Raw genomic sequence first — 43605 nt, forward strand, 5'->3', positions numbered from 1 at the left:
CGGCGTTCGAGGAGTCGCTGCGGGCGCTCGCCGAGCGCGGCATGCCCGATGAGCGGCCCGGGCTGGTGCACCTGCCCGGCGGCGCAGAGGTCTACCGGGACAAGATCTTCAGCCACCTGCTCCTCGACCGCACGGGTGAGGAGATCCACCAGCTGGGGCTCGACCAGGTCGCCGCGCTCGAGGAGGAGTACCGGGAGATCGCCGGCCCGGTGCTCGGCACGACGGACGTGTCAGAGATCTACGCGCGGCTGCGCGACGACCGGTCGATGAGGTACACCGACGCGGCGACGCTGGTCGCGGATGCCGAGGCCGCGCTGCGCAAGGCCGAGGCGGCGGCTCCGGAGTGGTTCGCGGTCATGCCGCAGACCCCGTGCCTCGTGGAGGCCACGCCCTACGGCGCGATGGCGTACTACTCGGCGCCGGACCCCGACACCGGCAAGGTGGGCACGTTCTACTTCAACACCTCGCACCCGGACGCGTGGTCGACGTACGAGCTCGAGGCGATCGTGTTCCACGAGGGCATCCCCGGCCACCACCAGCACCTCGCGCTCAACGCCGAGAACCAGGCGATCCACAAGGTGCAGCGCGAGCTGCACTCCACCTCCTACGCCGAGGGCTGGGGCCTGTACACGGAGCGCCTCGCGGACGAGATGGGGCTGTACGGCTCGGACCTGTCGCGCATCGGGATGCTCAGCGCCGACTCGCTGCGCGCCTGCCGGCTGGTGGTCGACACGGGCATCCACGCGCTCGGCTGGTCGCGGGAGCAGGCCATCCAGTACATGGTCGACCACACCCCCATGGACCGCGGACACATCGAGCAGGAGGTCGACCGGTACATCGGCCTGCCCGGGCAGGCCCTCGCCTACATGGTGGGCCGCCTCGAGATCATGGACATGCGCCGCGAGGCCCAGGAGCGCGACGGCTTCGACATCCGCGAGTTCCACGACCGCTTCCTCCGCTACGGCTCGGTGCCGCTCGCGACCGCGCGTCGGCAGGTGCTCGCGGACTGACGGGGCTCGGGCTCGGGCAGCACCGCACCCACGCGCGCTCCCTCGCCGAGCCTTCAGTCGGCGAGCGCCGCTCAGGCGTCGACCTGAGCGAGGACCTGGGAGATGACCTCGGCAGCGAGCCCGTCGTCAGGCCCGTCGCCGAGCAGCACCTTGATCACCAGCCGCTCATGCGGGTACAGGTAGGTCGACTCGGGCTGAGGCTCGAACGCCTCATCCTCGCTCAGCCCGTCGTACGACCAGGTGTCCGTGACGAGCACCATGTCGCCCTCGACGCCGTCGACCGACGTCGACGTGGCGGCGATCTCGCTCACCACCAGGGTGACGCCGTCCTCGTCGGGCCCGTGCCGGTACTCGTCGCAGCCTGCGGCGCCGTCGAGCGCCGCCTGAGCGACCTGCTGCGGCACGTCCGATGCCGCGAACTCGCGCACGGCCACGGTCACGGGCGGCGCTGCGGCGACGTCGTTGGCCTCGTCGTCGTCCATCCAGCTGGAGTGCAGGAGCGTCCCGTACTCGAAGACGAGGTCGTCCTCGAACGCCTCGCGGTCGTCCGCGGTCCGCAGCCGAATGGCGTGGTGGATGCTCTGGCACTCGGCCGGATCCAGGTCCAGCGCGTACTCCTCCGTGGGCACGATCCCCGCCCTCTCGGGCCTCGTGACCCATGCCAGCGCCTGGTAGTCCGGCAGCTCCACCGTGACGGCAGCGAGCGCCTCCTCGTTGCTGGCGGCGACGAGGTCCTCCTCGACGGCGGCGAGATCGAGGTCGCCCTCGTCGCCGCTGCCGCTGCTGCACGCCGTGAGGACGAGGCCCGCCGTCACGGCGATCGCCGCCCGGCGCGACCCTCTTCGCAGGTGCTCTCGACCCACGTGCGTGCGGAGCTCGCGGTGCGCCTTCCTCTTCACGCGTGCGGTGCTCGTGGTCTGCATCCCGTTCATGGCGACTCCCCCGTCCCCGGCCCGCGCCCCTTCGGCGCGTGACCCTCGGGGTGTCCACACCGGACCCGAGCGTGGGGTTGCCCCCCGAGGCTCTCCGACCTCGCCCGCGCGTGCCACACCGGCTGTGGACACGATCCCTACCCGCCGGTCCGGGCCAGCACCTGAGCGGCGAACTGCTCGAGCACCTCCACCGCGGCTGCGTCGGTGTCGTGCGGCTCAAGCTGCTGCGTCAGGACCGCGATCGCCGCCTCGCGCTCGCCCAGCAGGTAGAGGTCGACGATCGCGCCGTTGGCGAAGGTGAGCCGCGCGCGCACGGCGTCCTCCTCAGCGTCCGCGATGCGGACAGCGCCAGTCTCGACGGAGAGGATCGCCGCGGACCGGGTCTCTCCGGCGACAGCGGGAGCCTCGCCACCGCCGGGCTCCTGCGCGTCACCCTCATCGGCCCCGCTCGGCGCGCTTCCGTCGCCCGTCGTCGCACCGGCCGTCTCCTCGCCGCCGAGCCCCGCGTATCCGGGGGCGCACTGGGCCGCGAGGGTCGCGAAGTCGTCGACGAAGGCCTCAGCGCCTCCGTCGACGAACCACCGTGACGTCACCCGGGCGAGGGCGATGCCGTCGGGGTCCGTCACGATCCCGGTGCGCACCGTGACATCGGTGCTCGACGCCCAGAGGTCCGCCGGCCGCACCAGTCGCGCGTACTCATCGAGCGCGGCGCATCCCACGGGCTGCGCGGCGGGCGCCGCGTCGCGATAGGCAGCGGCTGCGGGCAGCACCGCGCCGTCGGCCTCGAACCCCAGGCCATCGACGGACGGCGCGAACTCGATGATGCTCTCGATGGTCGACGCGGGCTCCGCGGCACGGTCGGGCCAGCCGCCGAGGAGCGCGACGCCGCCCACCGCGACGACGCCGACCACGGCCGCGGCGACTGCCGAGCCCCGCATGGTGCGGGCCCGCCTGCGTGACCGGATCTGCCCGGCGTACAGGTCGACCTCGTCGGCCACGGGCGCGGACGCACGACCCTCCACCTCGATCAGTCCGCCGAGCCTCGAATGCAGGTCCTCGGTCATCGCATCCTCCTCACAGCAGCGGGTCCGGTCCGTCCGACGGCGCCGGCCCGGCGCGACCACCGCTGGCGCGCCCCCTCGCCCGTGGTCTCCACGGTCGCGTGGATGGACACCTCGTCGGCCGCGGTCGGCTCAAGCCCGGGGACCTCTGCGCCGAGCGCGGCGCGGAGCCGCTCGGCCGCGTCATGCAGGTAGCGCTTGACGGTGCCGACGCCCAGGCCCAGCTCGTCGGCGACGTGGGCGATGGGCAGGTCGTCGTAGTAGCGCAGCAGCACGCAGGCGCGCTGACGCGGCGACAGTTGCGCGAGGGCGCGCCGCAGGTCGTCGTAGTCGTCGAGCCGCGAGTCCGCTGGCGCGACCTCGGGCGCCGCGACCAGGTGCTCCTTCGCTCGCGCATGGCGCTCGTGCCGGCGCTCGTTGAGGAACTGGTTGCGGATGGTCCGCTTGACGTACGCCTCGGCGTGCTGGGCGTCGGTCAGGCGCCGCCCGCGGGAGAAGGTCCGCACGACCGACTCGTGCACGAGGTCCTCCGCCGCGGCCCTGTCGCCGCACAGCACGTACGCGTAGCCCACGAGCGCTCCCCTCCGCTCGCGCACCAGGGTCTCGAGCGTCGCTCCCCACGACTGCGTCTGCCATGACGCGGTGCGCCGAGACCCCATGGCGTCCTCCTCTGGCGGCTGCGCTCGCGCGCCGCCCGTACCTCCATCACACCACCGACCGCGAAAAGGTTGGGGGTGAGATCTCCCAACCTGCGCATCGGCGCTGCGCGAGCGACACTGGCAGGACAGCACACTCACCGAGGAGGTAGCCATGCTCGCTTCCAGCCCGGCCTTCGGATCGTTCTCGACGGACTCCGTCGAGAAGGCGGCCGCGTTCTACGGCGACGTCCTGGGCATCGACACCCAGGTCGACGACGCGATGGGGCCCATGCTGACCCTGTCCTTCCCCAACGGCGCGCGGTTCCTGGTCTACGAGAAGGACGACCACGCCCCCGCGACGCACACCGTGCTCATGCTGCCCGTCGAGGACGTCACGGCCACGGCCCGGCGGCTCGTCGAGGCCGGCGTCCGGCTCGAGCAGCTCGAGTGGACCGACGAGGACGGCGTCGCGCGCGACCCGAACGGAGAGATGCCGGAGACCGCGTGGTTCAAGGATCCGGCGGGCAACTGGATCTCGATCCTCGCGGTCGACGCCTGACGCGCCGGGAACAGCGGCCGGGCGCTGGCGGTTGCCCCTCCATGAGAGCCGCACGCCTGTCCGCCCTCGCCGCCGCGAGCGCCCTCGCGCTCGCCTCCTGCAGCGCCGATGCGCCCGCTGAGTCCTCGCCCACCGCCACCTCGGACACGCAACCGGGGGTGACGGCAGGCCCAGGCGGCGCGGCACCGTCCGCCTCTGCGCCGGGAGTCACCACGCCGGTGACCACCGTGACGGTCGCGGGCACCTCGGACATCGCCACCGGGCTCGCGGCGCCGTGGGAGGCGGTGTTCGCTCCCGACGGCTCGGCCCTCGTCTCGGAGCGCGACGCCGGGCGGATCCTGCGGATCGACGGCGACTCGGCCACGCCGCTCGAGGGCCCAGGGGCCGAGGCGCTCGCCTCCGCCGTCGACGCGACGGGCGAGGCGGGGCTGCTCGGCCTCGCGCTCCTGCCCGACGACCCGAACGTGCTGTACGCGTACCTCACGCGCGGCGACGGCAACGCCGTCGTGCGCATGAGCCTCGACGGCGACACGCTGTCAGAGCCGGTCGACGTGGTCGCGGGCATCCCCAAGGCCCGCAACCACGACGGCGGCCGGATCGCCTTCGGGCCCGACGGCTTCCTGTACGTCGCGACGGGGGACGCCGCCCAGCCCGACCTCGCCCAGGACCAGGGCTCGCTCGCCGGCAAGATCCTGCGCGTGGTCGCGGACGGCTCGGATTCCGACGGCTCCGCCGCTCCCGGCAACCCGTTCGGCGACGGCGTGTGGAGCTACGGCCACCGCAACGTGCAGGGCCTCGCGTGGCTGCCCGACGGGACGATGGTCGCCTCGGAGTTCGGGCAGTCCGACGCGGACGAGCTGAACGTCATCGAGCCCGGCGCCAACTACGGCTGGCCCGTCGTCGAGGGGCTCATCGGCGCCCCGGACGGCACGGCGCTGGGCGCGACCGTCGACGGGCTCACCTACCCCGTGGCCGAGTGGCGACCCACGTCCGCGTCCTCGCCGAGCGGGATCGCCGCGACCGAGGCCGGCGTGTTCGTCGCGTCGCTGCGCGGCGAGGCGCTGCACTGGGTCTCGTACGTCGACGGGGTCTTCGGGGAGCCGGAGGCGATCATCGACGACCTGGGCCGCGTGCGCGCCGCCGTGGTCGACGGTGACGGCGCGCTCCACGTGCTCACGAACAACACCGACGGGCGCGGTAGCCCGGGTGACGGCGACGACCGGCTCGTACGCGTCGACCTCGACCTCGAGGGCTGACGCGGGCGCAGCCGAGCCGGCGCGCGCATCGGCCCGCCGTCCCCCGGCGCAACCCCGTCCGGGGGGTCCGCCTGGCCGTGCCGCAGCATCGGGAACACGCGCCCGTTCCCCTCCGTTGTGTCGGGAGGCGCCTCCATCCGTGAACCGCGCCGGGCACGTTGTTGTGCAGTCCCCCCATGTTCTTCGCCCGGTACGCCGCGGAAAGGAGTGTTGCCGTGAGCCCCAGTGCTCCCACCGCGGAGCTCGAGCGTCCCCGCCTGAGCGACGCTTCGCACGACGTCGAACCCGACGTCGCCGCCGCGCAGGCCGAGCTGGCGAGCGCCGAGCTCGACCTCACCGACGCGACGACCGCGCTGCTGCCGCTCGTGGACGAGCCGCTCGGCACGGGCCCATACGACAACGACTCCTACGACAACGGCTCGCGCGGTGCTGACTCCGGGAGCCGGGCCTCGGGCGCGGGCCACGGGGCGGACGGCGACGCGCTCCTCGGCGCTCCCACGACGGCCAACTCTCCGCTGACGGAGGACCTCGCGCGCGCGGGCCTGCGCATCGGCGCACCAGCCGCCGAGGTGGACCCGACGACCGTCGCGATCCCGCAGGCGACGTCCGCGCTGCCGGTCGTGCTCGACGAGCCCGTCGCCGCGACTCGCACCATCGAGTCGCTGATGATGACGTCGCGGCGCGCCAAGCTCGCGCTGTTGACGCTCGCGCTGGCGGCCTTCGCGTTCGGCGTCAACGAGGCGTCCGTGGTCGCGATGAGCGCGCCCATCGCCGCCGGGCTCGGCGTTCCGGTGACCAGCGTCGGCATCCTCGCGACGGCGTTCGCGCTCACCGTCGTCATCGCCGCGATCCCGCTGGCCATGGCGACCCGCCGGTGGAGCCGCCGGGCCGCGGTGACCGGCGCGATCGGCACGTGGACGGTCGGCGTGGTCGTGGCCGCGAGCGCGACCAGCCTGCCGATGCTCGTCACCGGCCGCGTGGTGTCAGCTGCCGCGCACGCCTTGTTCTGGGCGATCGTCGCGCCCACCGCCGCGAGCCTCTTCGCGCCCCACCTGAGGGCGCGCACGGTCACCGCCATCATGCTGGGAGCCTCCGCCGCGGGCGTGCTCGGCACGCCCCTCATGACGTGGGTCGGAGCGTCGCTCAGCTGGCAGGCGCCGTACTGGGCGCTCGCCGGCTTCGGCGTCGTGCTCGCCGTCGGGGCCGTGATGACGCTCCCGGCCGTCAAGGCGCTCGGACCCATCTCGGGCACCGTCGGCGACCTGCCCTCGGGCAAGGCCTTCGCGCGCGTGCTCGCCGTCGCGTTCCTCGCGAGCGTCGGCATGTCCGTCACCTGGACCTACATCGTGCCGTTCTACACGGACGTCGCGGGGCTGCCCTCGGCGATGCTCCCGGCGCTTTTCGCGCTCGGCGGCACCCTCGCGGTCGCGGCGACCCTCAGCGTGGGGCGCTTCCTCGTGCGTCACGCCGTCCAGACCGTCGGCGTGGGCGCCGGCCTCATCGCCGTGTCCTGGGTGCTGCTCGCGCTGCGCCAGGACTGGTCCGCGGTCGCGGCGCAGGCGGTCATCTCGACGGGCTGGGCGATCATCACCGCGGGCCTGCTCACGTGGGCGATGCGCCACACGCCGTGGCGCACCGAGATGGGCGCGGGCGCGTACACGGTCACCATGAACGCGGGCGCGGCGATCGGCCCGCTGCTCGGCGCTGCCATCGTGGCGTCGTTCGGCACCGCGTGGCTGCCGGTGGTCTCGCTCGGGCTCACGCTGGCGGCCGTCGCCACCATCGGCACGGTCGACCGACGCACCGTCGAGCTCCTCCAGGTGCCGCGCCGGGTGCGGCTGCGCTACAAGGCACGTCAGCAGCGCGCGGCGCACCTCGCATCGCGGCGCAAGGCGCAGGCCAAGGCACAGCGCGCCACGCGCGCGGCCACCCGCCCCGCCCGTCCGGTGCGGTCGATCAGCCCGACGGTGCTGCGCCAGCGCCGCGGCGAGTGGAGCCGCCGCGTGGACGCGGCGGCGCGTCAGGCGCGCGGATCGGCCCGCCGCCACGAGGCCCAAGCCCGTCGCGCGCGCCAGGAGGCCGAGCGCGCACAGGCTGCGCAGGCAGGTCAGGGGACGCCGACCACCGCAGCCGAGTAGGTGCGGGTCCGCTGGCGAGTAGGCGGAGGTCGGCTCGCAAGTCGGCGGAGGTCGGCTCGCAAGTCGGCGGAGGTCGGCTCGCAAGTCGGCGGAGGTCGGCTCGCAAGTCGGCGGAGGTCAGCTCGCGAGTGAGCGGAGGGTCGCTCGCGCCCGCCGTGCGAGGGCGCATCGCTCACGCCTGTGCCGGGCTCGAACGCCTCGCGTCAAGCGCAACGCGCCCGCGAGGCACGTGCGTCTCAGGCGCCGGCGACGCCCGCGCAGGCCGTGGCGCGCGCTGACAGGCGTCCTGTGCGCCCACTCGCTACTGTGCGAGGCATGGACTGGCTCGTCGTCGTCTTCGCCTCCCTGGCCGCGCTGCTGCACGTGGGCTTCTTCGTGCTCGAGGCGGTGCTGTGGAAGCGCCCAGCCGTGCACCGCATCTTCGGCGCCCGCACGCCCGAGCAGGCCGAGCTGCTCTCCCCCGCCTTCTTCAACCTGGGCTTCTACAACCTGTTCCTCGGCATCGGCACGGGCGTGGGCGTGTGGCTGTGGCTCGACCGCGGCCAGGTGGCCCTGCTGGTCTTCGGGCTGCTGTTCATGGTCGGCGCCGCACAGGTGCTGCGCAGCCGCTCGCCGCGGATGTGGCGCGGCACGCTCATCCAGGGCGTCGCGCCGCTCCTGGCGCTGCTGATCCTGGCGATCGAGTCGTTCTAGTCGGCGCTCGGGGACGAGGCCGGGTCGAGCGGCGGGGCCGTCTGCGATCGCACCACGGCCACCATCATCGACCACAGCTTGGCGTCCTCGGAGCGCTCGCGCTGCAGGTGCTTGTCGAACACAGCCTTGAGGTCGTCGGACAGCTCGTCGCGCTGCTCGCGCGTGAGCCACAGCGGCTCGTGGCGCATGCCGAAGCGATCCTCACGCCAGGCGTCGCCCCCGACGGCGAGGTGCTCGGCGGTCGACTGCACGATCAGGTCGGCGAATGTCTGGGCGGCGCCGAGCAGCTCCTCGGGCGTGCCGGAGGTGAAGGTGTCGGGAGTCATCACCGCGTTCGCGGCGACCATCGAGTAGGTGCGCTCGATCGCGCCTCCGCGCCGTGTCTCGGAGACCACCTCGATGATCTCCGCGTCGTGCAGCTGAGCGATCGCGCGATAAAGCGAAGCCTGCGGGACGTCCTTGAGGAGCTCGCCGATCTGGCGCGTGGTGAGGTCGTCCGCGCTCAGGGCGATCACGACCCTCATGCGGACGGGATGCAGCAGCAGCCGCGCTCTCTCGTTCGACATGCTTGCGAGTCTAGACACGCAAAAGCCCTGGATCGGACACATTCCTTCGGTTTCCCGCGCATTTCCGCATCGTTGCCGCGCGGTGTGCTGGCGCCGTGACCGGTCTCAGGCCTTGCGCTCCCCCAGGCCCAGCTCCATCTGCTTCTGCCACCAATGCGGGTCGTACCGCTTGAGCGGATCGGGGTCGTAGGCGCGGCGCACGCCGTCGAGCATCACCTCGGTGTCGGCGATGTCGAGCACGCCGTCGGGGTCGCGGATCGCGATCGACGGGGGCTGCGTGAGAGCCTCGAGCGCGAAGTCGTGGATGACATCGTGGGCGAGCACGTGCGCCTGCGCGCGGACCGAGTGCTGCCCCAGCACGGTGGCCGTGACGATGACGCGCCACCGCTCACCCTCGTGACGCACGAGGTGCCCGGCCGCCTCCAGGCGGGCGAGCGCATCGGCCCCCACGGGACCGACCTCGATGGCGATCTGCACGCGCTCCACGAGGCCAGTGTCGCACCGGGCGACCCGCGTGTCAGCAGGGATCTTGGGGGCTCAGCCGCGCCGTCGACCCAACCCCGGGATGAACTTGCCGGTGCGCGCGGCGTACTCCGCGTAGCCGTCGTAGGCCTCGACGAGGTAGCGCTCCTCGGTCCGGCCCTTCACGTCGAAGAACACTGAGAGGACGACGATGGTCGCGTAGCACCACGCGCTGCCCGACCCGACCGCGACGCCCAGGCAGATGAGGATCAGCGCCGAGTACATCGGGTGGCGCACCCAGCGGTAGAGCCCGCTCGCGGCGAGCCCCGCGCGGTTGGGCACCGGCGACGGCGTCAGGGACGCTCCGAGGTTGCGGCCGGAGCCGAGGACCCCCGCCGCGCCGATCAGTACGAGCGCGATCGACACCGGCAGCGAGGACCACCAGTGCGGCTCGGCGTCGAGCAGCGCGGTGACCGCCACGGCGAGGAAGAGCAGCCCCTGGACGCCGACCATGCCCCACGCTCTGACCTGCCGCCGCTCCATTCCGCCAGCGTACGTGCACACGATGGTGCTACCGTTCCGACCGCCCCGGGGCGACCGCTCGACCCCACCCGTCCCGACAGTTCCGAACATGGCAGATCCGCCACGCCGCGCATCGGCCCGCCTGACGGCCGTGCGGCCGGCGTGTTCCGTCCGGGATGTTCGAAACTGTCGCGGAGCGCGGGAGCGTCGGGGTGCGCCGGAGCGCCGATGCGCGGGTTGGCTCGGCCGTCCGCGCTCAGGCGGTCTTGGCGACCGCGACGGCCTGCGGATCCGCCGCGGGCGGCTGGTTCACGTCGATCCAGGCGTCGACCTTGGCCCACCAGTCGTACAGCCACGCCTCGCGCTCCTTGCGGCCCTCGGGCGCGTCGCCCGCGAGCCAGCCCTTGAGGACGATGCGCTTGTCGACCGGCAGCTCGCGCCAGATGTCTCGCACCGTGCTCAGGCGTTCGAGGCCGGTGTGGGCGAGGAAGACGACCTCGGCCTCGGGGCACGCGTCCATCGCCGCGAGGACGCCTCCGGCGTGCGGCGGCATCACGTGCGGCATGGCCTCGGCGCGGTCGGCGAGCTCCCCGTGGCCGCCCGCGCGCAGCTGCGCGATGCGGCGCTCGCGGCGCTTGGGGGTGGCGTTGCCGCCCTCGGGGAAGATCAGCAGCGCATCGTTGTCGTCGAGGCCCTTCGCGAGCTGGCCCACTGAGGCGGCGCCGCCGGCGGAGCCCGGCTTGCGCTTGCGCCGTGAGGACACGAAGCGGGTGGGCAGGCGGTTGAGGAGGACGTCGATCGCCGGGTCCCACTGGAGGGTGTCCTTGAGCACGATCGCGGGCTCGCGGTCGAACCGGTTGATGAGCGACTCGACGATGATGAACGAGTCGGCCGGGCCGGCGTGACGGCTCACCACGATGAGGGGCTTGCCGGGAGCCATCGCGTCGATGTTCGCGTCCTCGGAGACGATCTGCAGGCGCAGGATGCGCCGGGCCCACCGGAACAGCGACTTCAGCATTGCGCCGGCGAGGCGGTAGTGCTCGTACTCGAAGCGCGGCGAGCGGATCTTCCAGCCGAACCCGGAGACGATCCACAGGCCGAACATCCACACCAGCGCGATGGCGTCCCACATCAGGTACAGGCCGACCATGAACAGCACGCGCAGCGGCCGGACGCGGCCGGGCAGAGCCCAGGCGACGGCGCCCGCGACGATGATGCCCAGCCACAGCGCGGTCGGCGTCCAGAAGAACGCCAGCAGGATGATCAGCGGCGCGAGGACGATGCGCCGCACCCACACGGGTGGCAGCCCCCACGAGATCCGGCGGCGGCGCCTGCGCTCGCGCACCTCCTCCGGGCTCGCGCCGCTCATGCGCCCGCCTCGTCGAGGTAGGCCGCGGTCGCGTCGTAGGCGCGCTCGATGCGCGCGTGGGTCCGGTCCATCTTGCGGAACGACGTGAGCTTCGCGTCGGCGGCGTCCGCGCCTCCATAGGGAAGGATGTGCAGGTCGACGTGGTCGGGCACGGCGTCGCGGTCGCGGAAGAACCGGTGACGGCGCGAGATCTCGAAGGCGACCTTCGCGACGTCGGACGGCTTCTCAGGGACCGTGAGCGGCTCCTCGATGCGGCCCACCTGCAGCACGTACACGGTGGTCGCGCCGCGGCGGATGGCCTCCGACAGCGGGATCGAGTTCACGACGCCGCCGTCGATGTAGTGCTCGCCGTCGATCTCGACGGGCGGGAGGGCCGCGGGCACTGAGCACGAGGCGAGGACCGCCTGGATCAGCGGGCCGGAGTCGAACCACGTCTCTGCGGCGCGCTCGATGCTCGCCGCGCAAACGGCGAGGGGGACCTCGAGGTCCTCGAAGCGCGCCTCGGCGCCCACCATGTCCGCGATCAGCTCGCGCAGGGGCTCGGGGTCGTTGAGGTGGGTGCGCGATTGGGCGAGGCGGCGCAGCTGACGCGGCCACCACTCGCCGTAGACCGCTCCGGCCTCGGGCGACGCCCAGGCGCGCTCCAGGCGCTCGACCACCGATGGGGTCGGGTTCGCGGCGACGGCCGAGCCGTTGATGGCGCCGATGCTCGTGCCGACCACGAGGTCCGGCTTCACCCCCCGCTCGAGCAGGGCGCGCAGCATCCCGACCTCCACGGCGCCGCGCACGCCGCCGCCTCCCAGCACGAATGCGACCGTCATGGCTCCACGCTAGTGGGAGCGCGCGCCGCCGGCCGGGCTCGCACCGCGGGGCGGGGCTGGTCGGGCGTTGGTCGGGCGCTGGTCGCAGCGGTCGCCCTCGCCCCCGGCCGGGACTCCTCCGGCACTCTCGTGCTCGCGCCGGACGTCGGACTCGGACTCGACGTCGACCGGGGCCTGCACCCCGGCTCTGGGGCCCCGGCCGGTGACAGTGCGAACCAAGTCTTCGCGCGCCACGCCGGCGATCGCGCTTCCTGGGCTCGTCTCGCGGCGTGTCGACACGGAATCTGGTTCGTACTGTCGAGGCGCGCGTCGTCGCCACGCGTACCGCTCAACACAGGGCTGGGACTCACGTGACTCGCGAGGCGCATGAGCATCCCCCTGGGCCCCATGTGCCACATCCGCACCCGCTGTGTGTTGAGCGGTACACGGGGCCGTGCGCGAACGCGGGACCTGCCCGCGCGACCCAACCCCCGCATCGGCCGCTCCGAAGACCCGTCATGATCACCCTCGTGCTCGTCGGCGTCGTGTCCGGCATCATCACGGCCATCAGCCCGTGCGTCCTTCCGGTGCTGCCGGCGATCCTCACCAGCTCGATCCAAGACGGGGCGGCCTCCAAGCGCCGCCCGATCGTCGTGGTCGCGGGACTGGTGACGAGCTTCGCGGTCTTCACGCTGCTGGGCGGCATCCTGCTCAGCTCGCTCGGGCTGCCCGACGACCTGCTGCGGTGGACCGGCATCATCGTGCTCGCGGTGGTCGGCCTGGGACTCGCCATCCCGCCGTTCGGCGAGTACCTGCAGAAGCCGTTCGAGCGCATCGGCCCCCCGCAGCTCAACCGGGACGGCAACGGCTTCGTGATGGGCCTGGCGCTGGGCCTCGTCTTCGTGCCGTGCGCCGGCCCGATCCTCGCCTCCATCACCGTGCTCGCCGCCACCAACGGCCTCAGCTGGGGCCTGGTCGCGCTGACGCTGAGCTTCTCGGTGGGCATCTCGATCCCGTTGCTCGGGTTCGGGCTGGCGGGTCAGGCGATGGGCAGCCGCATCAAGGCGGTCCGCGAGCGCCTGGGCGCGATCCGCATCGCCTCGGGCGTGGTGCTCGTGCTCACCGCGGCCGTCATCGCCACGAACGTCGCCGAGCCGCTGCAGCGCTGGGTCCCTGGCGTGCTCGCGCAGGCTCAGGAGTCCATCGAGGACAACGACTCGGTCCGCGGCGAGCTCGACACGCTCGCCGGCCGCGAGGACGCCGAGCCGGCGAGCGGCGACGCGCTCACCTTCGACCAGTGCGCGGACAGCGCGCCCGACGAGCTGCTCAACTGCGGCCCCGCCCGCGACCTGGTGGGCATCCAGGAGTGGCTCAACACGGACGGCGAGGAGCTGAACCTCGAGCAGCTGGCCGCCGACGGTGAGGTGGTCCTCATCGACTTCTGGACCTACTCCTGCATCAACTGCCAGCGCACCTTCCCGTACCTGACCGAATGGGACGACCGCTACGGCGACGACGGCCTCACGATCGTGGGCGTCCACTCCCCCGAGTTCGCCTTCGAGAAGGTCGTCGGCAACGTCGAGGACGCCACGCAGCGCTACGGCATCGAGTACCCGGTCGCCATCGACAACGACTTCGAGACGTGGCGCACCTGGGACCAGCGGTTCTGGCCGGCGCACTACCTCATCGACACCGACGGCGTGGTGCGCCAGGTGCACTACGGCGAGGGCGCCTACGCGGACACGGAGCTGCTCATCCAGCAGCTGCTCGACGCGGCGCCGCAGATGGCCTTCCAGGAGGACGACGAGGCCGGCCACACCCGCGGCCGCACCCAGGAGACGTATCTGGGCTACGGCCGGCTCCAGTGGGCGCACAACGCGGACCAGGTGGTCCGCGACGAGGAGGTCGACTTCACCTTCGACGGCACCCTCGAGCGCGACCACTTCGTCTACGAGGGCGAGTGGACGCTCACCGACGAGTACGCCCTGGCAGGGGACGATGCGCGCCTCAGGATCTACTTCTACGCCGCCGACGTGCACCTCGTCATGGCGGGCGAGGGGGAGGTCACGGTGCGGCTCGCGAACGACCCGGACTACGAGCGCACCATCGAGGTCGACGGCACCTCCGACCTCTACACGCTCTTCGAGGGCGAGCCCACCCAGGACGTCATGGAGCTCGAGTTCACGCCGGGAATCGAGGCGTACGCCTTCACGTTCGGGTGAGTTCTCGCCGGCGTCCGGGAGGGACGCGAAGGTAAAGCCCTTGACCGAAGTTTTGCCCCGCTCGGCGTGCGAAAAGGGACGAACCGGGCGTCAATGGAAGTGGCGGGTCACGGTGGCCCGCCGTCCCATGACTCTGGAGGCATTCCACATGGACGTTCGCAAGGCTGCAGTTCCCCTCGTCATCTTCGCGGGGGCCACGCTTCTTGCCGGGTGCGGCGACAGCACCTCGGGCGATGGCGACGACATGGAGTCGACCATGGAGGCAACCATGGAGGCGACGACGGGGGCCTGACCCACGTCACTCACAGGGGCGGCCGGGAATCCGGCCGCCCCTTCGCATGCTCGACACGCGCATCGGCGCACAAGACACGCAGACCCTGCGAGCGCATCGGCCCTCCCCCGGGAGCCGTGCCGACCCATCCGGCCGCGCGGCCGCCCCGAAGGCCTGGTGTCGGGCGGTCCTGTCCGGCGGACACCACCAGGGAGGAAACCATGCCCACGCTTCGCACCTTCGCCATCCCCGCGGTCATCCTGCTGTCCGGGACCCTGCTCGCGGGATGCGGCGACGACACCGAACCTGCCTCCGACTCCGACGAGATGATGGAGGAGACCATGGAGTCCACCGAGGACGCCATGATGGAGGACGACGCCATGGAGGAGGACGACTCCATGGAGGACGACTCGATGGAAGAGGACGACTCCATGGAGCACTCGGAGGACGCCATGGAAGAGGACGCCATGGAGGACGAGGGCTGACCAGCCGATACTCGGTACATGGCTTCGGGCGACGAGGAGGACCGCATGAGCGCTGAGCGCCACCTGCGCGCGGTTCCCGACGCACGCCCGGTCACGGGTACCGGCTCGGGTGAGGGGGCGGCCTCCGGGGCTGAGCGGGCCCCGGGGCATGCCGCCGACCTCGCCGACCTCCTCGAGCGCACCGCGCGCGGCGACACGGACGCCTACGAGCAGCTGTACGGCCTGGTCGCGGCGTCGGTCTTCGGCCTGGCGCTACGGATCGTGCGCGACCGCGGCATGGCCGAGGACGTCGCCCAGGAGGCGCTTGTTGAGGTGTGGCGTCGGGCCACGCGGTTCGACAGCTCGGCCGGCACGGCGCGCTCGTGGATCCTCACCATCACGCACCGTCGGGCCGTGGACCGGGTCCGTTCGGAGCAGGCGCACACCGACCGGGTCGCGGCGCACGGACGCGTCGACGACGTGGGCCCCGAGGACCAGGACGCCGTGGTCGATGCGAGCTACCGCGAGTGGGAGGCGGCCCGTGTCCACACGGGGCTCGCCACGCTCACGGAGCGCCAGCGCGAGGCGCTCGACCTGACCTTCTTCCGCGGCTTCACGCATCGCGAGGCCGCCCACGCGCTCGACATCCCGCTCGGCACCGCGAAGGCCCGCATCCGCGACGGCCTCATCAAGCTACGAGACTCCCTGGGGGTGGAGCGATGATCACCGACATCCACGCGCTCGCGGCCCCCTACGCCGTCGACGCGCTCGACCCCGCCGAGCGGGAGGCCTTCGAGCGCCACCTGCCCGGCTGCGAGGAGTGCCTCGCCGAGGTCGCCGGATTCACCGCCGCGACCGCCTCCCTCGCCGACGCCGAGGCCACCGCTCCCCCGTCCTCGCTGCGCGCCTCGGTGCTCTCGGAGATCGCGCGGACGGCGCAGTTGCCGCCCGTCGTGACGAGCACGCCCTCGACGGACCCCATCGCGGTCGCGGCCCCCTTCGGACAGCCCAGCAGCGCCGATGCGCCCGCTGGTGTCGACTCTCCCTCGCCTGCGGACGGCTCGGGTGGTGTCGACGGCGCCGATGCGGCTGCAGGGTCTCGTCCCGGCGCGCCTGGCGCTGCCTCCCGTGTGGGATCGGACGAGGGCTCGGACGGCACGTCCGGGGCCGCAGACGCTGGGGCGTCCTCGGGCTCGGGTGACGCCGACGGCTCCGGCCAGGGTTCTTCCTCCGCCGATGAGCTCGCCGGCCGCCGTTCGTCCCGAGGCGCGTCGGGCGCCCGCCGCTGGTGGCCCGCGCTCGCCGGCGCCGCCGCGACTGCCGCGGTGTTCGCCGTCGCGTGGGGCCTGGCCGGGCCGAGCGGCGACGAGCCTTCGTCGCTCGCGATGGAGAAGGACGTCATGATGATCGAGTCCGCTCCGGATGCGAAGAGCATGGACATGGACCTCGGCACGGGTCACCTCGTCATGAGCGACCGAATGGATGGCTACGCGCTCATGGGCTCCGCGGCGCCGATGCCCACCAAGGGCACCGAGTACCAGGTGTGGCTGATCCTTGAGGATGGCTCGAAGGTCGCGGGCCCGACGTTCATGCCCGACGACGCTGGCGGCTACATGACCGTCGTCCACACGGACGACGACGTGGTCGCCGTCGCGATCACGTGTGAGCCTCCGGGCGGCTCCGACGAGCCGACCTCGGACGTGGTCTCGGTGGTCGAGCTCTAGGCTCCTCTTCGCGTTCCACCATGCGAGAACGTCCCGTCCGTATGAGACTGGGAGCATGGCCGAGATCCTGCTGTTCCATCACGCGCATGGGCTGACGGACGGCCTGTGCTCCCTCGCGGACCGCCTGCGCGCCGACGGCCACACGGTCCATACGCCCGACTGCTACGCAGGCAAGACGTTCCGCAGCCTGGACGACGGGATCGCCCACGCGGAGCGGATCGGCCACGATGCGGTGCTCGAGGTCGCGGGGCGCTCGGCTCGGCTACACCCGAGCGCGGATGTGGTGATCGGCTTCTCGATGGGCACGGTCCAGGCGCAGTACCTGGCGCAGCACCTCAAGCGCATCCGCGGCTGCGTCCTCATGGGCGGGGTGGCGCCGCCGGAGATGCTCGGGCGGACGTGGCGGCCGCATGTGCCGCTGCAGGTCCACGTCGCCGATCCGGACGACTGGTGCCTGCCCGACGAGCTCCACGCCCTTGAGCGCGCCGTCCCTCACGCCGAGGTGCACCGCTACCGCAACAAGCGGCACATGTTCCCCGACCCTGGGCTGCGCGACTACGACGCGGACGCCGCCGACCTGTTCGAGGAGCGCCTCGACGACTGGCTCGCGCGCCTCGACGCGGGCCGCGCGGGCCCGGTCCCGGCCGCGATGTAGTCACGCGCCACTGCACCGACGCACAGCCTCTGCCTTAGCGCCCTGATGGTGGATGGCGGTCGGTTTCGGTAGTCCAGCGTCACCAGATGGCGGCTCGTTGTCGCACGGGCGCGGCACTCGCGATCGCCTCGCCGCATCCAGCAGCGACGCTCAGCCACCAACACGTGCCGAGCACCCGCGGGAACCGACGCGCAGCCACCAGTGGCACGCCGAGTCGGCACGGAGACGCGACTCTGGCGGACCAGCTCGGACTACAGCGCCTCGGTCACATCTGCGACGGTCGCGTCGAGCACCTCGACGAGCTGCGCCGGGTGCACGGACGCCGCGACGCCGTGCGCCCCTCCCCCGATCGACACGGGGCCTTCGCGGGAGACGATGAGCGCATCGGCGATCACGGGCCATGCGACGGTCGACCCGAACGGCGTGATCGTCCCGCGCTCGTAGCCGGTCACGTCACGGGCGACGTCCTTGTCGGGCATCGACAGGCGCGAGACGCCGAGGTGCTCCCGCAGCTTGGGCCACGAGATCTGCCGGTCACCAGGTACGAGCACGAACAGGTAGTCGTCCTCGCCGCGTCGCACGACGAGGGTCTTGAGGATCTGGCGAGGGTCGAGCCCGCGCGCCTCGGCGGCCTCCTCAAGCGACCGCACGGGGCCGTGCGCGGTGACCTCGAACTCGATGCCGGAGTCCTCGAGCGCACGAATCGCCGGAGTATCGGGCGCCGCGGGCTCACTCACAGGTAGGCGCCCTCGGCATCGTCGGCGCCGCCGGGCCGCGAGAACCGATCGCGGCCGATGGCCCGCAGGGCGGCGACCATCCACTCGCAGATCATCTCGTCGAAGTCGCCCTGCACGCCGGAGAACGCGACGATGAGCCCCTCACGGTTGATCGCGCCCGGGTACTTGATGTCGCCGGCGCGGTACAGGTGCGGGAAGTCCTGGCGGACGCGCGAGCTGTCCAGCCCGGTCCGGATCGTCACCTTGACCTTGCCCTCGACGTTGGTGAGGAATGCGGAGTCGGGCTCTCCGACGTGAGCCACGAACACGGGGTTGTCGACCTCGGGCTCGGCCGGGTCGAGCACGATGATCGTGCCCCGCAGGCCGTTGGTGAGGCCATCGGCGTAGGCCTTCTCGATGGCGGGCAGGATCATCGACCACGCGATCTCGCAGGTCTCCTCGGTCACGCCTGGGAACACGGTCACGTCGTCTCCTTTGATGGGGTTTGTCAGCGCCGATGCGCGCGCTGGCTTCCCCGTCACGCTAGCCGATCCGCGGGGTCGGGCGGGTCGTGAGAGTTGTCATCGGCAGTCGGACGCGAACGCCCTGCGGAGCACCCACGCGAGGACTAGCTTGCGCTCCGGAGCCGCCGAGCTCGCGGGAGTCAGCGCGCGGCGCTGATGGCGTCGGGCAGTCCGGGCAGGATGCCCATCTGCACCGCGGGGCTCGGCCCCACGGTCCCGAAGGTGAAGTCGACGCCCATGTGCGGCGCGACCGCCCCGGTGTACCAGCCGGTGAAGACCTCGGTCGCGAGCGGCACGATCCCCTGGGTGATGAGCATGTACCCGGCGACGATCAGCGCGGCGGCGATCGCCAGCCGGACGATGCCAGAGAACGCGATGATCCCGGTCCGCACATAGCTCTTGACGCGCTCGCGGGCGATCCGGTCACCGACGGGCGATGCCGTGGCCGGGCGCGGCCGAGGCCGCAAGAAGCCGACACGGGTCTCACGCTCGGACGCGATGACCGACTTGGGCAGGCGCGACAGTGCGCGCTCCTTCGCCGGCGGTCGTAGCGTCACCACTGAGGGGTGGGCGACTGTCACGATTCCTCCAGGGACTTATGGATTTGGCGTGCCATCTACTGTCTGAACCTACCCCGTACCCAGGACATTCCGCCTGGCGAGAAACCGAACCGTTATGTACAGATTGCCCGGTTCACGCGTCCGGGTGTGTCGGACATCGATTCGACACCCAGCCGCCATCGGTCCGCCACGCCGGCGCCGACGCAAATGCTGTCCAGCGGCATCACACACTGTCTGACATTCGGACGAGTGCGGGCTACCTTGGCACCATGAGCGCGGCCACGCAGATCCCGGCGAACTACGACATGTGGTGGACCATCCTGATGGTCGCGTTCGCCGGCGGCATCGTCGTCTCGCTCGTGGTGCTCATCAAGCAGTACCTGCGCATGCGGGACCGCGAGCGCGAGGAGAAGCGTCGCCGAAACGGTGAACCCCCTGCTCCAGGCGCCTAGACCTCTTCCCAGATCGCGCCGAGCGGGTCTACATTCAGCGCATGGATCTTGCGAGGGCGCAGAAGCTGCGCGACACCGTGAACGTCAAGGCGTGGGTCACGGTCTGGGTCATCGCTTCGTGCATCGCCACGGGCATCGTGTTCGGCAACGTCTTCGTGCCGTGGGATCCGAGCATCCACGAATACGCAAGCTTCAGCGTGGGTGCGATGTTCGGCGGGTTCGCCGTCGGGCTCATCGCCTGCATCCCGCTCGTCGTGATCGTGTCCTTGCTGGACCGCCAGCTCCAGCTCCAGTACGAGATCCACGTCGCGCCTCTCACCAGCGCCACGCCTGCCGGCCCCGCAGTGCCGACCCCGGAGTCCTCGGCCGCGCCCGACGCCGACGAACCGGAAGCTGCCCAGCACTAACAGAGTGGTCCGAGCGCGGCACGACGGTGCATTCGCCACCCCAGTGGCGGCCTGCGCGGAGCACACAGTGACGGCCTGCGCGGAGGAATGCCGCCCCGGCTACCCCAGCGCTCGTCGAGAGCTCGAAGCAGCGCGAGACCGACCCTCCTAGCTCTCCCCCGGCTCGAGCTCGGCGAACTTCGCGGCCATGGTCGGGTTGCCGCGCGTGAGCTTCTTGATGGTGAGGTCGTCGGCCTTGTCGTTGGCCAGGCGCAGGTTGTTCGCGGACTTGTGCAGCGCCTGCTTGGTCTTCTCGAGGTCCTTGATGGCCTCGTCGATGCGCTTCACGGCCTCCTCGAACCCGTCCGAGGCGAGGCGCCAGTTGCGGCCGAACGCCTGCTTGAAGGTGTCGAGCTCCGACTCGAAGTTGGTGATGTCGATGTTCTGCGCCCGCACGAGCGCGAGCTCCTGCTTGTACTGCAGGGAGTTCTGGGCGGCGTTGCGCAGCAGCGTGATGATCGGGATGAAGAACTGGGGCCGCACCACGTACATCTTGGGATAGCGGTGCGAGACGTCGACGATGCCCGAGTTGTACAGCTCGCTGTCCGGCTCGAGCAGCGTCACGAGGACCGCGTATTCGCAGCCCTTCTCGTTGCGGTCCTTGTCGAGCTCCTTGAAGAAGTCCTCGTTCTTGTGCTTGGTCGCGGTGGTGTCAGACTCGTTCTTCATCTCGAACATGATCGAGACGACCTCGGTGCCCTCGGGGTCCAGGTCGCGGAAGATGTAGTCGCCCTTCGAACCGGTCGACGCGTCGTTGTCCTTCTCGAAGTAGGCGCTCTGGAACGCGGTCGCGCGCAGGCGGTTGAACTCGTACTCGCAGTGCTGCTCAAGCGTCTCGCCGACCATCTTGGTCGACAGCCGAGCCTTCATGTCCCGCAGCCGCTCGATCGCGTCATCGCGGTCCTTGATCTGGATCTCACGCGAGGCGAGCTCGGCCGCGTGCTTCTCCTTGAGGGCGGTCTCGGCGTGGGACTTCTCAAGCGCGGCGCGCTCGAGGTCGCTCTGGAGCTTCTGGATCTGCGAGGCCTGCGCGGCGGCGGCCTTCTGGAGCTCGCTCGCCATCTTGGTCTCGGCGAGCTCGGCGGCCGATGCGCTCGCCGCCTTCGCCTGCTCCAGCTGGCTGTGGAGGGCGTCCCGCTCCTTCTCGATGGCCTTGAGCGCGTCCGCGACCGCGAGCTGCTGCTGGGTGCCGGTCGCGTCGAGCTTGGCCTTGAGGTCCTGGATCTCGGCGTCCTTGGCGGCCGCGGTCTTCTGCGAGTCGGCGGCGGCCTGCGACTTGGCGAGGTCGACGGCGGCCTTCTTGTCCGCGTCGGCGAGGTGCAGCCGCTTCTCGAGCTCGGCGTCGAACTCTCGGGTGCGCACCTGGCTCACGATGTCCGCGTAGCCGGCCTCGTCGACCTTGAACGCCTTGCCGCAGTGCGGGCAGGTGATCTCATGCATCGATGGTCCTCCTCGTTGCCTGCGAGTGTAGGTGCGCTGGACCGTCCCGCCGTTTCGCAGCCCGCCCCGGTGCGCGTTCGCAGGTCCCGGAGCCGCCCGACCTTAGCGCCTCCTCGAGCCACCGCTCCAGCTCCGACTGCACGAGCTCCTCGAGCTCGCGCTCGATCGATCCCGGCGCGGGCTCGTCGTCGAGGTCCGCCGGAACCGACACGCACACCTGCCTCGACTCCAACCCACAGTTCTTCGTGACCTCGCCGTTGTCATCGAGCAGAGCCGGATCATCGAGCAGCAATGCCTCCGAAGCACCGCCAGGATCCGGATCAGACTCCGGCTCCAACGGATACGCGTCAAACAGCCGTCGCCCACCGGGACGCCGTCGTCTTTCCGGATCGACCTCGGCCGGCGGCGTGAACCACACCTCTTCCGGCGTCGCGTCGATCTTCCAGCCCGCCCGATGCAGATCGTGGTGGCATCGCACGCAGAGCAGGACCCCGTTCGAGAGGTCGGTCGGACCGCCTCGGGACCAGTGAACGATGTGATGAGCGTCGCACCAGCTCGGCGGCGCTCCGCACATCGCGCATCCTCCGTCGCGCTCGACGAGCGCAAGCTTCTGCGGACGAGTGAAGTATTGCGTGCGACGGCCCTGGTCGAGCACCACCGACTTCCCGTCCATGACCTGCGGGATGATCCCGGCTGCGGCGGCCATCCGGCGCAGCGTTCCGGCATCGACGCTGGCAGACAGCCCGTCGATCGAGGCTCCCGCGAGGCCCTCGCGCAGGTCCTTGACGTCGGTGCGGAGCACCAGCGTCGCGCCGGAGCGCGGCAGCACCTCGACGTCGCACCCGGCGACGTGACGCGCGAAGTCGCCGAGCGCATCGGCCCTCACCTGCTCGGGCGTGCGCTCGTCGATGACGACCGACTCGCCCGCCTTGGCTGCGTCCTGCATGCGCTTGCGCAGGCGGAAGTTCTGGTTGACCATCGCGTGCAGCAGGCTCACAAGCGGCACGCCGTTCTCGGGGTCCAGCCGGCCGTTGATGGTGATCATCCCGTCGGCCGCCTCGCCGATCCGCAGGTAGCGCCGCTCCCGACGCTCCTGTGCGAGCTGCTCGCGGTGCTCGCGGTCGAGCCGCTCCTCGGTGCGCGTGATCAGCCCGGCGAGCTTCTCGAGGCGCATGTACCGCGCGGAGAACACGAGGTCCTTCTCGGCCACGGCCATCGCCGCGTCACCGATCCGCTTGCCGACGCGCGTGAGCATCCGCGTGATCATCGTCGACGCCTCGGTGCTCAGCTCGCCCGCCTTCACTGCGGCGGCGACCACCGGGAACACCGGCCGCGCCTCGGCCGCGGGAGGCGCCGCATTGGGAGACTCAGCCTCGCCCCTCGGCTCGGACGCGCCCAACTCGGCCTTCTCGGCATCCCGCAGCATCTCGCCGAGCTCAATCAATCGCCCGGCCTCGGCGTTGGATCCGCCGGTCTGGGCGGACACCAAGCCGCGCTCGTCGCCCTTGCCACGCTTGCGCGCGAGCCCGACCGAGCGCGACTTCGCCCGGGACCGCGCGGCCTGCTCGGCGGCGACGACGCCCATCATCCGGTCCGCATCCTTGCGGACTGCCGCCACCGCGGCTCCGAGCGCCACCAGGTCATCATCGGAGAGCCCGCTCACCCCGGCATGCGTGAGCTCCTTGCGCTCGACCAGCGCCGCCCTCGCCCGAGCATCCCAGTCCCCCGGCGCAGGAGCGCCCGCATCGCCACCGGCGATGTCGAGGAGAGTGGGCGTCTGGGTCATGGATCCATCACACCACCGGGGTCTGACATCGCCGACGAGACCGCCGACTTATCCACAGCACAACCCGAGACAGCGCCTCAGCCCACCTCGCCGAACGGGTACCGCACCTCCACGAACGGCCACTCCGCCGCCAGCCACGCCGGCACGAACTCCGTCACCCGCGCACCCAACCCAGCGGGCGCATCGGCCCCCACCCAGAAGGAGACGTCGGCGACCGGCCCAGCGAGCGCATCGGCCCCACCGAAGCCCTCAAGAGGGTCGATGTACACGCACCCATACAGAGCGTCCTCGGAAGCAGGCAGGATCGCGTAGTTGAAGGACTCGTGCGTGACCATTTCGCGGGCATGACGCTCAAGATCAGACCGGTCGGCCTCGGCGCTCATATCGGCGGGCGGCCAGCCCCACGCGGCGCCGTACTTGGCCCACAGCATCGGCTGGTTGCCCATGACGGCGGGCATGTCGATGGCGAGGTCGTCGGCGCTGATGGGGCGCAGGTGGACGCCGTCACTCAGCGGAATGTGCAGCGGGTGGTCGAAGTCGGCGGGCAGCCACGCAGTGGTCACGAGGCGAATCTAGCCCCGCCGGACCCCACAGCGACAGAGGGCCGATGCGCGCGCACCTTTCGTACCCACCTCACCAGCACTCGCGCCACCAGGACACATCGGGCCTACGCGCGCTCGGCCTCCGGCAGCGACCGCCCGACAAGGGCGCCCGCGACGCCGAGCGCTGCGAGCAGCAGCAGCGCGTACCCCGAGCCCCAGGCGGCCAGCGCCGCCGTCACCGCGCCCACCGCGAGCAGGAGCACCCCCATGAGCGTGTTAGCGACGGCGACGTACTGCGTGCGCTGGTCGCCCTCGGCGATGTCGACCACGTAGGTCTTGCGTGCGAGCCGCGCGCCGACATGAGCGAGCGCCAACAACAGGTAGGTCGCGGCGGCGAGCCACGCGGCGTCCTCCAGCGCGGGCACCCGCGCGAGGGCGAGGAACGCGACGATCACCGCCGACGCCGCGAGCGACGCCCCGATCATCAGCCGCCGCGACGAGCGGTCGGCGAGGCGACCGAAGAGCGGCCCGCCCACCACGCCGGCCACGCCCTGCGCGATGATGAACAGGCCGAGCGAGGACAAGCTGCCCTCCCCCTGCGCGGTGCCGAACGTCACCACGAACGGCGGGCTGAGCGCCGAGACGAGCAGCAGCGCCCGCGCGGTGACGAACCGGCGGAAGACCGCATCGTCCCGCCACAGGTCGCGAGCCTGCACCACCCACCCGGGGCCGTCCTCGGCCTCGGGCTCGATGTCTTCGGCGGGCTCGCGGATGGCCGCGTACACGAACGCCGCCACCGCCCACGCCAGCGCCGCACCGCCGAGCAGCGCGGCGAGCACGCCCACACCCGCGGTGTCGCCGCCCCACACGCGCAGTGCGAGCCCGAGCGTCAACGCCACCACCGCCGAGGCGACCGTCGTCACGCCCTTGATCTGCCCGCGCACGCCCTTGGGAACGGTGCGGCCCAGCACGTCCTTGCTCGCGATCGACGACAGCGACCGTGCGAGCGCGAACACCGCAAGCGCCACCAGCACGCCCACGCCCGCGACCACTCCCTCCGCGGTCGCGGCCACCAAAGCCAACCCGGCCGTCGCCGCCGCCTGCCCCGCCGCACCCGCGACCCACACCCACTTGCGCACCCGCTGGCGCCGCACCCGCGGCGCCCACGCGGCCTGCGGCAGCATCGACCCGGACTCGCGGATGGGCACCAGGAACGCGACGAACGCGCTCGGGGCGCCGAGCGCGCTCAGGAGCCACGGCAGCACCGTCTTCGCGTTCACGATCTGATCGCCGGTGGACTGCAGCGCCTGCGCGACCATCTGCCGCACGGCGTTGCCGGCGACGTGCGGCCGCGCCTGCTCGCTCAGGCTGTCGAGGTCGGCGTCATCGTCGCTGATGAGCCGGTTGAAGATGCGTTGGGAGGGCACGGAGTCATCCTGACAGGAACGGCGGGCACCTCAGGACTGCAGAGCGCCGATGCGCGCGCAGCCTCAGTACTCACCTCACCCGACAGCTCGGTTCAGTCGGACGACTCGGCGGCCTCGCCGTCACCATCGACCTCGGAGTCGCTCCGCGCACCGCCGCGAACGCGCCGACCCCACCCGGTCGCCGTCGACGCCACCTTGCCCCACACGCCCTCGCCGAAGTCCTTCACCGACACCGACGCCGACCGCATCGCCACGGCAGCCCGCGTGGTGACGGGCGCATCGTCCCCCTCGTCGCCACTCAACTCAAGCCACGACGGCCACTCCTCCACCGGCGGCGAGAACCCCTCGCGGCACGACTTCACGACGGACGACCCGAAGTAGTAGCTGGTCGCGCCGCCCGCGACCGCGCCAATGACCGGTATCGCCTTGGAGCCGATCCGCACGCCGCCCATCACGGCGCCCTGCGCGATGGCGTTCTTGGCGAGCACCACGCTGACGGGCACGAGCGCCGAGTCCGGCAGCTGTTGCGCGAGGAGGTCGCCCCACTGGGGGCTCGCGACGCCGGCGACCTTGCCGGCGGTGGCGCGAGCGGTGGACACAGTCGCGCCGGCGGGCAGGGCGGACAGGACGAGCTCAGTCACGCGGCTCTTGCGCTTCTCACCGAGCATCGCGCCCAGCACCACGGCCTTGGCGCGCTCGGGGTCCTCGATGGGGATGCCGCGCAGCTCGGCCATGCACAGGGCGAACAGCGCGGTGGTCTCGTAGAAGAACAGGAGGTCGGCGACGCCGAGCCCGATCGCGACCGGCACGCCCACCGCCGGGATCGCGGCCGAGGCACCCACCGCCGCGCTGGCCGACGTGGTGGTCGCGACGTACTGCCGCTCGATGATCCGCATCACCTCGGCGGGGCTGGCGTCCGGCTTCCGCCGCCGCACCTCCTTGATGTAGGCGGTGACGGCGGGCCGCTGCACGGCGATGGCCTTGAACACGCGCTCCTGGAAGTCGTCGGGGAGGGCGACGGCAGTGCCGGCCTTCGCGCGCTTGCTTGGGGCCGATGCGCTGGTTGGGTTCGTCACGGCTGTCGCCTGTCCATGGGGTTCAGTATGCGCACAGCCCTCCACACGTGACAGGACATTTCGCGAGTCACCTCGAAACTCCGAAGTCCCGAACCAAACTGCGGTACGCCGCCCCCAGAGTTTGGGCTCGAGCGACCTGCCGAACCGGTCAGGGGTTTGAGTTCTGCTTGGTGGACCTCTCAGTCTGGGACTCTCACAAAACGATCCCGCTCATTCGTCAAGCTTGGGCGGCATCAGCCCCTGTCCTAGACACCTCTCCGGCACTGCGCGTGCGCTCGCAGGTCCAGCGCCACCTGAGCGGGGATCAACAACTTGAAGTCGTGGCCGCGTACGAGGCTGGTGGCACGATCCAGGCGGTCGCGCGCCAGTTCAAGCTGCACCGGACCACGGTCACGGCAATCCTCGAGCGCCAGGGTGTTGCACTCCGCGAGCACGCCATGGACGACGACCTGATCCGGCAAGCCCGCGTGCTCTACGAGTCCGGACTGTCACTCGCTGCAGTCGGTGAACGGCTCGGATTCGATGCCGAGACCATTGCCCGTCGGCTCAAGAAGGCCGGCGTGCGGATTCGTGGGGCTCACGAGCTGCGCGGACCTCGTTGACGCTGAGGGTCGTGCTTGGCGGAGACTTCGCTCTCCTGGCTAGTTGCCTCTTCAACCTGGGGCTGCTCCGGAAGCAACGTAGCCGGGTCGACGCCGACGACTGTACACAATCCCACGAAGTGGGCGTGGTCGAGCTGGTCCATGAACACGAAGACGGAGCTGATCGCGCCACCAATCTCGTCCGGGCTTACTAGCCCGTCCGTCTCTGGAGTCTGACTGTGTGAATAGGCGTGCGCATACCTGGTCAGTTGCTGGCGCAGCGCAGCACTATCGCCCTTGTACCCCGACTCATCCAGAAGTTGCCCCGCCTTGCGCATGGAATCAGTGAAGTCACCAACCCATTCAGGTCGTTTGAAAGCGAGGAAAGACTCGAGGAGACGACGAATGACGTTCGGGAACAGAAGCTGAGCATCAAGTCGGTTCTCGAGCGAGTCGTCTTCCAGCAGCTTGCGTTTGGCATGCGCGACCGCGATGAACGCGTGGTGGTAGCTTGACCGCACCTTCTTTCGAACCGCCTTGGATTCCGGCCATGGGACAAGCACCGGCTCACGCCGGGTGCGCCCATTCCTCGTGATGTGCCTTGACTTCAGTTCATAGAGTTCCGCTGGGTGCGACTTCTTAAGCGCACCGTTTCGGTGCATGCTTTCGATCTGCACGTCCCACTGCTTGAACAGGTCGAAGTTGTGCGTGAGGACCACAACCTGCTCCACGTGGTCACGGGCGACGGCCTCGCTCCAGATGTAGGTCGAGATGCCCATGAACACGTTGCTGTCGAGACTCGACACGGGATCGTCGATGACAACAATGGGCTTGCCCTGCGAGGCGTCATGCCGCGCGACACCCTCCAGGAAGTGCACGAGTGCGATTGCCGTGCGTTCGCCTGCGCTCAAGCCGATCGCGGGTTCACCGTCTCGAGTCACAACATACTTGCCGTCGCGAGAGAGGAAAGTGAGTTCGCTACGGCCAAGCAGCCGTGCAACCTCCCGCGTAAGAACCTCGGCGGTTGGCGTTGGGTCACCTTCGACGTTCTCGAGCGACGCAATCTCAGTCTCGATTTCCTCGATGCGCGCGGCGGCGGTCAAACGCGTCTCTTCAGCGTCGTCGCACGCCTTGGTTTGAGCGTCGACCGTCGCTTCCTCGGCCTTCAGGTGGTGGGATTCGAGGCCGCGAGCAGCCTTTATGAGTAGCGCCGCGTGGTCGTCGACTCGCTTGTTGTGTGTGTCGCGGACCTTTTCAAGATCCGCGCCATCAACGTCTGGCGCATCGTCAACCTCACTCACGACGGCGCCTAGCACGTTAGCGCGCTTTGCCTTCACACGCTTGGCGAGCGAATCGATCCACGTATTGAGCTCTGCCGCCTGCTTCAGAACGCCTTTCGATGCAGAGTCGTATTGTTCGCGCAGGTCCTCGAAGAACAGACCCCGCGCCGGCACTCTTCGCACAAGCTCGTCGGAGTCGGAGCGGATAGACGCGAGTTCCTTCGCGAGACTGTCGAGGTCGGCCTCAACGCTGGCAACGGCATCGGAGAAGTGCTGTTCAATATCGTGCTTGCGCGCGTTGCTGAGCGCACTCCCGCAGTACAGACAGACGCCCGATTCCTTGTGGAGTGCTCGTCCTTCGGACACCCACGCGGTCGCCTCCGGGTGCGTGCGAAGCGTGTCGAGCACGATCGTGACCGGGGTGCTCTTGAGTAGCGACTCACTTCGAACCTTGAGGCCTGCTGGAACCCCTAACGTGAAGCTGTCGCTGTCGAGAGGTTCCGGCTTGTCAGCTGAGACGAACGTCTTCTTCGCTGCAAGGTCCTTTGGCGAGAGTTCCGCCCAATCGGTGCGGTCCCCTGCGTACTTGCGAGCTACGACGCCGGAACTATAGCTACCTCGCGTCCGATAGCCTTCGACCCGGGAGAGATCCCCTACAACAGCTTTGGAAACGCGCTCACGAGCCTGTGTGATCGCACGCTCGGCCGCCGCTTTGTCCTTCTTCGCCTGGTCACGAGCATCAATCCGTGTGGCGAGCTCCACGCGCAATGCAGGAATCTTCTCCTCAGCTTCGGCGGTCTTCTCGCCAAGCGTGAGGACGGCATCGATATTGGGACTCCCCTCGTGAAACCGGTGACTCCGCGCAGTGAATCCGTCGCTGAAAACGTGAAGGCGATCGAATATCGGGTCTTCGGCGCCGTTCGTGCTCCGCCGGGCTCCGGACTCTTCGACGTCGAGGGAAATCCGCTTGAAGCCCTCGTCCAATTGACGCGCACCGTCGAAGGCAGTCGCGAGGGACGTCTTGCCCATGCCGTTCGGGCCGTAGATGACGTTGATGCGCGCCAATTCGGGGAGGGACGAGCCCCAGCGATAGTCCTCGAAGTTGCCGCACTCCCTGATCCATTCGATCCGCCTCAGCACCACTACTCTCCTGCCGATCCAAGTCCGAAGAAGCGTTCGAAGTAGGTTCCGAGCTTTTCGATCACGCGTTGCTTCTTCTCGCCGTGGCCGCCGTCAGCGCTGAAGCGTGAGGCAGGCGGCAGGACTTTGGTGATCGCAGTACCGCTGGTGCGGATGGCTCCGTCGCGGAAGGCGGTGTCGATGAACTCGCGGGTGCGGTCGGCGCGGAGGTTCTCGTCCGTGATGATCGCCGCGAGCTCGGCTTCACGGCGTGCTGCGATGAAGGTCTGCCATTCGTCGTCGATCGATCCGTCGACGGTGACGCGCTCCACGAAGTCCTCGATCAGGTCGCGCTTGTTGCGCAGCGACGGGCTGGCGTCGACGGCACGAGAGATCTCCGCGCGCAGTTCCTTGTCATCACCGTCGCCGTAGGCGGCGCGGTACTTCTCGACGAGCATGAGGATGTAGTCGACGTTGATCTCGACCTGCTTGATCAGCTCGATCTCGAAGACGATGTCGTCGTTAATCGCTTCCTTGTCAGCCTTGTCCTTGTCACGGAACTCGGCGTAGAGGTCGAGGTAGACGCTGCGGAAGTCCTGGGCTTGGCGATCGGTGAGGATCTCGTTGCCGGCGAAGTCGTCTAACGAGGTCAGGATGTTGGTCAGGCGCAGGATCGCGCCGAACAGTGCGATGAAGTCCTTCTGGGCGGCCTCACCGATGATCTGCTGGCCGAGTGGGAAGCGGTCGAGGAGTTCGGTGACCTTCTCGGCGTAGTCGGCGTAGTAGTCACCGTACGGTTTGAGGAGCACGATGCCGCGGGCGTCCTTGTTGCCGAACAGCTCGAGGGCTTTGTTGGTCTCCTCTTCGAGGTCGCGGAAGGCGATGATGTTGCCGTAGGTCTTGACGGAGTTGAGGATGCGGTTGGTGCGCGAGTAGGCCTGGATCAGGCCGTGAGCGCGCAAGTTCTTGTCCACCCACAGGGTGTTCAGCGTGGTGGCGTCGAAGCCAGTAAGGAACATGTTGACCACGATGACCATGTCGAGCTCGCGATTCTTCAGCCGCTGGGAGAGGTCCTTGTAGTAGTTGCCGAACTTGTCGGCGCTCGTGTCGTAGCTGGTGCCGAACATCTCGTTGTAGTCGGCGATCGCGATCTCGAGCTGGGTGCGTGCATCGTTGCTCAGGCGATCGGTGTCGAACGCCTCGTCATCCAAGGTCGTGTCGTCGACGGCGTCGTTGGCTCCGTAGGAGTAGATCATTCCGATCTTGAGCCGCTGCGCCTCGGGAAGGTGCCGCTGGGCCTCGTGGAAGGCGAAGTAGTAGCGCGTCGCGGCGTCGATCGAGGCAGTCGCGAAGATGGCGTTGAAGCCGCGCACACGCTTGCGTTCGCGGATCGCTTCGGCCTGACGGCGAGCCCGGGTGGACTCGTGGACGTTGGTCACGACCGAGTGCTCGTAGCTCGAGGACCGTTTGGTCTTCTGCTCGAAGTGGGCCAGCGTGTAGTCGACGATCTGGGTCATGCGCTCGGGAGCGAGCAGCGCACGCTCGGTGTCGATGGCGGAGACCTGGGCGTCTTGGACGTTGCCGACCTTGATGGTATTGACGTAGTCGATGCGGAAGGGCAGCACGTTCTTGTCGGTGATGGCGTTCACGATCGTGTAGGTGTGGAGCTTGTCTCCGAAGGCCTGCTCGGTCGTCTTCAGCTGCGGGTTCCCGCCGGAGCCAGCATTCACGGCAAAGATCGGAGTGCCGGTGAAGCCGAACAAGTTGTAGCGCTTGAACGCCTTCGTGATCGCCGAGTGCATGTCACCGAACTGGGAACGGTGGCACTCGTCGAAGATCAGCACGATGTGACCCGAGTAGATCTCATGACCCTTGTTGGCGGCGATGAAGTTCGCGAGCTTCTGGATCGTGGTGATGATGATCCGCGCATTCGGGTCCTCAAGCTGCTTCTTCAACACTGCGGTCGAGGTGTTCGAGTTCGCGGAGCCCTTCTCGAAACGGTCATACTCGCGCATGGTCTGGTAGTCGAGGTCCTTGCGGTCCACGACGAACAACACCTTGTCGACGCTGTCCATCTTCGAAGCGAGTTGCGCGGTCTTGAACGACGTGAGGGTCTTGCCCGAGCCAGTCGTGTGCCACACGTAACCGCCAGCAGCGGTGGTGCCAAGAGGCTTGTTGTTGCCCGGTGTAATCGAGATGTCGATGCGCTGCAAGATCCGCTCGGTCGCGACGATCTGATACGGCCGCATCACCAGCAGCAGCCGGTCGGCGGTCAGGACGCAGTAGCGGGTGAGGATGTTCAGCAGGGTGTGCTTAGCGAAGAACGTCTTCGCGAACGAGGTCAGATCGGTGATCGGCGTGTTCTGCGCATCCGCCCACCACGACGTGAACTCGAAGCTATTGCTGGTCTTGCGACCCTTGCCCGGCTTCGTCGCTTCCTTGAGGTGCGCGCTACGCGTGGTGTTGGAGTAGTACTTCGTCAGCGTCCCATTCGAGATCACGAACAGCTGAACGTACTCGAACAGGCCGGAGCCAGCCCAGAAGCTGTCGCGCTGGTAGCGGTTGATCTGGTTGAAGGCCTCACGAATGTCGACACCGCGTCGCTTGAGCTCGATGTGAACCATCGGCAGTCCGTTGACCAGGACCGTCACGTCGTAGCGGTTGGCGTAGTTCGCACCACCCTCGCCGCGGTCGATCTCGTACTGGTTGATCACCTGCAGGCGATTGTTGTGGACGTTCTTCTTATCCAACAGCGTGATGTTTTTCGTGGAACCATCGTCACGCTTGAGGACCTGGACGTGGTCTTCCTCGATGCGGACCGTCTTCTCGACGATGCCGTCGTTCTTGCCGGCCACGCTCGTGGTGAAGAACCGCTCCCACTCGAGGTCGGTGAAGTTGATGCCGTTGAGCGCCTCGAGCTGGGTGCGAAGGTTGGCGACGAGCCGCTCCTCCGATGTAACCGGCAGGTACTCGTACGCCTGCGACTCAAGAAGCCCAATCAGTTCCTGCTCAAGAGCAGACTCCGACTGATACGCCGACTGCGACGCTGGGTCCGGAACGTACTCGGCAACGACCGTGCTCTCGGCCGAGACCGCGATCGGATCGTACTTGCGTGGAAGGGCCTCGCTCATGCTGTGACCTCCTCAAAGGTCAGCAACTTGTCGCGGTAGAACTCGTACTGCTTGCGACGTGCAGCCGACTCGGCGGACAGGCTGGCGCTCACTTCATCGATGAGTGACTTCAGTTGGTCAAGCAGTCGCGCGGCGCGACGCTGCTGGTCAATGGGCGGAACTGGTACAAGCAGGCCTGTCACCTGAGACTTGCTGAGGTGAGTCTGATCTGCTCCATTGTCGTATTTGAGGAGTCCCGGGTTTCGGTCGAGAACATGAAAGAGGTACCTCGGGTCGGTCATTTCGGGATCCTTGACGCGAATCCGCGCCACTCGCTGATTGATCGCGTACCCGTTGGCTCGGTCAACATAGAACGTCCGAGCCAAGGCGCGACCGTTGGGGAGGTCGCTTAGGACTAGCGCGATATCGCCGGCATCCGCAGGCATTAGGACATCTTGCGCGCGGACGAATCGGTTCGCCTCACCATTACGCGACACAAACCGCGCTGTCACCATCGGGACTGTACCGTCAGGATCGGCAAGCTTCTCGTGGGCCTTCCCGTTTGCGTAATCGGCGATCTCATTCAACGGGACCCCGCCAGAGTTCGGGTCGAGCGTGAGCAGAGCTGGACGGTAGTAGGCGTACTGCTGTTTGCGGGCTTCCAGTTCCGCCTCCAGCGTCTCTTCCAGCTCCGCCTCCAACCGAGTGAACCGATCCAAGACTCGCACGATCTCCCGCTGCACTTCCAGCGGCGGCACTGGGACTCGAATTCGAAGCAACGCCTGGTTGGTCATGCCTTTGACGATCGTCCCGTTGCCCACGACACGAATCGTCTTGAAGTGGTAGGTCAAGAAATACGGGTCCACCAAATCCGTCAGGTGCAAGCCGCGGAGATCCTGATTGATCGCAAGATCTCTCTCGACAACCCGCATCGCGCCAGGCGCGATCTTTACAGCCACAACGACCCACCCGGCGGGAACCAAGCTGGTCGAGCTACCTTCTAAGCCGGCTGAAGTAATCGTTTGTCGCGTGGAAGCGATCGACACCTTCGTGGCGGTGACGTCTCCTACCGAAGCCCACGGAATGCCGCCATTCCAGTACTCGCTCCGAGACCGCGAAGGGGTTCCACCGCCAGAATTCTCTACAACACAGTCGCCGAGGGGCATGAAAGGCACTCCTCGAGGACAAAGTTCTCGCATCAGTTCGTCGATGCGACTCACTTGGATCCCTCCAGGTCGGCCACGATGGCGTCGATGGAGGTGCGCAGTTCAGCCTGTCGGGCGACGATGCGGGCGATCTCGGAATTGAGCTCGGCGATGTCGACGGTTTCGCGGGTGTCTTCAGCTTCCACGTATGACGACACGGAGATGTTGTAGTCGTTGGACGCGATGTCTTCGTTGGACACGAGCTTGACGGCGTAGTCTTTATCGACGCGGTTCTCAAGTGCAAGCAGGATGTTCTGCTGGTTGTCTGAGGTGAGCTTGTTCTTGTTGCCGACGCGCTTGAACTCGTCTGACGCATCGACGAAGAGCACAGCGTTGTCAGACTTCGACTTCTTGAGCACGATGATGCAGGTCGCGATCGGTGTTCCGAAGAACAGATCCGGCGGCAGTTGAATGACTGCGTCGACATAGTTGTTGTCGATGAGGTACTTGCGGATCTTTGCCTCGGCACCGCCGCGGTAGAGCACGCCCGGGAACTCGACGATCGCTGCCGTCCCGTTCACTGCCAGCCACGACAGGATGTGCATAGTGAAGGCCAGGTCGGCCTTCGACTTCGGCGCCAGCACACCGGCAGGAGCGAAGCGCTCGTCATTGATCAGGAGCGGGTTGGCATCGCCTTCCCACTTGATCGAGTACGGCGGGTTGGACACGATCGCCTCGAACGGCTCGTCGTCCCAATGCTGCGGGTCGATCAAGGTGTCACCGTGCGCGATGTTGAACTTTTCGTAGTTCACGTCGTGCAGGAACATGTTGATGCGTGCGAGGTTGTACGTGGTCAGGTTGATCTCCTGGCCGAAGAATCCGCCGACGTTCTCCTTGCCGAGCACCTTCGCGAACTTCAGCAACAGCGAGCCGGAGCCTGCGGCCGGGTCGTAGACCTTGTTGACGCGCTTCTTGCCCGCGACGGTGATGCGGGCGAGCACCTCGGAGACTTCTTGTGGCGTGTAGTACTCACCGCCGGACTTGCCGGCCTGAGAGGCGTACATCTGCATGAGGTATTCGTAGGCATCGCCGAAGAGGTCGATGGTGTGGTCGTCGAAGTTGCCCAGCGGCAGGTCGCCGATCGCGTCGAGGAGCTTCACGAGCTTCTGATTGCGGTTGGCGACCGTGTTGCCGAGCTTGGAGCTGTTGACGTCGAGGTCGTCGAAGAGGCCCTTGAGGTCACCTTCGCTGTCGGTGCCGAGCGCCGATCCCTCGATGTCCTTGAACACACGCTCAAGGGTCTCGTTGAGGTTCGGGTCGTTCGCTGCATTGCGGCGGACGTTCTGGAACAGGTCCGAGGGAAGGATGTAGAAGCCCTTCTCCTCCACCGTGTCCTTGCGACCGAACTCGGCATGGGCATCGGGAAGACGGGCGTAGTCGAAGTCGGTCTCGCCGGCCTCGTGCTCAGCCTTGTTGATGTAGGCGGTGAGGTTCTCGGAGATGAACCGGTAGAAGAGCATGCCGAGCACGTACGTCTTGAAGTCCCAGCCGTCGACGCTGCCGCGTAGGTCGTTCGCGATGCGCCAGATGGTCTTGTGGAGCTCGGCTCGCTGCTGGTGGCTGGTCACACTTCCCTCATTTCTTAACGGCGTCCATTGCCGCACGATCGAGACTAGCGCTGAGCACCGACACGGAAGGTGAGCCGCACGGGGCTCGCCCTGCCGCTCCTTAGGATGCTTGGGAAGTGCCGTGAGCCCGCTCAGTGCACGCCATTGGCGACAATCCGTGACGACTGCCGAGGATCCGCCACCAGGAACCGAAATCGAGATCGTCGCCGACGGCGACGGTCTGGCACTCATTGGCGACGCGACCGCCATCGACCGGTTTCTCGGTGCCCACAACGTCCCTGCCCGAGAGATGGAAGTCCGCCGCGTCAGCAAAGCGGCCACCACCGCATCGGCCGTAGCAACCACGGGCAGTCAGATCGCGGAAAGCTCAGGCCGGTGGATCAAACTGACCGAGAAGTCAGCGCAAGCGCTCAAGGTCAGCGACACCATGACCGGCTCAGCGCCCGGAGTCAGCCGCGCAGTACTCACCCACAACGGCAAGGTCTCGGGGATACTCGAGTTCGCCACGACCTCAGGCCGCACCCTCGCGAACCCCGCGGTGCTCACCGGCGTGAGCGGACTCATGGCGCAAATGGCGATGCAGCAGGCCATGGACGAGATCACCGACTACCTCAAGGTGTTCGACGCCAAGGTGGACGACGTGCTGCGCGCCCAGAAGGACGCGGTGCTCGCAGACATGATCGGCGTGGGCGTTCAGCTCGAGGAAGCAGTGTTGGTGCGCGACCAGGTGGGGCGCATGCCGGAGATCAACTGGTCGAAAGTGCAGGCCGCGCCCGGCGCTATCGCGCGCACGCAGGCGCACGCGCTCAGGCAACTGGATGCGAAGGCCGAGAAGCTGGAGCGAGCGAAGACCGTAGGCGACATCGCAAAGGCCACTCGCGATGTCGAGCGCGACGTGGAGGAGTGGCTTGCGGTGCTTGCGCGGTGCTTTCAACTGCAGGATGCGCTCGGTGTGCTCGAACTGGACCGGGCGCTGGACGCTGCGCCTGAGGAACTCGACGACCACCGCACTGCCTTGCGGGCAGCCAGGTCGGCGCGCCTCGCAACGATCGGGCGGGCGACCGAGCGGGTTGTCGAGCGCATCGGCGCTGCGGCCGGCGTAGCGAATGCGAAGGTGCTGCTGCACCCCACGGCGGCGCGCACCGTCGTGGCGTCCGGCAACGAGGTGACCTCCGCGGTGGCGGGCCTCCACGAAGTGCTGGGCATCGGGCTGGCCGGTGACGGCGTCGAGGCACGCCGCTGGAGCGCGGCGGCCACTGACGTACGCGACCGCGCACTCGAGACGGGTGCTCGCGGGGTGAGCGCTGCGCGCGAAGTGGGCAGTACCCAGGCTGGCCGTGCTCGGGCCGCCGGCGGCAAGGTCGCTGCCGAGGTTGCGGAGCGTGCTCGGAAGCGGCGCGAAGGTGGCGAGTGATGTGCGCAATGAGGCGCGACCAGATCAGTCCCGCAGAACCTCAGGACGTTTGTTGAGGTGATGCGCGAGGCCCACCATGTCCGGATACGTCGATGACGTGCGAATGCCGCACCGGCGCTCGGACGGGAGCCAGCACTCCGTCACGAACGTCCGTCAGCTCGAGCCGCTGCACCGGCCTGGCGATCCTGGCCGGCGCGGGTCCAGAGTCACCTTCCGGCGGCTCATAGAGCCGCAGTTGGTCGACACCGGCGAGGAGGAACGAGGAACGGACGGGAGCCTGCCAGGCTGTTAGCGAAGAGACAGGGGAACCCATGAGCGCTCACTCGCCCGTTGCCGACGACCGCGAGCCCATCACGCACCTCGAGTTGATTGCGTTGCAACGGCTCTACCTGGACGCGCGCTACCGCGAGGACCACAGCGCGGCTGCGAGCATCCAAAACCTGTTCCAGGCCCGTGCCAAAGAGTTCGCGGTGGGGCGGTCTCTGGCCGACATCATGGGTCCCGTCGACGAGGACGGCGAGACGTACGACACGTACCTCGGCACCCACGACGATCCCCCACCGGCGCCTCCCTCCGAGTGCTTCGAGTCTCGCCTCAGCGCTGCAGAGCGCGCGCGGTGGCTGCGGGCGCATGCCCAGGACGACGCCGACTGGACCGACGACGAGATCCTTCTGGCCATGGGCTCAGGGTTCAACTAATCAGACTTCGTCCACCATCTACACCACCTGCTAAGGAGCACTGACTCTTGTCTACATTTGGATTGGAAGCCATGGGGGACGAGCGCGTCCGCATCGCTGCTTCATGGGACCTTGCCGCTCGGGTCGTCGGCATCGACCCGACGTCACGAATCTACGAGTATCACCCAGCCGGGGGAATGTACGACTGCCTGGCGATCGGCCGCGAGGGACTGCACATTGACATCAACCGCAACGGCTCCGTCCATGCTCACGTAAGCGACGGCGGTCCAGCGATGGGCCTCGTGCCACTGGAGGACTGGCCACGCGCAGCAGCGTCGGCGGCCGGCACGAAGGCCCTCGTCGACGTGGTCGTCGCCCACTGCCGACTCGACGCAAGCAAGAAGCCCTCGCGTGCGCCTTGGCCTCTGACCTACGAGGTCATCGCACGCGTACTTGCTAGCCGCATATTTGACTCTGCAGTGTGGGACTGCCGGATCCAATGGGTGGACACCTCCGGCTACTACGACGGCCCACCGTTGAAGTTTGGGGCGCCGTCGCCCGAGACTTCGACAATCCCACCGACGGAGTTTTGGGCAATCATGCGCGGCGAGACTCCGGTCGCGTACCTGTGGAACGGCTGGGCTTGGAACGGTGTCGGCGAGCGGATCAACCTCGCTGCGCGTTTCGCGCGTGGCGACTCGGTCGACTCTCTTGCTCTCGACATCGTGAACCGTTCTGGGGTGAAAGCCTCTACAGAGCTGCCACAGGTTCGCGTGCAGGTCGCCGAGCCCGCGTTCTCGCCCCCACCGATGATGCACCACTGAGGCGCGCGTGACGTCACCCGTCGTCCTCCACATCGCCCACGCGTCGCGGGTGGTGCCTGCCGATGCGCGGGCGGCGATCGTCCTCTCGGAAGCCGAGCTCGAGCGAGAGCTGGACCACATGACCGACTCGTTCACGGACGTCATCGCCCGACGGACGGCCGATGTGGTGGGTGCGTCCGGAGCTCTCACGCCTGTGGTGGTGGAGGCCCCCGTCTCGCGATTGGTGGTCGACGTCGAGCGCTTCACGGACGGCTCGGAACCGATGGAGGCCGTCGGCATGGGGCCGGTCTACACCCGCACGCACGACCAGCGGGTGCTGCGAGCGACCGTCGATCCCGCTGTACTGGACCGCTACTGTCACCCGCACGCCCAAGCCGTCGAGGACGCGGTGACGTCGGCGCTCGCCAAGCATCACCACGCTGTGGTCATCGATGTGCACTCGTATCCCAAGGATCGACTGCCCTATGAGATGTCGGCGGCGGATGCCGCGCGACCCGAGATCTGCATCGGCAGCGATGCAACCCACACCCCGCCGTGGCTACTGGCCGCGGCGCGCACGGCGTTTGCTGGCTTCGAGGTGGGTCTCGACTCGCCCTTCGCAGGAACCTACGTGCCGCTGCGGTACTACAGGGTCGAACCTCGAGTGGTGTCGGTCATGGTCGAGATCCGTCGGGATCAGTACGTGGACGAGGAGGCCGATGAGGTGCACGACGGGCTTGCACGCGTGGTCGACGCCCTCGCTGCACTCTGTAGGGCAGCCGGGCGATCCGAGAAGTCGGGCCGACCGCTTTCCGGGTGACGTGCGTTTCGCGCGAGGTCGATGGTGGGCCGGCGAGGCCCGCTGGCTCAGACACAGGAGGTGCGCCAGCAAGGACACGACCCGCGCCAGCCCCCTTTCAGACGGACGAGAGTCCCGGGCGCGGTCCGTGCCCCGCGGCTATCGTTCTCAAAGACCAACAAGGAGATCTCGTGGCGAAGTACTCAGTGACACAGTCGGCGGTGACGCAGCTCCTGGCTGACGTCAGGAGCGACAAGATCGCGATCCCCGAATTGCAGCGGCCGTTCGTATGGGACAGCGTCAAGGTTCGCGACTTGATGGACTCCCTTTACAAGGGCTACCCCGTGGGCTATCTGATCACATGGCAGTCGGTCGGAGCCAAGCTCAAGGGCGGTCAGGTCGCCGCCCACCAACAGATCCTCATCGATGGTCAGCAACGCATCACCGCACTCCGAGCGGCGGTCGCGGGGCTCAAAGTTGTCAACAAGAAATACAAGTCGGTGCGGATCGTGATCGCGTTCAACCCGATCACCGAGGAGTTCGCCACCGCGACTCCCGTGATCCGGAAGAACCCTCAGTGGATCGCCGACATCAGTGAGTACTTCAACTCCGACTCACCGTTGTCGTTCGCGCGCCAATACTTGGAGCGCAACGAAGACGTTGACGCTAAGGCGTTCGAGGCAAACCTGGCACGGCTTGAGGGGATCAAGAACGCGCAGATCGGCATCATCGGCCTTGCAGACGATCTCGATGTCGAGACAGTCTCGGAGATCTTCATCCGCATCAACTCCAAGGGGGTTCCTCTGAGTTCTGCGGACTTCGCGATGAGCAAGATCGCGACCTACGGGGATCGTGGCCGCAACCTGCGCAAGCTGATCGACTACTTCTGCCACTTGGCCGTGGCTCCTCACGCTTACGAAGACATCAGCGAGAACGACGCAGAGTTCGCAGCAACGCCGTACCTGAATGCGATCGCGTGGCTGAAGGATGAGGCCGAGGACCTCTACGACCCCGCCTACGGCGACATCATCCGCGTTGCGGGGCTCGTCGGCTTCAGCCGAGGCAAGGCCTCCAGCATCGTCAGCGAACTCTCCGGGCGCGACCCAGAGACGCGCAAGGTAGACGAGGACCGCATCCCCGTTGCTTACGACAAGCTCGAGCGAGCCTTGCTGCAGATCGTCAACAACTACCACTTCGACAACTTCCTCATGCTGATCAAGTCCGCCGGCTTCATCGACGCTGGCATGGTCAATTCGAAGAACGCCCTCAACTTTGCCTACGCGCTCTACCTTCGCCTCAGAGAGGACAAGGCTTTGAGCGAAGGAGAGCGGAAGCGCATCGTCAAGCGGTGGTTCGTCATGTCAATGTTGACCGGGCGGCACTCGGGCAGCTTCGAGTCCCGTTGGGAGCAGGACATCCGCCGCATCGGGGAACAAGGTCCTGCAAACTACCTGCGTCAGATCGAGGAATCGGAACTCTCGGACGCCTTCTGGGCGGTCTCACTCCCTGCAGACCTGGAGACAACCAGCACCGCAAGCCCGTTCTTCCAGACCTTCCTCGCCGCGCAGGTCGCTAACCACGCACGCGGGTTCCTCTCGAAGGGCATCACTGTCGCAACGATGAGCGAGCACTCCGGGGATATCCACCACATTGTGCCCAAGGACTACTTGCAGAAGAACGGCTACCCCGATCGTGGCGACTACAACCAGGTCGCGAATTACGCCCTGACAGAGACGGCTATCAACATCAGTATCAGCAACAAGCCACCGATGCAGTACATGTCGGATATTGCGGATCAGGTGAACTCCGGCGTGCTCACGCTGGGTGAGATGACCGATGCTGATGATCTCGCGGAGAACCTGCGTGAGAATGCCATCCCATCCACCATCGGCGAGACGACCGCGGAAACCTACAAGGAATTCCTTGGGCTACGACGGAAGCTGATGGCCGCGACTATTCGCGACTACTATCAGGCGCTTTGATGCGGCCACAAACCTCGCCCGCCTTGAGGCAAGCGCACGAACGGTAGTGACCGCCATGACCAAGATCGACGTCTCCTTCAACTTTCGGTCCGATACACCCGGCGGGCTCGACCCCGATACGTACAGCCCAACGCTGCGCGAGTATCACCAGGTTCTCTGGAGCAAACCGCTTCCGGACGGACGCGACTTCGGCCTTGCACGCGGCACCGACTCGTACCTCCACCACAAGTCCGAGGTCGGTGAGTTCTGGCTCGCAAGCGACACGGTCATTCCGGACTTCATGCGCGAGAGTCGGCTTCTATCGATAACCTCGCGTCTCGATCCCGACAGCGTTGCAGCGTTCGACCACCTGGGCTACACGATCGGCGGCATGATGCTCTTCCCTGGCGAACGCCGCGAAGGGAAGATGACCATCAATGGCGCGCGAGGGTTTCACCCACGCATCAAGGACAGGTTCGATCTCACCGTCGAGTGCATCCGCAGACACTATCGCGGAGAGGACAGCCCTCTTGCCGAGCCCCTCGCGCGCTACGCGGACTTCTTCGAGACCTTCGGTGACTTCGACGGGTTCGTCGACTTCTTCTTGCTCGAGGACCTCGTCGAATCCGGAGTCGTCAGGACCTTTCTTCCGTTTGAAGACTTCGACCGGTCCCCACTTCCCCGGACCTACGACGAGTACCTGACGTATCGCGACAACGCCTCGGAGTTCCTCCGCGCGAGGAACGCGCGGATCGCGGCTTGGGCATCGACCCAGAAACCGGTTTAAGCGGAACGCGCTTCCTGTTCTAACCCCGCGCCCGAGATCTCCCCCGATCTCGTCGCTGCCGCTCGCGATCTCGCGATCTCGCGATCTCGCGATCTCGCGAACACTCTGCCGGTCTGCACGACAGCGGCGACTACATGGACTCTGCGCTCTTGGTGGAACTCGATCCCTCGACTGCGGAGCGGCTCAGGGCGAAGCACTCCGAGAGTTGGACGTCCTCGGGCGCTGCTCGGCATGGCGAGGTGTTGGATTGACCACAATCGAGGCCAACCTCCCTGCTGAAGCCCCACATTGTCGGACGCCGCCGCTAGGCTCGCGGCACCGCGGCGATCGCCGTGTTGGGGCCGCGGCGACGGGAGTCGGGCATAGTCCGGCGTGCTGAGGGGAAGAGGAAGCTCGATGAGGATCGTCCTGCGCGTGGTCGTGTCGGTTGTGCTGGTCATTGCGGGAGCCGCGGCGGCGCTCTGGGCCGCGAGCGCATTTCCGCAGTTGTCGCCATTCGCCGAGACCACAGAGACCCAGGACTCGCAAGTGGTCAATGCCGTCAACCGAACCGAGCAAATCGCTCTCGTGAGTCTCGGGATTCAGGGCATCACCGAGACTAGAGAAAGCAGTGAGCTGTTCGGGTTCGCCGTTCCGGGAAGCGAGCGCGTCGCCTTTATCCAGTACTCGTTCAATGCAAAGCTCGGCCTCGATGGCGAGGACGTGTCGGTGACGCCGACTGGCGAGAAGAGTTACTTGGTCGCCATGCCGGAGTTCATCTTCATCGGTCACGATGACATCGAGTTCAGCTCGGCGGTAGAAGACAATGGCGTGCTGAGTTGGGCAACTGCGGACATCGACCCGCTGGAGGTGGTCAACGATGTGCTCGACAACGACGCTCAGGCCGACTATCTCGAGGCGAACGAGGAGTTGCTCCAAGAGCAGGCCGAGGCCTTCTACCGCTCCATCGTCATGAGCGTCGATCCCGAGATCGACGTCGCGTTCGAGTTCGCGAACTGACGATTGCACGACCGCCCGATGGACACGGAAACCTTCGCCATCTCCCGCTGGAAGCGCTACGGCAAGGACCGCGCCTACATCGCCGATGCGCACGGCACGCAACTCGGGTACGCGGACCTGGCAACGGGCGAGCTCTCGCTCGAAGAAGGCTGCAATTCTCGTGCGATCGCTTCAGCGCTGTGGGAGTGGTGCGCGGAGCAGGACATTGAGCTGCTGCGGCCACCGAACCCAGGGCTAGGTGACGCGACAACCGAGGCGACAGGAGACGCGGGCCCGGCAATCGCATCGGCCGTCGCACCCGAGAACCCTTCTAACAACGAGCCAAAGGCCGCACCTCAGCCGGAGTGGACGGACCTCGCTACCAATCGCCCCGGGGAGGGCGTACGCCAGCTCGCGAACGAGGAGTGGGCCGCCGCCAAGGGGCGATCGAGAGTCTTCTCGACCCTGAATCGCTACGTGTTCGACAGCCACACAGACGAGCGCGCTTGGCGCAAGGGAGCCGAGGGCGAGGAGTTCGTAGGCGACAAGCTCAACAAGCTCCGCGAGAAGGGCTGGCACGTCCTGCACAGCGTGCCGGTCGGCAAAGGCGACTCCGACATCGACCACATCGTCATCGGCCCGGGCGGTGTGTTCACCGTCAACTCCAAGAAGCACGACGGCAAGAAGATCTGGGTCGCCAAGTACCAGATGCGAGTCAACGGGCAGCCTGTTCCGTACTTGCGCAACTCGCGGCACGAGGCCACCCGAGCAAAGCGCTTGCTCGAGGCACATCTCCCCTTCGAAGTGCCAGTGATGGGCTGCGTGGTGGTGCTCACCGGCTCGCTGATCCCCGAGGTCACGTATAAGCAGATGCCCGATGACGTGTGCGTCCTCGACAAGTGGGACGTGCCGCGCTGGTTCAAGAAGCGGCCAGCGGTGCTCGATCCGGACCAGGTTGCCTCCCTCTTCGAGGTCGCGCGCAGGTCGACAACGTGGCGTTCGGCGCCCTAAG

42 protein-coding genes (1 of these 42 only partly in view) are annotated in these 43605 nt (G+C 67.9%); 22 read left to right on the forward strand and 20 right to left on the reverse strand.

What is annotated here, in order from left to right; genetic code table 11:
- A protein-coding gene (locus B7K25_RS04240; protein WP_084104421.1) for a DUF885 family protein crosses the window boundary here: on the forward strand, positions 1–1010 show its 3' portion. Its footprint begins 631 nt before the window's first position; only the last 1010 of its 1641 coding nucleotides appear in the window; the start codon falls outside the window, past its left edge; the stop codon is at positions 1008–1010.
- Positions 1011–1081: 71 nt separating this feature from the next.
- Here B7K25_RS04240 and B7K25_RS04245 read toward each other — a convergent pair whose 3' ends face one another.
- The 3 genes from B7K25_RS04245 to B7K25_RS04255 all read right to left on the reverse strand — a co-directional run bounded on the left by B7K25_RS04245 (position 1082) and on the right by B7K25_RS04255 (position 3662).
- Complete coding sequence (locus B7K25_RS04245) at positions 1082–1942, reverse strand: hypothetical protein (RefSeq protein WP_084104422.1); 861 nt, start codon at positions 1940–1942, stop codon at positions 1082–1084.
- A 137-nt stretch (positions 1943–2079) separates the two neighbouring features.
- A complete protein-coding gene (locus B7K25_RS04250; protein ID WP_084104423.1) occupies positions 2080–3006 on the reverse strand; it encodes a hypothetical protein in 927 nt (308 codons plus the stop codon).
- Positions 3003–3662 (reverse strand): RNA polymerase sigma factor, encoded by a 660-nt coding sequence (locus B7K25_RS04255; RefSeq protein ID WP_084104424.1) that lies wholly within the window; start codon positions 3660–3662, stop codon positions 3003–3005. Before B7K25_RS04255 ends, B7K25_RS04250 begins: the two co-directional genes overlap by 4 nt.
- Before the next feature lie 151 nt (positions 3663–3813).
- Between B7K25_RS04255 and B7K25_RS04260 the strand changes: the two genes are divergently transcribed.
- The 4 genes from B7K25_RS04260 to B7K25_RS04275 all read left to right on the forward strand — a co-directional run bounded on the left by B7K25_RS04260 (position 3814) and on the right by B7K25_RS04275 (position 8287).
- Entirely contained in the window at positions 3814–4200 is a 387-nt protein-coding gene (locus tag B7K25_RS04260) for a VOC family protein (RefSeq protein ID WP_084104425.1), read from the forward strand.
- A 41-nt stretch (positions 4201–4241) separates the two neighbouring features.
- The gene (locus B7K25_RS04265) at positions 4242–5456 is read left to right on the forward strand and encodes a sorbosone dehydrogenase family protein (protein WP_084104426.1); all 1215 of its coding nucleotides are present in this window, start codon (positions 4242–4244) and stop codon (positions 5454–5456) included.
- Between the two features lie 215 nt (positions 5457–5671).
- Positions 5672–7594, forward strand: a complete 1923-nt coding sequence (locus tag B7K25_RS04270) for an MFS transporter (RefSeq protein ID WP_159450106.1) — start codon at positions 5672–5674, stop codon at positions 7592–7594.
- A gap of 315 nt (positions 7595–7909) precedes the next feature.
- Positions 7910–8287, forward strand: coding sequence for a DUF1304 domain-containing protein (locus B7K25_RS04275; RefSeq protein ID WP_084104428.1), 378 nt, complete (start codon positions 7910–7912; stop codon positions 8285–8287).
- On the opposite strand, the gene B7K25_RS04280 is transcribed toward B7K25_RS04275, so the two are convergent.
- From B7K25_RS04280 to B7K25_RS04300, 5 genes are all read right to left on the reverse strand, one after another.
- Positions 8284–8853 (reverse strand): helix-turn-helix domain-containing protein, encoded by a 570-nt coding sequence (locus tag B7K25_RS04280; RefSeq protein WP_159450107.1) that lies wholly within the window; start codon positions 8851–8853, stop codon positions 8284–8286. The two genes, B7K25_RS04275 and B7K25_RS04280, sit on opposite strands and share 4 nt — an antisense overlap.
- 105 nt (positions 8854–8958) lie before the next feature.
- Positions 8959–9339 carry a hypothetical protein gene (locus B7K25_RS04285; RefSeq protein ID WP_144018829.1) on the reverse strand — a complete coding sequence of 127 codons (381 nt, stop codon included), beginning with the start codon at positions 9337–9339 and terminating at the stop codon, positions 8959–8961.
- A gap of 51 nt (positions 9340–9390) precedes the next feature.
- Positions 9391–9858 (reverse strand): isoprenylcysteine carboxylmethyltransferase family protein, encoded by a 468-nt coding sequence (locus tag B7K25_RS04290; RefSeq protein ID WP_159450108.1) that lies wholly within the window; start codon positions 9856–9858, stop codon positions 9391–9393.
- A gap of 235 nt (positions 9859–10093) precedes the next feature.
- The gene (locus B7K25_RS04295; RefSeq protein WP_084104432.1) at positions 10094–11206 is read right to left on the reverse strand and encodes a 1-acyl-sn-glycerol-3-phosphate acyltransferase; all 1113 of its coding nucleotides are present in this window, start codon (positions 11204–11206) and stop codon (positions 10094–10096) included.
- Positions 11203–12027, reverse strand: coding sequence for a patatin-like phospholipase family protein (locus tag B7K25_RS04300; protein WP_084104433.1), 825 nt, complete (start codon positions 12025–12027; stop codon positions 11203–11205). The genes B7K25_RS04295 and B7K25_RS04300 overlap by 4 nt, the downstream gene beginning before the upstream one ends.
- 497 nt (positions 12028–12524) lie before the next feature.
- Between B7K25_RS04300 and B7K25_RS04305 the strand changes: the two genes are divergently transcribed.
- The 6 genes from B7K25_RS04305 to B7K25_RS04325 all read left to right on the forward strand — a co-directional run bounded on the left by B7K25_RS04305 (position 12525) and on the right by B7K25_RS04325 (position 17342).
- The gene (locus tag B7K25_RS04305; protein ID WP_084104434.1) at positions 12525–14228 is read left to right on the forward strand and encodes a cytochrome c biogenesis protein CcdA; all 1704 of its coding nucleotides are present in this window, start codon (positions 12525–12527) and stop codon (positions 14226–14228) included.
- Between the two features lie 148 nt (positions 14229–14376).
- The gene (locus B7K25_RS13675) at positions 14377–14520 is read left to right on the forward strand and encodes a hypothetical protein (RefSeq protein WP_159450109.1); all 144 of its coding nucleotides are present in this window, start codon (positions 14377–14379) and stop codon (positions 14518–14520) included.
- 200 nt (positions 14521–14720) lie between these two features.
- Positions 14721–14984 (forward strand): hypothetical protein, encoded by a 264-nt coding sequence (locus tag B7K25_RS04310; protein ID WP_084104435.1) that lies wholly within the window; start codon positions 14721–14723, stop codon positions 14982–14984.
- Positions 14985–15029: 45 nt separating this feature from the next.
- Entirely contained in the window at positions 15030–15686 is a 657-nt protein-coding gene (locus tag B7K25_RS04315) for a sigma-70 family RNA polymerase sigma factor (protein WP_084104536.1), read from the forward strand.
- Complete coding sequence (locus tag B7K25_RS04320) at positions 15683–16687, forward strand: anti-sigma factor (protein WP_084104436.1); 1005 nt, start codon at positions 15683–15685, stop codon at positions 16685–16687. Before B7K25_RS04315 ends, B7K25_RS04320 begins: the two co-directional genes overlap by 4 nt.
- A 55-nt stretch (positions 16688–16742) precedes the next feature.
- Positions 16743–17342: a dienelactone hydrolase family protein gene (locus B7K25_RS04325; RefSeq protein WP_084104437.1), complete on the forward strand. Its 600-nt coding sequence runs from the start codon at positions 16743–16745 to the stop codon at positions 17340–17342.
- 251 nt (positions 17343–17593) lie between these two features.
- On the opposite strand, the gene B7K25_RS04330 is transcribed toward B7K25_RS04325, so the two are convergent.
- The 3 genes from B7K25_RS04330 to B7K25_RS04340 form a co-directional block, all read right to left on the reverse strand.
- A complete protein-coding gene (locus B7K25_RS04330) occupies positions 17594–18079 on the reverse strand; it encodes an aminoacyl-tRNA deacylase (RefSeq protein WP_084104438.1) in 486 nt (161 codons plus the stop codon).
- Positions 18076–18543 carry a hypothetical protein gene (locus B7K25_RS04335; protein ID WP_084104439.1) on the reverse strand — a complete coding sequence of 156 codons (468 nt, stop codon included), beginning with the start codon at positions 18541–18543 and terminating at the stop codon, positions 18076–18078. Before B7K25_RS04335 ends, B7K25_RS04330 begins: the two co-directional genes overlap by 4 nt.
- 179 nt (positions 18544–18722) lie before the next feature.
- Positions 18723–19163 carry a hypothetical protein gene (locus B7K25_RS04340; protein WP_144018830.1) on the reverse strand — a complete coding sequence of 147 codons (441 nt, stop codon included), beginning with the start codon at positions 19161–19163 and terminating at the stop codon, positions 18723–18725.
- Between the two features lie 248 nt (positions 19164–19411).
- On the opposite strand from B7K25_RS04340, the gene B7K25_RS04345 reads away from it, so the two are divergent.
- Together B7K25_RS04345 and B7K25_RS04350 are read left to right on the forward strand one after the other, a co-directional pair.
- Complete coding sequence (locus B7K25_RS04345; protein WP_084104441.1) at positions 19412–19594, forward strand: hypothetical protein; 183 nt, start codon at positions 19412–19414, stop codon at positions 19592–19594.
- A 41-nt stretch (positions 19595–19635) separates the two neighbouring features.
- Complete coding sequence (locus tag B7K25_RS04350) at positions 19636–20001, forward strand: hypothetical protein (RefSeq protein ID WP_084104442.1); 366 nt, start codon at positions 19636–19638, stop codon at positions 19999–20001.
- 147 nt (positions 20002–20148) lie between these two features.
- Here the strand turns inward: B7K25_RS04350 and B7K25_RS04355 are convergent, their stop codons facing one another.
- From B7K25_RS04355 to B7K25_RS04375, 5 genes are all read right to left on the reverse strand, one after another.
- Complete coding sequence (locus B7K25_RS04355) at positions 20149–21480, reverse strand: DUF2130 domain-containing protein (protein WP_084104443.1); 1332 nt, start codon at positions 21478–21480, stop codon at positions 20149–20151.
- On the reverse strand, positions 21473–23266 hold the full coding sequence (locus B7K25_RS04360; protein WP_084104444.1) for a DUF222 domain-containing protein: 1794 nt from the start codon (positions 23264–23266) through the stop codon (positions 21473–21475). Before B7K25_RS04360 ends, B7K25_RS04355 begins: the two co-directional genes overlap by 8 nt.
- Before the next feature lie 77 nt (positions 23267–23343).
- On the reverse strand, positions 23344–23829 hold the full coding sequence (locus B7K25_RS04365; protein ID WP_084104445.1) for a hypothetical protein: 486 nt from the start codon (positions 23827–23829) through the stop codon (positions 23344–23346).
- Positions 23830–23933: 104 nt separating this feature from the next.
- Complete coding sequence (locus B7K25_RS04370) at positions 23934–25235, reverse strand: MFS transporter (protein ID WP_084104446.1); 1302 nt, start codon at positions 25233–25235, stop codon at positions 23934–23936.
- Positions 25236–25327: 92 nt separating this feature from the next.
- The gene (locus tag B7K25_RS04375; RefSeq protein WP_084104447.1) at positions 25328–26311 is read right to left on the reverse strand and encodes a hypothetical protein; all 984 of its coding nucleotides are present in this window, start codon (positions 26309–26311) and stop codon (positions 25328–25330) included.
- A gap of 320 nt (positions 26312–26631) precedes the next feature.
- Between B7K25_RS04375 and B7K25_RS04380 the strand changes: the two genes are divergently transcribed.
- Positions 26632–26913 carry a helix-turn-helix domain-containing protein gene (locus B7K25_RS04380; RefSeq protein WP_084104448.1) on the forward strand — a complete coding sequence of 94 codons (282 nt, stop codon included), beginning with the start codon at positions 26632–26634 and terminating at the stop codon, positions 26911–26913.
- Here B7K25_RS04380 and B7K25_RS04385 read toward each other — a convergent pair.
- The 4 genes from B7K25_RS04385 to B7K25_RS04400 are packed head-to-tail and all read right to left on the reverse strand — an operon-like array spanning position 26889 to position 35174.
- A complete protein-coding gene (locus tag B7K25_RS04385; RefSeq protein WP_159450110.1) occupies positions 26889–29312 on the reverse strand; it encodes an AAA family ATPase in 2424 nt (807 codons plus the stop codon). The genes B7K25_RS04380 and B7K25_RS04385 overlap by 25 nt on opposite strands.
- Before the next feature lie 2 nt (positions 29313–29314).
- Entirely contained in the window at positions 29315–32422 is a 3108-nt protein-coding gene (locus tag B7K25_RS04390) for a type I restriction endonuclease subunit R (RefSeq protein ID WP_084104450.1), read from the reverse strand.
- Positions 32419–33600 carry a restriction endonuclease subunit S gene (locus B7K25_RS04395; RefSeq protein ID WP_371328281.1) on the reverse strand — a complete coding sequence of 394 codons (1182 nt, stop codon included), beginning with the start codon at positions 33598–33600 and terminating at the stop codon, positions 32419–32421. Before B7K25_RS04395 ends, B7K25_RS04390 begins: the two co-directional genes overlap by 4 nt.
- 17 nt (positions 33601–33617) lie before the next feature.
- Positions 33618–35174: a type I restriction-modification system subunit M gene (locus B7K25_RS04400; protein ID WP_084104452.1), complete on the reverse strand. Its 1557-nt coding sequence runs from the start codon at positions 35172–35174 to the stop codon at positions 33618–33620.
- Positions 35175–35331: 157 nt separating this feature from the next.
- Between B7K25_RS04400 and B7K25_RS04405 the strand changes: the two genes are divergently transcribed.
- From B7K25_RS04405 to B7K25_RS04440, 8 genes are all read left to right on the forward strand, one after another.
- Positions 35332–36588, forward strand: coding sequence for a hypothetical protein (locus B7K25_RS04405; RefSeq protein WP_084104453.1), 1257 nt, complete (start codon positions 35332–35334; stop codon positions 36586–36588).
- Between the two features lie 311 nt (positions 36589–36899).
- Complete coding sequence (locus B7K25_RS04410) at positions 36900–37286, forward strand: hypothetical protein (RefSeq protein ID WP_084104454.1); 387 nt, start codon at positions 36900–36902, stop codon at positions 37284–37286.
- Between the two features lie 71 nt (positions 37287–37357).
- Positions 37358–38089, forward strand: coding sequence for a hypothetical protein (locus tag B7K25_RS04415; protein WP_084104455.1), 732 nt, complete (start codon positions 37358–37360; stop codon positions 38087–38089).
- 7 nt (positions 38090–38096) lie between these two features.
- Complete coding sequence (locus B7K25_RS04420) at positions 38097–38888, forward strand: N-formylglutamate amidohydrolase (protein WP_084104456.1); 792 nt, start codon at positions 38097–38099, stop codon at positions 38886–38888.
- Positions 38889–39058: 170 nt separating this feature from the next.
- Entirely contained in the window at positions 39059–40849 is a 1791-nt protein-coding gene (locus B7K25_RS04425) for a DUF262 domain-containing protein (RefSeq protein WP_084104457.1), read from the forward strand.
- A 55-nt stretch (positions 40850–40904) separates the two neighbouring features.
- Entirely contained in the window at positions 40905–41615 is a 711-nt protein-coding gene (locus B7K25_RS04430; protein WP_084104537.1) for a hypothetical protein, read from the forward strand.
- Between the two features lie 396 nt (positions 41616–42011).
- A complete protein-coding gene (locus B7K25_RS04435) occupies positions 42012–42614 on the forward strand; it encodes a hypothetical protein (RefSeq protein ID WP_084104458.1) in 603 nt (200 codons plus the stop codon).
- A gap of 3 nt (positions 42615–42617) precedes the next feature.
- Entirely contained in the window at positions 42618–43604 is a 987-nt protein-coding gene (locus tag B7K25_RS04440) for a nuclease-related domain-containing protein (protein WP_200807833.1), read from the forward strand.
- Position 43605 lies beyond the last annotated feature (1 nt).

The sequence above is a fragment of the Demequina sp. NBRC 110056 genome (assembly GCF_002090155.1).
GTDB lineage: Bacteria > Actinomycetota > Actinomycetes > Actinomycetales > Demequinaceae > Demequina.

Coding starts and splice junctions, on each gene's coding strand:
- B7K25_RS04245 (WP_084104422.1), bottom strand. CDS start 1,942: ATGAACGGGATGCAGACCACGAGCACCGCACGCGTGAAGAGGAAGGCG.
- B7K25_RS04250 (WP_084104423.1), bottom strand. CDS start 3,006: ATGACCGAGGACCTGCATTCGAGGCTCGGCGGACTGATCGAGGTGGAG.
- B7K25_RS04255 (WP_084104424.1), bottom strand. CDS start 3,662: ATGGGGTCTCGGCGCACCGCGTCATGGCAGACGCAGTCGTGGGGAGCG.
- B7K25_RS04260 (WP_084104425.1), top strand. CDS start 3,814: ATGCTCGCTTCCAGCCCGGCCTTCGGATCGTTCTCGACGGACTCCGTC.
- B7K25_RS04265 (WP_084104426.1), top strand. CDS start 4,242: ATGAGAGCCGCACGCCTGTCCGCCCTCGCCGCCGCGAGCGCCCTCGCG.
- B7K25_RS04275 (WP_084104428.1), top strand. CDS start 7,910: ATGGACTGGCTCGTCGTCGTCTTCGCCTCCCTGGCCGCGCTGCTGCAC.
- B7K25_RS04280 (WP_159450107.1), bottom strand. CDS start 8,853: ATGTCGAACGAGAGAGCGCGGCTGCTGCTGCATCCCGTCCGCATGAGG.
- B7K25_RS04290 (WP_159450108.1), bottom strand. CDS start 9,858: ATGGAGCGGCGGCAGGTCAGAGCGTGGGGCATGGTCGGCGTCCAGGGG.
- B7K25_RS04295 (WP_084104432.1), bottom strand. CDS start 11,206: ATGAGCGGCGCGAGCCCGGAGGAGGTGCGCGAGCGCAGGCGCCGCCGC.
- B7K25_RS04300 (WP_084104433.1), bottom strand. CDS start 12,027: ATGACGGTCGCATTCGTGCTGGGAGGCGGCGGCGTGCGCGGCGCCGTG.
- B7K25_RS04305 (WP_084104434.1), top strand. CDS start 12,525: ATGATCACCCTCGTGCTCGTCGGCGTCGTGTCCGGCATCATCACGGCC.
- B7K25_RS13675 (WP_159450109.1), top strand. CDS start 14,377: ATGGACGTTCGCAAGGCTGCAGTTCCCCTCGTCATCTTCGCGGGGGCC.
- B7K25_RS04310 (WP_084104435.1), top strand. CDS start 14,721: ATGCCCACGCTTCGCACCTTCGCCATCCCCGCGGTCATCCTGCTGTCC.
- B7K25_RS04315 (WP_084104536.1), top strand. CDS start 15,030: ATGAGCGCTGAGCGCCACCTGCGCGCGGTTCCCGACGCACGCCCGGTC.
- B7K25_RS04320 (WP_084104436.1), top strand. CDS start 15,683: ATGATCACCGACATCCACGCGCTCGCGGCCCCCTACGCCGTCGACGCG.
- B7K25_RS04325 (WP_084104437.1), top strand. CDS start 16,743: ATGGCCGAGATCCTGCTGTTCCATCACGCGCATGGGCTGACGGACGGC.
- B7K25_RS04345 (WP_084104441.1), top strand. CDS start 19,412: ATGAGCGCGGCCACGCAGATCCCGGCGAACTACGACATGTGGTGGACC.
- B7K25_RS04350 (WP_084104442.1), top strand. CDS start 19,636: ATGGATCTTGCGAGGGCGCAGAAGCTGCGCGACACCGTGAACGTCAAG.
- B7K25_RS04355 (WP_084104443.1), bottom strand. CDS start 21,480: ATGCATGAGATCACCTGCCCGCACTGCGGCAAGGCGTTCAAGGTCGAC.
- B7K25_RS04360 (WP_084104444.1), bottom strand. CDS start 23,266: ATGACCCAGACGCCCACTCTCCTCGACATCGCCGGTGGCGATGCGGGC.
- B7K25_RS04390 (WP_084104450.1), bottom strand. CDS start 32,422: ATGAGCGAGGCCCTTCCACGCAAGTACGATCCGATCGCGGTCTCGGCC.
- B7K25_RS04395 (WP_371328281.1), bottom strand. CDS start 33,600: ATGCGAGAACTTTGTCCTCGAGGAGTGCCTTTCATGCCCCTCGGCGAC.
- B7K25_RS04410 (WP_084104454.1), top strand. CDS start 36,900: ATGAGCGCTCACTCGCCCGTTGCCGACGACCGCGAGCCCATCACGCAC.
- B7K25_RS04415 (WP_084104455.1), top strand. CDS start 37,358: ATGGGGGACGAGCGCGTCCGCATCGCTGCTTCATGGGACCTTGCCGCT.
- B7K25_RS04430 (WP_084104537.1), top strand. CDS start 40,905: ATGACCAAGATCGACGTCTCCTTCAACTTTCGGTCCGATACACCCGGC.
- B7K25_RS04435 (WP_084104458.1), top strand. CDS start 42,012: ATGAGGATCGTCCTGCGCGTGGTCGTGTCGGTTGTGCTGGTCATTGCG.